Annotated in this window: 38 protein-coding genes, 8 tRNA genes, 1 other RNA gene and 1 pseudogene; 25 read left to right on the top strand and 23 right to left on the bottom strand. The window is 70.6% G+C overall.

The features are described from left to right. Together ACWCQ1_RS39035 and ACWCQ1_RS39030 are read left to right on the top strand one after the other, a co-directional pair. The coding region (locus ACWCQ1_RS39035; protein WP_451028499.1) for a Beta-galactosidase C-terminal domain at positions 1-208 on the top strand (208 nt) is incomplete at its 5' end. A 36-nt stretch (positions 209-244) separates the two neighbouring features. Further along, positions 245-1,024, top strand: a complete 780-nt coding sequence (locus ACWCQ1_RS39030) for an Fpg/Nei family DNA glycosylase (protein WP_451028498.1) — start codon at positions 245-247, stop codon at positions 1,022-1,024. Positions 1,025-1,035: 11 nt separating this feature from the next. Here the strand turns inward: ACWCQ1_RS39030 and ACWCQ1_RS39025 are convergent, their stop codons facing one another. Then, complete coding sequence (locus ACWCQ1_RS39025) at positions 1,036-1,455, bottom strand: plastocyanin/azurin family copper-binding protein (protein WP_451028497.1); 420 nt, start codon at positions 1,453-1,455, stop codon at positions 1,036-1,038. Positions 1,456-1,788: 333 nt separating this feature from the next. Between ACWCQ1_RS39025 and ACWCQ1_RS39020 the strand changes: the two genes are divergently transcribed. Continuing rightward, entirely contained in the window at positions 1,789-2,724 is a 936-nt protein-coding gene (locus ACWCQ1_RS39020) for an EamA family transporter (protein WP_451028496.1), read from the top strand. Positions 2,725-2,775: 51 nt separating this feature from the next. Here the strand turns inward: ACWCQ1_RS39020 and ACWCQ1_RS39015 are convergent. The 3 genes and pseudogenes from ACWCQ1_RS39015 to ACWCQ1_RS39005 form a co-directional block, all read right to left on the bottom strand. After that, positions 2,776-3,198, bottom strand: a pseudogene (locus tag ACWCQ1_RS39015) (DUF234 domain-containing protein); the annotation flags it as partial. A gap of 117 nt (positions 3,199-3,315) precedes the next feature. Then, a complete protein-coding gene (locus tag ACWCQ1_RS39010) occupies positions 3,316-3,741 on the bottom strand; it encodes a PIN domain-containing protein (protein WP_451028495.1) in 426 nt (141 codons plus the stop codon). Then, on the bottom strand, positions 3,738-4,016 hold the full coding sequence (locus tag ACWCQ1_RS39005) for a CopG family transcriptional regulator (RefSeq protein WP_358609015.1): 279 nt from the start codon (positions 4,014-4,016) through the stop codon (positions 3,738-3,740). The genes ACWCQ1_RS39010 and ACWCQ1_RS39005 overlap by 4 nt, the downstream gene beginning before the upstream one ends. A 233-nt stretch (positions 4,017-4,249) precedes the next feature. Here ACWCQ1_RS39005 and ACWCQ1_RS39000 point away from each other — a divergent pair, with 233 nt between their 5' ends. From ACWCQ1_RS39000 to ACWCQ1_RS38980, 5 genes are all read left to right on the top strand, one after another. Continuing rightward, positions 4,250-4,636, top strand: a complete 387-nt coding sequence (locus ACWCQ1_RS39000) for a hypothetical protein (protein ID WP_451028494.1) — start codon at positions 4,250-4,252, stop codon at positions 4,634-4,636. Beyond that, complete coding sequence (locus ACWCQ1_RS38995; protein ID WP_451028493.1) at positions 4,611-4,970, top strand: hypothetical protein; 360 nt, start codon at positions 4,611-4,613, stop codon at positions 4,968-4,970. Before ACWCQ1_RS39000 ends, ACWCQ1_RS38995 begins: the two co-directional genes overlap by 26 nt. Continuing rightward, on the top strand, positions 4,967-5,227 hold the full coding sequence (locus tag ACWCQ1_RS38990; RefSeq protein ID WP_451028492.1) for a hypothetical protein: 261 nt from the start codon (positions 4,967-4,969) through the stop codon (positions 5,225-5,227). Before ACWCQ1_RS38995 ends, ACWCQ1_RS38990 begins: the two co-directional genes overlap by 4 nt. A gap of 665 nt (positions 5,228-5,892) precedes the next feature. Continuing rightward, entirely contained in the window at positions 5,893-6,309 is a 417-nt protein-coding gene (locus ACWCQ1_RS38985; RefSeq protein WP_451028491.1) for a hypothetical protein, read from the top strand. Between the two features lie 557 nt (positions 6,310-6,866). After that, the gene (locus tag ACWCQ1_RS38980; protein ID WP_451028490.1) at positions 6,867-9,935 is read left to right on the top strand and encodes an FG-GAP repeat domain-containing protein; all 3,069 of its coding nucleotides are present in this window, start codon (positions 6,867-6,869) and stop codon (positions 9,933-9,935) included. A 337-nt stretch (positions 9,936-10,272) separates the two neighbouring features. On the opposite strand, the gene ACWCQ1_RS38975 is transcribed toward ACWCQ1_RS38980, so the two are convergent. Beyond that, a tRNA-Ser gene (locus ACWCQ1_RS38975) sits at positions 10,273-10,360 on the bottom strand. 72 nt (positions 10,361-10,432) lie between these two features. Between ACWCQ1_RS38975 and ffs the strand changes: the two genes are divergently transcribed. The 6 genes from ffs to ACWCQ1_RS38945 all read left to right on the top strand — a co-directional run bounded on the left by ffs (position 10,433) and on the right by ACWCQ1_RS38945 (position 19,803). Beyond that, positions 10,433-10,531: signal recognition particle sRNA small type (ffs, locus tag ACWCQ1_RS38970), an RNA gene on the top strand. A 54-nt stretch (positions 10,532-10,585) separates the two neighbouring features. Beyond that, positions 10,586-13,114 (top strand): DNA polymerase III subunit gamma and tau, encoded by a 2,529-nt coding sequence (locus tag ACWCQ1_RS38965; protein WP_451028489.1) that lies wholly within the window; start codon positions 10,586-10,588, stop codon positions 13,112-13,114. 123 nt (positions 13,115-13,237) lie between these two features. Beyond that, positions 13,238-14,488 (top strand): phosphoribosylamine--glycine ligase, encoded by a 1,251-nt coding sequence (gene purD / locus ACWCQ1_RS38960; RefSeq protein ID WP_451028488.1) that lies wholly within the window; start codon positions 13,238-13,240, stop codon positions 14,486-14,488. 389 nt (positions 14,489-14,877) lie between these two features. Beyond that, positions 14,878-17,001 (top strand): hypothetical protein, encoded by a 2,124-nt coding sequence (locus ACWCQ1_RS38955; protein ID WP_451028501.1) that lies wholly within the window; start codon positions 14,878-14,880, stop codon positions 16,999-17,001. A 241-nt stretch (positions 17,002-17,242) separates the two neighbouring features. Next, positions 17,243-18,745: a N,N-dimethylformamidase beta subunit family domain-containing protein gene (locus ACWCQ1_RS38950; RefSeq protein WP_133049047.1), complete on the top strand. Its 1,503-nt coding sequence runs from the start codon at positions 17,243-17,245 to the stop codon at positions 18,743-18,745. 158 nt (positions 18,746-18,903) lie between these two features. After that, on the top strand, positions 18,904-19,803 hold the full coding sequence (locus ACWCQ1_RS38945; protein ID WP_133049046.1) for a phosphoribosylaminoimidazolesuccinocarboxamide synthase: 900 nt from the start codon (positions 18,904-18,906) through the stop codon (positions 19,801-19,803). Positions 19,804-19,893: 90 nt separating this feature from the next. Here ACWCQ1_RS38945 and ACWCQ1_RS38940 read toward each other — a convergent pair. The 8 genes from ACWCQ1_RS38940 to ACWCQ1_RS38905 all read right to left on the bottom strand — a co-directional run bounded on the left by ACWCQ1_RS38940 (position 19,894) and on the right by ACWCQ1_RS38905 (position 24,464). Then, positions 19,894-19,966, bottom strand: a tRNA-Gly gene (locus tag ACWCQ1_RS38940). Between the two features lie 23 nt (positions 19,967-19,989). Then, complete coding sequence (locus ACWCQ1_RS38935; protein ID WP_133049045.1) at positions 19,990-20,604, bottom strand: response regulator transcription factor; 615 nt, start codon at positions 20,602-20,604, stop codon at positions 19,990-19,992. Next, on the bottom strand, positions 20,601-21,869 hold the full coding sequence (locus tag ACWCQ1_RS38930) for a sensor histidine kinase (RefSeq protein WP_451028487.1): 1,269 nt from the start codon (positions 21,867-21,869) through the stop codon (positions 20,601-20,603). Before ACWCQ1_RS38930 ends, ACWCQ1_RS38935 begins: the two co-directional genes overlap by 4 nt. A gap of 21 nt (positions 21,870-21,890) precedes the next feature. Beyond that, positions 21,891-22,730 carry an ABC transporter permease gene (locus ACWCQ1_RS38925; protein WP_451028486.1) on the bottom strand — a complete coding sequence of 280 codons (840 nt, stop codon included), beginning with the start codon at positions 22,728-22,730 and terminating at the stop codon, positions 21,891-21,893. Beyond that, positions 22,727-23,659 carry an ABC transporter ATP-binding protein gene (locus tag ACWCQ1_RS38920; protein WP_133049043.1) on the bottom strand — a complete coding sequence of 311 codons (933 nt, stop codon included), beginning with the start codon at positions 23,657-23,659 and terminating at the stop codon, positions 22,727-22,729. Before ACWCQ1_RS38920 ends, ACWCQ1_RS38925 begins: the two co-directional genes overlap by 4 nt. 139 nt (positions 23,660-23,798) lie before the next feature. Continuing rightward, positions 23,799-23,871, bottom strand: a tRNA-Gly gene (locus ACWCQ1_RS38915). A gap of 80 nt (positions 23,872-23,951) precedes the next feature. After that, positions 23,952-24,023: transfer RNA gene (locus ACWCQ1_RS38910), tRNA-Gly, on the bottom strand. Positions 24,024-24,146: 123 nt separating this feature from the next. Continuing rightward, complete coding sequence (locus ACWCQ1_RS38905) at positions 24,147-24,464, bottom strand: histone-like nucleoid-structuring protein Lsr2 (protein ID WP_133049042.1); 318 nt, start codon at positions 24,462-24,464, stop codon at positions 24,147-24,149. 278 nt (positions 24,465-24,742) lie between these two features. Between ACWCQ1_RS38905 and purS the strand changes: the two genes are divergently transcribed. The 6 genes from purS (at position 24,743) to purM (ending at position 31,694) form a co-directional block, all read left to right on the top strand. Next, positions 24,743-25,006, top strand: coding sequence for a phosphoribosylformylglycinamidine synthase subunit PurS (gene purS / locus ACWCQ1_RS38900; RefSeq protein ID WP_093501106.1), 264 nt, complete (start codon positions 24,743-24,745; stop codon positions 25,004-25,006). Further along, positions 25,003-25,707, top strand: a complete 705-nt coding sequence (purQ, locus tag ACWCQ1_RS38895; RefSeq protein WP_133049041.1) for a phosphoribosylformylglycinamidine synthase subunit PurQ — start codon at positions 25,003-25,005, stop codon at positions 25,705-25,707. The genes purS and purQ overlap by 4 nt, the downstream gene beginning before the upstream one ends. Continuing rightward, positions 25,704-27,962 carry a phosphoribosylformylglycinamidine synthase subunit PurL gene (gene purL, locus ACWCQ1_RS38890; protein WP_358608993.1) on the top strand — a complete coding sequence of 753 codons (2,259 nt, stop codon included), beginning with the start codon at positions 25,704-25,706 and terminating at the stop codon, positions 27,960-27,962. Before purQ ends, purL begins: the two co-directional genes overlap by 4 nt. Positions 27,963-28,050: 88 nt before the next feature. Further along, positions 28,051-28,848, top strand: coding sequence for a sterol carrier family protein (locus ACWCQ1_RS38885; RefSeq protein ID WP_451028485.1), 798 nt, complete (start codon positions 28,051-28,053; stop codon positions 28,846-28,848). A gap of 187 nt (positions 28,849-29,035) precedes the next feature. Further along, a complete protein-coding gene (gene purF, locus ACWCQ1_RS38880) occupies positions 29,036-30,565 on the top strand; it encodes an amidophosphoribosyltransferase (RefSeq protein WP_133049038.1) in 1,530 nt (509 codons plus the stop codon). A 31-nt stretch (positions 30,566-30,596) separates the two neighbouring features. Further along, complete coding sequence (gene purM / locus ACWCQ1_RS38875) at positions 30,597-31,694, top strand: phosphoribosylformylglycinamidine cyclo-ligase (protein ID WP_207930009.1); 1,098 nt, start codon at positions 30,597-30,599, stop codon at positions 31,692-31,694. A gap of 84 nt (positions 31,695-31,778) precedes the next feature. On the opposite strand, the gene ACWCQ1_RS38870 is transcribed toward purM, so the two are convergent. Beyond that, positions 31,779-32,036, bottom strand: coding sequence for a DUF3073 domain-containing protein (locus ACWCQ1_RS38870; RefSeq protein WP_133049037.1), 258 nt, complete (start codon positions 32,034-32,036; stop codon positions 31,779-31,781). A gap of 307 nt (positions 32,037-32,343) precedes the next feature. Continuing rightward, positions 32,344-33,441: a Leu/Phe/Val dehydrogenase gene (locus ACWCQ1_RS38865; RefSeq protein ID WP_451028484.1), complete on the bottom strand. Its 1,098-nt coding sequence runs from the start codon at positions 33,439-33,441 to the stop codon at positions 32,344-32,346. Positions 33,442-33,690: 249 nt separating this feature from the next. Between ACWCQ1_RS38865 and ACWCQ1_RS38860 the strand changes: the two genes are divergently transcribed. Continuing rightward, on the top strand, positions 33,691-34,533 hold the full coding sequence (locus ACWCQ1_RS38860; protein ID WP_451028483.1) for a hypothetical protein: 843 nt from the start codon (positions 33,691-33,693) through the stop codon (positions 34,531-34,533). Between the two features lie 494 nt (positions 34,534-35,027). Then, on the top strand, positions 35,028-35,234 hold the full coding sequence (gene bldC, locus ACWCQ1_RS38855) for a developmental transcriptional regulator BldC (RefSeq protein ID WP_003949541.1): 207 nt from the start codon (positions 35,028-35,030) through the stop codon (positions 35,232-35,234). Positions 35,235-35,714: 480 nt separating this feature from the next. Here bldC and ACWCQ1_RS38850 read toward each other — a convergent pair whose 3' ends face one another. The 8 genes from ACWCQ1_RS38850 to ACWCQ1_RS38815 form a co-directional block, all read right to left on the bottom strand. Next, positions 35,715-35,906, bottom strand: coding sequence for a DUF6274 family protein (locus ACWCQ1_RS38850; RefSeq protein ID WP_133049034.1), 192 nt, complete (start codon positions 35,904-35,906; stop codon positions 35,715-35,717). Between the two features lie 727 nt (positions 35,907-36,633). Further along, a tRNA-Asp gene (locus ACWCQ1_RS38845) sits at positions 36,634-36,708 on the bottom strand. Positions 36,709-36,801: 93 nt separating this feature from the next. Beyond that, positions 36,802-40,770: an ATP-dependent RNA helicase HrpA gene (gene hrpA, locus ACWCQ1_RS38840; RefSeq protein ID WP_451028482.1), complete on the bottom strand. Its 3,969-nt coding sequence runs from the start codon at positions 40,768-40,770 to the stop codon at positions 36,802-36,804. Positions 40,771-40,839: 69 nt separating this feature from the next. After that, the gene (locus ACWCQ1_RS38835; protein WP_133049032.1) at positions 40,840-41,196 is read right to left on the bottom strand and encodes a hypothetical protein; all 357 of its coding nucleotides are present in this window, start codon (positions 41,194-41,196) and stop codon (positions 40,840-40,842) included. A 150-nt stretch (positions 41,197-41,346) separates the two neighbouring features. Further along, positions 41,347-41,420 (bottom strand) — tRNA-Phe (locus ACWCQ1_RS38830). Positions 41,421-41,444: 24 nt separating this feature from the next. Beyond that, positions 41,445-41,519: transfer RNA gene (locus tag ACWCQ1_RS38825), tRNA-Asp, on the bottom strand. Positions 41,520-41,560: 41 nt separating this feature from the next. Then, positions 41,561-41,633, bottom strand: a tRNA-Glu gene (locus ACWCQ1_RS38820). Between the two features lie 80 nt (positions 41,634-41,713). Continuing rightward, a complete protein-coding gene (locus ACWCQ1_RS38815) occupies positions 41,714-43,285 on the bottom strand; it encodes a metallophosphoesterase family protein (protein ID WP_358607744.1) in 1,572 nt (523 codons plus the stop codon). Between the two features lie 85 nt (positions 43,286-43,370). Here ACWCQ1_RS38815 and ACWCQ1_RS38810 point away from each other — a divergent pair, with 85 nt between their 5' ends. The 3 genes from ACWCQ1_RS38810 to ACWCQ1_RS38800 all read left to right on the top strand — a co-directional run. Then, entirely contained in the window at positions 43,371-43,721 is a 351-nt protein-coding gene (locus ACWCQ1_RS38810) for a metallopeptidase family protein (RefSeq protein ID WP_133049031.1), read from the top strand. 84 nt (positions 43,722-43,805) lie between these two features. Then, positions 43,806-44,324: a hypothetical protein gene (locus ACWCQ1_RS38805; RefSeq protein ID WP_358607747.1), complete on the top strand. Its 519-nt coding sequence runs from the start codon at positions 43,806-43,808 to the stop codon at positions 44,322-44,324. A 236-nt stretch (positions 44,325-44,560) separates the two neighbouring features. Continuing rightward, the coding region (locus tag ACWCQ1_RS38800) for a DEAD/DEAH box helicase (protein ID WP_451028481.1) at positions 44,561-46,442 on the top strand (1,882 nt) is incomplete at its 3' end.

Raw genomic sequence — 46,442 nt, 5'->3', positions numbered from 1 at the left:
GGTGCGCGAGGCCCCCGAGGGCGTGGAGGTGGCCCGGCGCCGCGGCCCGGACGCCGACTACCTGTTCCTGATCAACCACACCGACCGCGCCGCCCACATCCCCGTCTCCCCCGAGGCGACGGAACTCCTCTCCGGCAAGCCCGCGACCGGTTCGGTCACCGTGCCGCCGGGCGAGGTGGCAGTGGTACGGGAGCCGTTGCGGGCCTGAGTGGCGGGCAGGGCGGCTCGGTGCTGTGCTGTTGGCATGCCTGAGCTGCCGGACGTCGAGGGTTTCCGGCAGGTGTTCGTGTCCTGCGCGCAGGGCAGGGTCATCGGCCGGATCGACGTGCGGGACGCGGGCGTACTGCACGGGACGAGCGTGCGCGGGTTTTGCGAGGCGCTGGAGGGGCGGCGGTTCACGGCGTCCGAGCGGCGCGGGAAGTGGCTGCTCGCGCACACCGGCGGCCCCACGCTGATGCTGCACTTCGGGATGACCGGGAGCCTGGTGTGCGCCCGTCCCGAGGACGAGGCCGAGCCCCACGACCGGGTCCTGTTCCGCGTGGGCGCCCGGCGCCAACTCCGCTTCCGCGACCAGCGCAAGCTGCAGGGGCTGTGGCTGGCGTGGGGCGGCGACGAGGTCGAGCGGATGCTCGCCCGCCAGGGGCCCGACGCGCTGACGGTGGGGAGGGCGGAGTTCGAGACCGTGCTCTCGGAGCGCCGGGCCGCCGTCAAGACGGTCCTCATCGACCAGTCCGCCCTGGCCGGACTCGGCAACCTGCTCGCCGACGAGATCCTGTGGCGGGCGGGCCTGCGCCCCGGCATCCGGGCGAACGAACTCACCGGGCCCGACCGCTGCCGCCTCTACGAGCAGATGCGCCGCACCCTGCGCTCATCGGTCACCGCCGGCCGCGTCCCCCCACGCCCTTCCTGGCTCACCGGCCACCGCGACGACCGCACCCCGACCTGCCCACGCTGCGGCACCCCGCTACGACGGTCCCGTACGGCGGGAAGGGGGACGGTGTGGTGCCCGCGCTGCCAGCCGTGACCGGAAACGCATCAGGAGACCTTGATGTGGGTGTCCATACCGAGCTGCTTGTGGCCGGGGACGGGGCAGTACAGCTCGTAGGTGCCCTTCTTGAGTTTGACCGTGAGCGCTGCCATGCCGCCGCCCGAGAGGTTCTTGGTCTTCACGTCCGACACCCCGGGCCCGTCGATCTCCAGGGCGTGGGTGACCTTGCCGGCGTTGTCGGCGGTGAAGGTGTAGGTGCCGGGCGTGAAGGAGTTCCGGGACAGCTTCAGTGAGTACTCGGTCTCGGTGACCGTCACCTGTGTCCCGGACCCGGCCTTGGCCGCGCCCGCCGCGCTGCTGGAGCTGCCACCGCCACCGCTGCCGCTGCCACTGGAACAGGCGGCCAGGAAGAGCGCGGCGGAGAACGCCAGCGCCGTCGTACGGAGTGCGACTCGGGTCGAGATCACCACGTGGATCATCCCCTTCGGGCTTTATGGGGTGGTACGAGGATGAAGGTCGCTTTGTTCACTCTCAGACACTTTGTTGCCGATTAACTGCTCTGTTCATGATCTGACGGTTGCCGGACCTTCGCGCTCCTCGACGCCCCGCCCCGGCGGCTACGATCGAGCCGTGAACTCCTACTGGCACGTCGTCCTGCCGCCCCTCTGCGCCTGACCGGGCGCGGACACTGACGGCGGTGTGATCCCCCGGCCCCAACGTCCACAGGGCGGTCAGGGGCCTTTGTCGTGCGCCCGTTTCGAACCAGTCCCAGACGCATTCGACGACGGAAGTTCACGACTGTGCCGAACCGCACGCTCTCCCTGTCTCCCGCGCGCACATCCCGCGCCGGCCTCCTGGGCGGCCCCGCCCCCATCCTCATCTCGTCCGTGCTGTGGGGCACGACCGGAACCGCGAGCTCCCTGGCACCGGCCGGCGCCCCGGCGGCGGCCATCGGCTGCGCCGGTCTCGCCCTGGGCGGCACCCTGCTGTTCCTGATCTCACGCGGCGCCCGCTCACTGCATGCGGCCTGCACCCGCGCCGAGCGACGGCTGCTCCTGTTCGGCGCCCTGGCGGTGGCCGGCTATCCGGTCGCCTTTTACCCGGCAGTGGCCCGTACGGGCGTGGCCGTGGCCACCGTCATCGCTCTGGGCAGCGCGCCGGTCTTCGCGGGCCTGCTGTCCTGGGCCACGCGCGGGACCCGCCCCACCCCCCGTTGGACGGCCGCCACAGCAGCGGCCGTACTGGGCTGCACCCTGCTGGTCCTGGGCCCCGAACTCACAGCCCACTCCACCCCGATGGACCTCACGGGCGTGCTGCTCGCCGCGGGCGCCGGCCTGTCGTACGCCGTCTACTCGCTGATCGCCGGCCGGCTCATCACCACCCACGGCCATCCGTCCGACGCGGTGATGGGCGCCCTGTTCGGGACGGCGGCCCTGCTGGTCCTGCCGCTGGTCCTGACCCTCGACCCGCACTGGCTCACCACGGCCCGGGGTGCCTCGGTGGCGGGCTATCTCGCCCTGTTCACGGTCTGCCTGGGCTACCGCCTCTTCGGCCACGGCCTGCGCCACACGCCGGCGTCGACGGCCACGACACTCACCCTGACGGAACCGGCGGTGGCCGCCGTCCTGGGCGTCACCGCCCTGAACGAACACCTCCCGGCGACATCCTGGTGCGGCCTGGCAACCCTGTCCCTGTCCCTGCTCCTCCTGACCCTCCCGAAGCGCGCCCGAGGCTAGCCACCGAGGCCTGCAGAGGGCCGACGAGGGCGGAGGATGCGCGTGCCCTGCTCACGCCTTGCGCCAGGCGGTGAGCAGTTCGTCGGGGCCGTAGGCCGCCTGAAGGCCGGAACACCTGATCCCGCTGTGGGAGACCGCCACGAGCGGTACCGGCTCGTCGGTGACCGCCGTCCGGTGCTTCTGCAGTGACGGCAGGTCGTGGCTGTCGAACGCGGCGTTCTCCAACCACTTGACCGAGCCGAGGCAGAGCAACCGCTTGGCGACCGGCTGCCGGTCGGCACCCACCAAGTCGATCTCCACACCGTTGTTGCGGGTCCAGTACCCGCCGATCGCCGGGGTGGCGGGCAGGAGCCCGTCCGGCAGCAGGCAGGCGAGGGATTCCCGGACCAGGGGCTCGATCGCGCGGCCCCGCCAGCCCGTCCACTGCTCCTTGATGCGGCTCAGCGTGAGATCCCCTCGCATCCGCTCGATCTCCTCAGCAAGCCGAGACGGACGAACGCCCGAGGCCCGGACCTTGACCGGGTCCCGGGCCTCTCGTCTGGGGCGCGACGGTGATCGGGGTCGTCCGACCTGGGGTGGAAGAACGCCGGGTCATACCTTCTTGACGACGATGGTGTCCGGGAGGAGCTTCTCCAAGTCGTCCGCGTCCGAGGTGAAGACTGTGACCTGCCCTTTGTGCTGGCGTGCGATGACAGCGAGCACGGCATCGATCGCGTACTTGTGACCGTGCAGCTCGGCGCCGGCCAGGAGGCGTCGGGCCTGGCGAGCCTCATCCTTTCCGACATCGGCGACCTTGAGCCGGGAGAGCACCCAGTCCCAGCGCTGCTCGGTGGTCCTGCCGTCGTACGCCTCGACCAGCGTCATGGGAGACGTCACCACTTCGGCCTCACCTCGGGCGGCCAGGTCGAGCCAGGCGATCATGCTGCGGTCGCCGCGCACGGCCAGGGACAGGGCTTCGCAGTCGAGTACGAAGACGCGCAGTGGCCGCTGCCTGTGCTCACCGGTGCGCTTCTTCACGCTGCCTCTCCGGCACCGTGTCCTCCGGCCGCGCGGCGGCGCTCGTGCTCGGCGTCGAGATCGTCCAGTTCCGAGAGTGCTGCCGCACGCTCGTCCTCGGTGACCGCGCCGTGTTCTTCCTGCAACCAATCGACCAGCTCCAGCAGCCGGTCCCGATCGCGCTTGAATCGCAGTGCTTCGGCGACGTACGCCGAAAGTCCCCGCTCAGCCGCGTCGGCGCGGATCTCGTCCAGGAGATCTTCGGGAATCGTCACCGTTACTTTCTTAGTTGCCATACAAGTCACCATACTCTTGGTGTGAATGCCCCTACCAGGTTGCCGTGACCGATAGGGCAAGGAGGCCAACGGTCAATCCGGGAGCCCTGCCCACGTGTGATCGCCGACTCGTACCGCTTCACTCGGCCGCCGCGTGCCGTTCACTCTCACTGGCGCATGCTGCGTCGGATGAGGATGGTTGCCCTTCGCGGTGGTGAGCCTCCTGCCGTTGATGAACGACGGGAGGAGAGCGCATGTCCCTGCTGCCCTCGGCAGACGTCTTCAGATCGATCGAGCTAAAGGTTCCGCAGCTGCTCGGTGGACAGTTGGTCTGTCCACATGTACCCGGGGAGAGATGTTCGGTCGGCGAGCACCTCACGCTCTCGGAGGCAAAGGAAGCGGCGGCACGAGAGGCCGCTGATGCCGCTGTGCGGGATGCGCTGTGGCGGTGCGTGGGGCGCGATGCCCGAAGCGACGTGCCGAAGATGGCTCAGCGAGGCCAGTTGCTCGCGTTGTACTTCATCATCCCCTACCTGCGGAAGTCGGCCGCGAGAGTCTCGAGGAGGCTCTGCGTCGATGTTGCAGAGGTGAGGTCAGCCATGCTCGGTCGGCGCGTTGTACGAGTTGGCACTGGCGGCTGAAGCCGACGACGTCCGTCATGAGGTCGTCCGGGCTGCCAATGCCGCCGGTTGGGCGGTGGAACGGGCTCATCCGGCCGAGCGCACGACGGATCCGCGCAGTCTTGTCGACCGTGCGAGCCTCCTTGGCGACGACTACTCGCCCATCCGTAACGATTCGGACATCCAGGTGGTCGGTGAGGCTGACTCTTTGCCGGGGGAGCGCATCAGCGGCGAACGCATGGGCGCTACCTTGCATCGCCTCGGGCTCTTGGGCGCGTTTCTCGCCTCGGGTGCGGGACAGCTGCCCGAGGGCGAGTCCGACCGACTCGACGGACTGCAGAAGGAAGCCGAGTGAACCCGAGCGCAAGGCGACTGTCGCAGTGGCTGGGCGAGCCGATGCCCCTCCGCGAGGTGGCAGGCCTCCTCGGGGTCGACGCAGCGAAAGCCGCCGGACTGGTGAGGGCGGGCCGCTTCCCCTGCCGTGTCACGAAGGAGAAGAAAAAGTACGTAGTCCTTCCCGCCGATGTGTTGGTCGCCATGGGGCTCGATGATCCGATCGTGCGGATCGTCGACCTGCTGGCCGGAGCTGAGTTCGCGAGGCGATGGGACTGAGGGCCGGCCGCCGGCGGGCCGAGTGTGACATCGGAGGGTTGGGCGCGTGAACGTCCTCCTCCGGGTTGACGCGCGGAGCGGGTTGGCAGGGCGCACGTGGATGGTCGGTGATGGTCGGTGCACTGCTGATTCGTCGAGCGGCTCCGCGTCGGCGCTTCGGTCGCACGAAGAGCCCGATAGCGGGGGCGGACCGGCATCGCGTAAGGGCGATGAGCCGCGGCGGCCGGCGGTGCACTGGATCAAGGCCAGGGCCACGAGCAGCACACAGAGAGCCAGTTCCGCTATAGCGAGTTGGTCAGCTCTGTAGTTCGCGGCCCGCTGAAGCGCGCCCTGCGGGATGATGGGCGCGCAAATAGGGGCAGTTCGGGCAAAATCCCAAGCCATACCTGGTGATGCCGGGTGGCTCCGAACCGCCGGGCGCCGGATGGTTCTGCGGTTCTCTGTCCTCTGCAGGGAGGGAACCGCCTGCTCCGTTCCCCACTGCATCGAACCGGTCTGACGAGAAGCGAAGGAGCAGGATCATGCACAACTGTGAGGGATGCGGACGGTCCCGGCAGGGGTTGTTCTTCGGCTCCGGGATCGGAGAAGCGAAGTGGTGGTGCTGGTGCTGCCAGAGCACCGATCAGAAGGAACTGATCAGTTCTCTGGATGACCACGCTCGGGGCGTGCTCAACCGTGACGCCGACGGCGTGCACTGGCCCTACGGCCCGAACCTCTACGTCCAGATGCGCGCGGACCTGTTGGACTGGGCGGACCTGCACGACCTCAAGAGCGGCAACACGGGGTGTTCGTCCGGGCTGCACTGGCTCGAAAGGGGCCGTTGTGCCAAGAGGAAATGCCAAGGCCGGCCAAGGTTCTACGACCACACGACCACGTGGCTTTCGCGGACCACCGGCAGGCCCGCTCTGGTCTTCAACCAGCCGTACAGGCAGGTGAACCCGGCCGAGGTCTGGGATTCCATCAGCGAGTACCCGTCTCTCACGGCCGAAGTCGGGCCGGAGAGTTGGTACGGCGCAGGTACCAGCGGTGTCTACATCTGGAACGACGGCAACCGTTCCATGGCTGTTCGGCCGCCTCGTTAACCGCGCATCGAAGGGTTCCACTTTGCGGTAGGCCCTTCGGAATCGTGCCCGATGAGGCGCTGGCGGTGGAAGTGAGGCTGGACCTCCGTTCGCGCCGCAGCTCAACCGGGCTGCGCGTGCAGCAGTGAACGCCAACATTCGTCTGCGTACCGGACATAGACCTGGGCAATGAGGTCCCTCCATGGGGGTGCGCCGTCGGGCTCCGGCCGCGCCTTCGCATGGCCGCTCCCTGGCCGCCCCGCCAAGGCGTCGGCGGGTTGTCTGATCGTGATCCAGACCGGGCGGACTGGGACTTCGTTGATCGGCTAGCGTCTACCGCACAAGCGGCCGGCAAGATCCACCGCGGCCACCAGGGGGGACGCGGCAGCGCGTCCGGCCACGGCGGGGCGCCGCGCGGCGGCAGATCATCACATCAATGAGGGGGAGACGTGGGGGCATTGACCCGGACGTCGACTGAACCACTGCCCGGAGGTCGCCGCCGCAGAAGTGGCGCGGGCCTCGGGGTCGGTGCGGCCGCCACGATTCTGGCGGTCGCGGGAACGGCCATCCCGCTCGCCGTGGACGCGCCGCCCGCGTGGGCCGCTCAGGCGGGGACCGCGGCGGACTCGTCCCAGGAGGTCGTGATCCCGCCCGCCGATCGGGCCACACCCCGTGTGGACACCCCGCTGGCGGCGGGCAACACCGGGTTCCTGCACCAGCAGGAGGGCCGGGACGGCTACACCTGGACCGACTTCGCGAGCGGCACCTCGACGCAGGTGCCCGGACTGCAGACTTTGCCGGCCAACGCGCTCGTACGCCCCGTCGGTGCCGGCGGAGACCTGCTCGCCGTCTCACCGAGCCCGGCCCGGGGCACCGCCTGGTACACCCTCCTCGATCCGCACACCGGCGAGCGCCGGGAGGTCCAGCTCCCGGCCGGCTACACGTTCCGGGGGACCGTCGCGGGCAAGGTGCTGGCGCTGGAGTCCGCGACCAGCACCACCAGCTCCGCCGGTGTGCTCCTCGACACCGGCACCGATCCCGCGCAACCGCTGCACATCACCGGCCTGCCCGCGGGCGCTCAGCTGAGCAGCCTCTCCCTGCAGGAGGGCGCCACGGACGACCGCGGCGCGGTGATCTCGTTCCGGCAGGACGGCGCGTACCGTTACGGCCTGCTGGACCCCGGGACCGCCGTGATCACCCCTCTCCCGGAGGCGATGAGCGGCCAGGGCCTGCGCATCCTGCTGAGCGCCGACCGCATCGCCTGGTGGGGGCATGGCTTCACCGGGCTGCGCTGGCTGCCCCGCGGTGACGTGTCCTCCGCGACGCAGGAGTTCCCGCTGCCCGCCGACGCGGCCCCCGTTGCCCTCCTCGGCGGCACCCTCCTGACCTCGGACCCGGACGCCACCTCGGGCACCACGCTCGGCCGGCGGCTGACGTCCCGGCCGCTCGACGGCGGGGAGCCGAGCACCGCACTCGACCACATCGCACTCGTGTCCGACTCCCCACCGCAGACGGCGGAAGGGAGCGCCCTGCTCGTCGGCGGCTCCGGCACCGGCGACTGGGCGGTGCACCGCTTCGCCGCCGGCTCCGACGGGTCGCCGGCGCACGAGGTGGTCCAGCCGCTGCCCCCGGTGATCGCCAGGGTCCTGGGACTGAACCTGTACCGGGGCACCCTCAACCGGGTGGACAGCATGGAGGGCAAGCTCTCCCTCCACCAGCAGGACGTCGGTACCGGGCCGGTCCCCGTCGCGGGAGCGGCCATGCCCCTGGCCCCGGGCATGCCCTCTTCCGCCGTGCGCTGTGCGACGGGTGAGGACTGCGTGCGGACCGTCGAGGGCAACTGGTACGGCCTGTCCTTCCTGTCCGAGACAGCAGGGCGGACGTACCTGGAGACCCGCGTGGACGCCTACACGTCGCACGTGGAGGTGCCGTTGCCCGGGAGTGGCGGCGAGGTCAGGGACGCGTCGTATGGGTACGTGGTGGTGGACGGCGGGTCCCCGAGAACCCAGTATCTGATCGACCCGGGCCACAACAAGGTCGTACGCAGCCGCCCGGTGCAGGCCGCGGCGCTCTGGTACTCCACCCTGTGGAGCGCCTCCCCCGGCAGCCCCGGCACGCTGACCGCGGAGCGGCTGACCGAGGACGCGGCCACTCCCGGTAAACCCGTCCGCACCGTGCGGACCGGTGCCGCCTGCGTGCCCACCGAACTGCAGGCGACAGCGCGTTGGCTCTACTGGTCCTGCGGTGCCGACAAGCAGGCCGGGGTGTACGACCTGACGAACAACCGCGGCTTCGCCGTGCCGTCGGGCCCCGCCATGCTCGGTGACGGCTACGTGGTCCGGCACGACCGGGACGCGGGCGAGCTCAAGCTGACGGACTTCCACACCGGCAGCCCGCTCGCGGAGCGCTCCATAGCCGCCCTCCCGGCCGGAACGCTCGCGGACGACCGCAGGATCACGTGGACCGTGGACAAGTACAGCGGCCACATCGCCTATGTGGACGCCGATCGCCGCGTGCATGTGAGCGCGGACGGGGTACCGGACTCCGCTCCGGTGATGGGGGAGGCGTACACCTCCGGGAGCGTCGCGCCGAGGACCACTTCGTCGTACTACTCGACCTGGACGGCCTCCTTGCTGCTGAGCCGCCCCGTGGACTCCTGGGAACTGGACATCGTCCAGAAGACGACCGGGCGCCGGGTGGCTGTGCTGAGCGGTGGGGCCGAACGCGGTCTCAACGGCATCTCGGCCTCGTGGAACGGCCGGGAGCCGAACGGCGCTCCCGCCCCGAGCGGTCTCTACACCTGGCAGCTGAGCGCGAAGTTCAACGGTGGAACCGTGCCGGTGCGGGTGGGAAGCGGCGGCCTGGACGTGATGTGCGGCGCCTTGCCGACCCATGTCTACGACTGCGACGGGTTTCCGGACATGGTGGCGGTCCGGAAGGACGGCCGGACCGACTCATGGGAAGGGCATCCCAAGGGCTACTTCCACAACCGCAGCTACACCGCGGACTGGCCGACCTCCTCCACCCTGGTGCCGGCCGGCGACCTCAACGGCGACGGGTTCGCGGACATGCTGGTCCGCAACTCCACCGGCGAACTGCGTGCGTACTGGGGCTTCGGGCAGGTGTACTTCGCCCGGGGAACCAACAAGTCCACTGTCATCGGCAAGGGCTGGAACACGTACAACGTGCTGACGTCGTCCGGGGACCTCAACCGTGACGGCCGGTCCGACCTGCTGGCCCGTGACCGGTCCGGAGCCCTGTGGTTCTACGCCGGCACCGGCAAGGGCACGTTCAAGCCCCGGGTGCGCGTCGGCACCGGACTGTCCGGCTACACGGCACTGGTGGGCGCGGGCGACCTCAATGGCGACGGAACCGGAGACCTTCTCGGCCGGGACAGGGCCGGCAACCTCTATCGCTGGTACGGCAACGGAAAGGGCGGCATCGGGGGGCGTGTGAAGATCGCCTCGGGCTTCAACGCCTACAACGCCCTGATCGGTGTCGGCGACCTGACGCAGGACGGACGCAACGACCTCCTCACCCGCGACACCGCGGGCAACCTGTACCGCTGGGCGGGCAACGGCAAGGGCGGCTTCGGCGCACGAGTGAAGATCGCCAGCGGCTGGGGCGCCTACAAGGCGCTGTACTGACGGTCTGGAACACCAACCCCTGACTGTGGCCAAGGCCCGGGAGCGGCGAGCTGCAGATGCGGGAAGAATGCCTGGAATATCGGAACGCAGCACCAGGAGGAGCGGGAAAGGGAACGGATCGCCGCCGGTACCGATTGGGCTGGGAGCCCGGAGGAGCGGCCCGGCGCGCTCGCTACATGCCCGTCACGGGGACGCTGCTGCGGAAGGTCGCTCAGCAGGTCGGCGATGCTCTCTGGGGGCCGCCGACGACCAACTGCGGCGGAAACATGAGACGGACAACGTCGAAGGGCCCCACCGCGAACGGTGGGGCCCTTCGACATCGTGCCCGGTGAGGCACTGGCGGAGGATACGAGATTCGAACTCGTGAGGGGTTGCCCCCAACACGCTTTCCAAGCGTGCGCCCTAGGCCTCTAGGCGAATCCTCCGCCGGAAACATTACATGACCGAGAGGAGTGCTCGCGAACTCGTTCCCACCCGCTGACGTCGGGTACTCTGTGCGGAGCCCCTCACGCGGCGCTATCTGACTGAACTCCCCCAGGGCCGGAAGGCAGCAAGGGTAGGTTGGCTCTGGCGGGTGCGTGGGGGGCGCTCGCGTTCCGGGGTCCCGGCGGCGGGGCTGGTTGTCAGTGGGCGCCTATAACCTCGTATGCGTGTCGTCTCTCGCGCTGTACCGCCGCTATCGCCCGGAGTCGTTCGCCGAGGTCATCGGGCAGGAGCATGTCACCGACCCGTTGCAGCAGGCGCTGCGGAACAACCGGGTCAATCACGCGTACCTGTTCAGCGGCCCGCGCGGATGCGGCAAGACGACCAGCGCCCGGATCCTGGCCCGCTGTCTGAACTGCGAGCAGGGACCCACCCCGACGCCCTGCGGAGAGTGCCAGTCCTGCCAGGACCTGGCGCGCAACGGCCCGGGTTCCATCGACGTCATCGAGATCGACGCGGCCTCCCACGGTGGTGTGGACGACGCCCGTGAGCTGCGCGAGAAGGCCTTCTTCGGACCCGCCGCCAGCCGGTACAAGATCTACATCATCGACGAGGCCCACATGGTCACGTCGGCGGGCTTCAACGCACTGCTGAAGGTCGTCGAGGAGCCCCCGGAGCACCTCAAGTTCATCTTCGCCACCACCGAGCCCGAGAAGGTCATCGGGACCATCCGGTCGCGGACCCACCACTACCCCTTCCGGCTCGTGCCGCCGGGGACCCTGCGGGACTACCTCGGCCAGGTGTGCCAGAAGGAGAACATCCCGGTCGAGGACGGCGTCCTGCCCCTCGTCGTGCGCGCCGGCGCGGGTTCCGTGCGTGACTCGATGTCCGTCATGGACCAGCTGCTCGCCGGTGCGCGCGAGGAGGGTGTGACGTATGCCATGGCCACCTCCCTCCTCGGCTACACCGACGGCTCCCTTCTCGACTCCGTCGTCGAGGCCTTCGCGACCGGCGACGGCGCCGCCGCGTTCGAGGTCGTCGACCGGATCATCGAGGGCGGCAACGACCCGCGCCGCTTCGTCGCCGACCTGCTGGAGCGGCTGCGCGACCTGGTGATCCTCGCCGCCGTGCCGGACGCCGCCGAGAAGGGGCTCATCGACGCCCCCGCTGACGTCATCGAGCGGATGCAGGCCCAGGCGGGTACCTTCGGCGCTGCCGAGCTCAGCCGCGCGGCCGACCTCGTCAACGAGGGCCTCACCGAGATGCGCGGCGCCAACTCGCCCCGCCTCCAGCTCGAACTCATCTGCGCGCGCGTGCTGCTCCCCGCCGCCTACCGTGACGAACGTTCAGTCATGGCCCGCCTCGACCGCCTGGAGCGAGGCGTCAACTTCTCGGCGGGCTCGGGTGCGGGCGCGCCCGCGATGGGCTACGTACCGGGGCCGGAGGCGCATGCGGGACCGATGGCGGCTGGTCCGGTGCCTCCCGGCGGCGGTCCTGCCGCGGCGAGGGCGGCGGTACGGGGCTCCGGGGCGGGGGCGCCGGGGGCGCCGGGGGCTGGCGGGACGCCCGCGGGTTCGATGCCTGGCGGTTTCGGGGCGAGTGGCCCTGGGGCGGGTGGTTCGGTGCCGGGCGGCTCCGGGCCGGGCGATGGTGTGCCGGGCGGTGGAGCGTCGAGTGGCAGTGGTCCCGGTGCCGGTGTGCCTGGGGAGGGTACGTCCGGGTCGGCGCCCTCTGGCGATCCGGCCGGTGAGGCCACCGGCCCCGGCGCACCCGGCGGCTCGGGTCCCGGCGCGACTCCTCCAGGAGGCCGGCCCGAGCACGCGCAGCCTCCGCAGCAGCCCTCCTCGCCCGCGACGCCGGTCCCGGCCCCCGCTCAGGCTCCAGCGCCCGGCGCCTGGCCCACCGCGGCCACCGCGGGCAGTGGCCGGCGTCCCGGCGGCTGGCCGACGGCGAACGCGGCGGGCGCCGGTTCAGGGGCAGGTGGCGGTCAGGTTCCGGCCACGCCCAACGCCCCCTCGACTCCGGCCCCGTCGGCCCCCGTACCGGCCCCACAGTCACCGGCATCGGCGTCCCCCGCGCCCACCTACGCGCCTCCCAGCGGCGGTCTCGACCCCCGCATGCTCTGGCCGAACATCCTGGAGGCCGTCAAGAACCGCCGCCGCTTCACCTGGATCCTGCTCAGCCAGAACGCCCAGGTCGCAGGCTTCGACGGCACGACCTTGCAGCTCGGCTTCGTCAACGCCGGCGCCCGGGACAACTTCGCGAGCAGCGGCAGCGAGGACGTGCTGCGACAGGCGCTGGCCGAGCAGTTCAACGTGCAGTGGAAGATCGAGGCGATCGTCGATCCGTCCGGCGGCTCGGCCCCCGCACCGACCGGCGGCCCCTCCGGCTTCAACGGCGGAGGCGGCGCGCAGGGCGGTTACGGCGGTGGCGGGGGAGGTGGCTACGGCACGACGGGCGCCCCCAGCGCTTCCTACACCGGTGCCTCCTACGGCGGTGCCACGACGGCTCAGCGCCCGGCACCGCCCCAGTCGGCGCCCATCACCCCCACCGCATCCGTGTCCGTTCCGGCTCCCCCGGCGGCGGCCACACCAGCGGCCCAGCCGCCCGCCCCCGAGCCCCCCACCCCGGTTGCCCCGGAAGACGACATCCCCGAGGACGACGACCCCGACCTCAACGAATCGGCCCTCTCGGGCCACGAACTGATCGTCCGGGAACTGGGAGCGACGGTGGTGGAGGAGTTCACGAACGAGTGACGGCACCGCAGGCCCCCGAGCGGCAGCCGCGACGCCCCGGGCGGCGTTTGGAGGAACGTACAGGTAGGCTCCCTGCCCGCCCTCGGCAACCCGCACAAGGCCACGCCGGTTACCCTGAACCCCGTGAAGGTCCTCGTCATCGGTAGCGGCGCCCGCGAACACGCCCTGTGCCGTTCCCTGTCCCTCGACCCCGACGTCACCGCCCTGTACTGCGCCCCCGGCAACGCCGGCATCGCCGAGGTGGCCGATCTGCACGCGGTCGACGCCCTCGACGGCAAGGCCGTGGCCGCGCTGGCCGAACGGCTCGGCGCCGAGCTCGTGGTCGTCGGCCCGGAGGCGCCGCTCGTGGCCGGTGTCGCCGACGCCGTGCGCGAGGCGGGGATCCCGGTCTTCGGCCCCTCCCAGGAGGCCGCGCAGATCGAGGGGTCGAAGGCCTTCGCGAAGGACGTGATGGCCGGCGCCGGCGTCCCCACCGCGCGGTCCTACGTCTGCACCACCCCCGACGAGGTCGACACCGCCCTCGACGCCTTCGGTGCCCCCTACGTCGTCAAGGACGACGGTCTCGCGGCCGGCAAGGGCGTCGTCGTCACCGCCGACCTGGACACCGCCCGGGCCCACGCGAACTCCTGCGAGCGCGTGGTCATCGAGGAGTTCCTGGACGGCCCCGAGGTCTCCCTCTTCGCGATCACCGACGGCCAGACGGTCCTCCCCCTCCAGCCCGCCCAGGACTTCAAGCGCGCGCTCGACGGCGACGAGGGCCCGAACACCGGCGGCATGGGCGCGTACTCCCCGCTCCCGTGGGCCGACCCCAAGCTCGTGGACGAGGTCCTGCAGACGGTCCTGCAGCCGACAGTGGACGAGATGCGCCGCCGCGGAACCCCGTTCTCCGGTCTTCTCTACGCCGGCCTCGCGATCACCTCGCGCGGCGTCCGGGTCATCGAGTTCAACGCCCGTTTCGGCGACCCCGAGACCCAGGTGGTCCTGGCCCGGCTGAAGACCCCGCTGGCCGGCGTCCTGCTCGCCGCCGCCAACGGCACCCTCGTCGACCTGGAGCCCCTGCGCTGGAGCGAGGACGCCGCGGTCACCGTGGTCGTCGCCTCGCACAACTACCCCGGCACCCCGCGCACCGGCGACCCGATCACCGGCCTCGACGAGGTCGCCGCCGAGGACGCCCCGCACGCCTACGTCCTGCACGCGGGCACCAAGCGCGACGGGGACGCGATCGTCAGCGCGGGCGGACGCGTCCTGTCGGTCACGGCGACCGGCAAGGACCTCACCGCGGCCCGCGACCGCGCCTACCGGGCCGTGGCCCGCATCCGCCTCGACGGCTCCCAGCACCGCACCGACATCGCGGCGAAGGCGGCGGGCGCCTGAGCGGCCGTACGTCCGGATGAACCCTCCAGGCCCCGTGTCCGTCTTCGGATGCGGGGCCTGAATGCGTTCCCGGCCCCGCGGAACGAACCCCGGCGCCCAACCCGAAGGCACCCGGCGGCGAATTCGAACCTGAGTCAATAACCGGGGCCTGATCCTCGCTGACCGTCATCCACCTCTGACCAAAGCCATTCCATCGAGTGACCGCTGCCCCATCCGGCTGACGGGGGCGGGGGCCCCAACTAGGGTGCGGCGCAAGCGTTCCGGCACTTGGCCCACCGACATTGCGATGTCGGTGGCGGGTGCCACAGTGGGGGAGTGGGCAACGCCAGACGGCCAGCCGGCCGGGACAGTCAGGGAGGGGGTGAGGTCCGGTCGTGACCGGTACCGCGATGGGTGTGGAAGCGGGCGCGCAGGCAGCGCGCTCGAGGGCTCTCGCCGTGCTGCGCGTCCGCAGCCGTGCGCTGGCCGTGGCCCTGCTCCCCGCGGCCCTCGCCGTGATCCTGCTGGCCGGCGGTTCCACGGGGCACCTGGTGGGTTCCTTCTGGCACGCGGCCCGCTGGGCCGTGACCCCCGTCGCCGTGGCGGTCCTGCTCGCCGCCGGTGCCGTCGCGCTGGTCATCGCGCGGGCCCGGCCGGCCGTGACCCCGACCGTCCCGATCGCGGAGGAGTCCGCCCCCGACCTGTACCGGATGGTGCGTGATCTCGCCGACCGGCTCGACGTTCCGGCACCGTCCGCCATAGCGCTCACCCCGGACTGCGACAGCTGGCTCGAGGACCGCACCCACCCGGCCCATGGCCCGCCCCCGGCCGACGACCGTGCGGACGAGATAGCCGGCGTCCGCGCATCGCACCACCGCCGTACACCGGCCGCGCCGGTTCTCGTCATCGGCTCCCCGTTCCTGTGGTGGATGCGCGTCGGCGAGCTGCGCGCGGTCCTCGCCCCGGTCGTCGCCGGTACGGGTCCCTCGGCGCATCCCGACATAGCCGCGGCCCGCCGTTTCGTCCGGGGTCTGGACGCCGCCGTGGCCGTCGCCTCGTCGTCCGGGCGCTGTCCGGGGACCCGTCTGGTGTGCGCGGGGATCGGCGCGGTGGCCCGACTCCTCCTGCGCGGCTGCCGGGAGCACGCGGCGCTGATGGAGCGCGGGGTCGCGGCCGCGGCCGCGGAGCGTGCACAGGCTGTGGACTACGGACTGCGCATCGTCGCCCAGGAACAGGTCGGTCTGGCCTACGCGGGCTGGGACCGGCTGCTCACCCGGGTGGCGCTGCCCGCCTGGCGGATGGGCCGCTGGCCCTCTCGGCTGGACGCCGGCGTGGTGGCGGCACTCACCGAGCTGTCCCGCCGCGACCGTCTGGCCGAGGGCTTCGCCTCCCGTCTGGGCGAGCGCCCCGCCTGCGACCTCCTGGAGGAGCCCGGCGCGGTCGACGAGGCCGCCTCCCTGCTCGCCGCCCGTCTCTTCCACGGCGGCCCGGAGGCCGGCCCCGACTGGTCGCCGGTCGACTGGCAGGAGTACCCGGACGAGGTCGTGGACCGCAAATGGCGCACCGACGCGGCCCGCCTCCACCGGGTCCTGGACACCCTGGGCATCACCACAGGCCCTGCTCCGACACCCCCCGAGGGCCCCAACCTGGCCCGCGTCATAGACCACCTGTCGACGCCGCACGACCCCGGGGCCACCGAGGGCGGAGAGGCGCGGGCTCCGATGTCGCACGGGCCCGGGGCCACCCAGGGCGGGGAGGCGCGGGCTCCTATGTCGCATGGACCCGCGGCCACCGACGGCGATGAGACCCGGCCTCCGATGTCGCACGGGCCCGGGGCCACCGAGGGCGGGAAGGCGCGGGCTCCCATGTCGCACGGGCCCGGGGCCGCCGACGGCGATGAGACCCGGCCTCCGATGTCGCACGGGCCCGGGGCCGCCGAGGGCGGGGAGGCCCGGTCTCCCATGCCGCACGGACCCGCGTCGACCGACGGCGAGGAGCCTCGGGCTCCCATGCCGCACGGCCCCGCCGCCACCGACGCCGAGGAGGCCCCGGCCGCCCAGGGACCGCCGGCAGCCGACCCAGAACGTCGCCCGGCTGTGGACGGAATCGAGGACGACGAGGAGGACGAAGGCGAGCCCGAGCCGGACGGTCCGGCCGCCACTCTCGCCGCCGCCCTGACCACCCAGCTCTCCCGCGAGGAAGCGACAGCCGCCCCCGCCGGCCCGGCCACTCCCGACGCGGTCCCCTGGGACGACGCGACGCTCCCCCTCTTCCCGCTCCAACCACCGCGCAGTGCCCGCGAGTTGCTCACCGAACACGTCACCGCGATGGTCTGCTGCGCCGCCATGGACACCGCCGGTGCGACCCCCGGACTGGACTGGCTGGACGGCCCCACCCTCCTCCTCAACGGCGAACGGGCCACCGACCTCACCCCCCGCGTCCTCAGCCTCGTCGAGGACGGCGACCCCGCCCCTCTGCGGGCCTGGCTGCGCGAATCCGGCATACGCCCGGAGAAGCCGGTGCGGTTGGGCTGACCGCCCGACGGCATCCCGTCCGGAACCCACGGAGCCCATCGGCGCCCATCGGACCCCACCAGAGCCCACCGGAACCCCGCCCCTCCGGAACCCCACATTCCACTTCTGGCCAATTCGCAACGACTAGTGACCACCTGCGTGCGTAATGTGATGTGCTTGGACCGATCGGGCACATGGCAAGGGCATACGGCACAGGACACGCGACCAAGCGACCACGGGGGCACGAGGGAGGGGAGCGACCATGGGGTCGGAGCAGATCCGCCGCTGGGAATCCGGAGCGCTGGCGCACGCCGTGACCGACCCCTTCGGCCAGGGCCCGGTCCCCTGGCTGCGCGGCACGGAGACCTACTTCGACGACACCGGCCAGGTCGTCCCCTGGTACGTCGACCAGGCCCCCCAGCCCTCCCCCCGAACACCCGCCGGCGGCACCCGCGTCCCCGCGCCCCGCTCCGGAGGCGGGCCCCGCTCGGCCGACGACGTCCGCCGGCAGATCAAGGGCTTCATCTCCACCGGCGCGGTCTCCCCGGGCGACGCCGTCGACTTCCATGTCACGGTCGACCCGCCGCAGCAGTTCGCGGTGGACATCTACCGCATCGGCCACTACGGCGGCGACGGCGCCGCGAAGATCACCACCAGCCCCCGCCTCTCGGGCATCGTCCAGCCCCCGCCGCTGACCGCGGACCGCACGGTCTCCTGCCACCACTGGTGGCTGTCCTGGCGGCTGCAGATCCCGAGCTACTGGAGCATCGGGGCGTACGTCGCCGTCCTGACCACGGCTGACGGCTACCGCTCCCACATCCCCTTCACGGTCCGCGACAACCACCCCGCCGACCTGCTCCTGCTGCTGCCCGACGTGACCTGGCAGGCGTACAACCTCTATCCGGAGGACGGCCGCACCGGCGCCAGCCTCTACCACGCCTGGGACGAACAGGGCCGACTGCTCGGCGAGTCGGACGCGGCGACGACGGTCTCCTTCGACCGCCCGTACGCCGGCGCCGGCCTGCCCCTGCACGTCGGCCACGCCTACGACTTCATCCGCTTCGCCGAGCGTTACGGCTACGACCTCGCCTACGCCGACGCCCGCGACCTGCACGCCGGCCGCGTGGACCCCACCCGCTACCGCGGCCTGGTCTTCCCCGGCCACGACGAGTACTGGTCGACCGGCATGCGCCGTACCGTCGAGCTGGCCCGCGAGAGCGGCACCTCCCTCGTCTTCCTGTCCGCCAACACCATGTACTGGCAGGTGGAGTTGGGCCCGTCCCCGTCCGGCGTCCCCGACCGCCTGCTGACCTGCCGGAAACGCAAGGGCCCCGGCAAGCCCGTGCTCTGGCGCGAAGTCGACCGCCCCGAACAGCAGTTGGTCGGCATCCAGTACGCGGGCCGGGTCCCCGAGCCGCACCCGCTGATCGTCCGCAACGCCGACCACTGGCTGTGGGACGCCACGGGCACGCACGAGGGCGAGGAGATCGAGGGCCTGGTCGCGGGCGAGGCCGACCGCTACTTCCCGCGCACCCCGCTGCCCGAGCACGAGGACCGCGTCCTGCTCGCGCACTCCCCCTACACCGACGCCGAGGGCGTCCTGCGCCACCAGGAGACGTCCCTCTACCGCGCCCCATCCGGTGCCCTGGTCTTCGCGTCCGGGACGTTCGCCTGGTCCCCGTCCCTGGACCGTCCGGGCCACGTCGACGAGCGTGTCCAGCGCGCCACCGCCAACCTCCTGGACCGCATCTGCAAACGTGACTGAGCTCACGTAAGCCCACGTCACCGCCCCATCCCAAGCCACCCCAGTCCTGGGGCGATCCCCGGCATACGGGAGAATCGAGCCATTGGCCCGCCCGTCTCCCACCACCGCCCTATTCGAGCCCTGCGGGCGCCCCTTTCGTTCAACCACGGGGAGGAACCGTGTCCGGATTCGTAGAAAAGCCCGAGCCGCTCCAGGTTCCGGGCCTGGTGCACTTGCACACCGGCAAGGTGCGCGAGCTGTACCAGAACGAGGCGGGCGACCTCGTGATGGTCGCCAGCGACCGCATCTCCGCCTTCGACTGGGTGCTGCCGACCGACATCCCCGACAAGGGCCGGGTCCTCACCCAGCTGTCCCTGTGGTGGTTCGACCAAATCGCCGATCTGATCCCCAACCACGTCCTGAGCACCGAACTCCCCGCCGGCGCCCCCGCCGAATGGGCCGGCCGCACCCTGGTGTGCAAGCCGCTGCAGATGATCCCGGTGGAGGCCGTCGCCCGCGGCTATCTCACCGGCTCCGGCCTGCTGGAGTACGACGAGTCCCGCACCGTCTGCGGACTCGCCCTCCCCGAGGGTCTGGTCGACGGCAGCGAACTCCCCGCCCCGATCTTCACCCCGGCCACCAAGGCCGCCGTCGGCGAGCACGACGAGAACGTCTCCTACGAGGAGGTCGCCCGCCAGGTCGGCGCCGACACCGCCGCCCGGCTGCGCCAGGCGACCCTCGCCGTCTACGCCCGCGGCCGGGACATCGCCCGTGAGCGCGGGATCATCCTCGCGGACACCAAGTTCGAGTTCGGCTTCGACGGGGACACCCTCGTCATCGCGGACGAGGTCCTCACCCCGGACTCCTCCCGCTTCTGGCCGGCCGAGGAGTGGGAGCCGGGGCACCCGCAGCCCTCGTACGACAAGCAGTTCGTGCGCGACTGGCTGACCTCGCCGGCCTCCGGCTGGGACCGCAAGAGCGAGCAGCCCCCGCCGCCGCTGCCCGAGGAGATCGTGGAGCGGACCCGCGCCAAGTACCTGGAGGCGTACGAGCGTCTGACGGGCACCAGCTGGAGCTGACCGCACGAGACGGCCCCGGCAGGCGACCGGGGCCGTACCCCCGCGGGCGCACGACAAGGGCCCCGGTCGATGACCGGGGCCCTGATCCTGAGCGGACGACGAGGCTCGAACTCGCGACCTCAACCTTGGCAAGGTTGCGCTCTACCAACTGAGCTACGTCCGCGTTGCGCCGTGGCGCGAGAGCAACTATACCCAACCCCGCTCCCGCGCGAGACGCACGGCGGAGTGCCGGTTCTCCGCCCCGAGCTTGGAGACGGCCGAGGACAGGTAGTTCCGTACGGTCCCCTGCGACAGCGCGGCCCGCTCGGCGATCTCCGCGACGGGCGCCCCGTCGGCCGCGAGTTCCAGCACCTCGGCCTCCCGCACGGTCAGTGGGGAGTCCCCGGCGGCGATGGCGTCGGCGGCCAACTCCGGGTCGACATAACGGTTCCCGGCATGCACGGTCCGGATGATCTCCGCGAGCCGCTGGGCGCTGACCGTCTTCGGCACGAATCCGCGCACCCCCGCCGCGAGCGCCCGTTTCAGATGCCCGGGCCGCCCGTGACTGGTGACGATCAGAACCTGGCAGCCGGGCAGCTCGGCCCGCAGCGATGTGGCGACCTTCACACCGTCCGCGCCGGGCATCTGGAGATCGAGTACGGCCACGTCCGGTGCGTGCGCCCGGGCCATGGCCAGCGCCTCGGGACCGCTCGCGGCCTCGGCGACCACGACGAGGTCGTCCTCCAGGGAGAGCAGCGCGGCGAGCGCGCCCCGGATCAGATGCTCGTCGTCGGCGAGGAGCAGTCGTACGACGCCCGTCATGCGGTGACCTCGCTCACACTCTCGCTCGCACTCTCGCTCGCACTCTCGCTCGCACTCAACGGCACCTCGGCCACCAGCCGGAACCGGCCGCCGTCGGCCGGCCCCGCTTCCAGCGTCCCGCCCACCGCGGCCAACCGCTCGTGCAGCCCGGCGAGTCCGGAACCCCGTCCGGGCGCGGGGGCGGACGCCCCGTCGTTCTGCACGGTCAGGACTACGCGATCTCGTTCAACGTTCAGTGATATGTCACATAGCGCCGCGTCCCCGTGCCGCAGCACATTCGTCGTGGCCTCCCGCACCACCCACCCCAACACCCCCTGCACCTCCGCATCCAGCGCCGCGACATCCGTCCCCCGCACCGCGCACTCGATCCCGGCGGCGCTCAACACCCCCTGCGCACCTGCCAGTTCGACCCCGAGGTCGGCCTCGCGGTACCCCCGTACGACATCCCGTACCTCCCGCTGGGACTCCCGCGCGATCCGCTGCACCTCGATCATCTGGTCCACGGCCTCGGGCCGCCCGCGCCGGGCCAGTTGCACGGCGAGTTCGCTCTTCAGGGCGATCACGGCCAGGTTCCGCCCCATCACGTCGTGCAGGTCCCGGCCGAACCGCAGCCGTTCCTCCGCGACCGCGAGCCGGGCCTGGACCTCGCGGCCCCGCTCCGCCTCCCACAGGACCGATAGCGTCCAGGCGCCGCAACGGCCGGTGATCAGCGAGAAGAGCGCGCCGAGGACGGCCAGGACGCCGACCGTGAGGATGCCGGCGGGATCCGGGTCGGTCCAGGCGAACGCGGCCATGAGCACCACGGCGAGCACGGCCGACCGGCGCAGGAAGGTCACCAGCGGCAGCATCAGCCCGTACAGCACCCCGAACGGCAGCAGCGCGGCGCCGACGGCGAGCCGGATCGCCATCGGGTCGGAGCCGCCCAGCGCGGCCAGCACCAGGGGAAGGGCCAGCGCGAGGACGAGGAGGACGGCGGCGGGACGCAGAGCGCGCGGCGGGAGGTCCGCCCGGCCCAGGTAGTGGTCGAGCACGGGCCGGGTGAGCCGGTTGGCCTCGGCGCACTGCAGGGCGCTGACGAGCAGCAGCAGTCCCCCGACGACCAGCGGCACCGGGCGCTGGGCGACCCCTCCCACCAGCGGCAGCGCCAGCCAGGAGAAGGAGAAGAGCCACGTGGTCGCGTACCAGGTGAGCACGCTCTGCAGTTCGACCCGCTCAGCCTTGCTCCGATCCCGCCAGTGCCGCCGCTGCCAGCCCCTGATCCGCACGAACACGGCTCCCCCGTTCCCTCAGCGCCGGGGTTCCCAGCGGAACCACCGCCGTACAGCAAACACCGCCACCACGCTCCAGGCCAGGGCGGTCGCGACGGCGCCCAGGGCCTCGTAGACGCTCAACCGCCCGGTCCAGCCGCCCTGGACGAGCCGGATCGCGGGGGACAGGGGCAGGAGTGCGCAGGCGGCGGCGAGCCGGTCGGGCAGGATCTGGGCCGGGATGGCGATGCCCGAGCCCATCATGGACACGAGCACCAGCGGCAGCGCGGTGACCTGCGCGCTCTCCACGGTCCGGGTGACGGAGGCGGTGAGGGCCGCGAACGCGGCGCTCAGCACCAGACCCGCCAGGATCCCGAGGACGGTCAGAAACGGAGCCCTGGGCGGGCCGGGGTGCAGCAGCACCGCGCAGCCGACGGTGAGGACGACGGCCTGCGTGAGGCCGAGGCAGACGGCGGGCAGCGCGGTGCCGGCCAGGATCTCGGTGTCGTCGAGCTCGCCGGTGCGCAGGCGTTTGAGGACCAGTTCCTCGCGGCGGGCGACGTAGGCGCCGACCAGGGACGTGTAGACGGCGAACAGGAAGGAGAACCCGATCGCGGCCGTCAGCGTCACCACGCCGATGTTCAGCCCCTCGGCCTTCAGGTCCAGCTGATCGACCGCGGGCCGCACACTGAACGGCAGCACGAGCGGCACGAGCAACGCCGTGACCACCGCGCCACGGTTGCGCCCGAGCAGCGTGAGCTCGGCCCGGGCCAGGGCCCGCATCCGCCGCCCGGAACCCGCCGCCCCCGCCCCGCCGGCCCGCGCACCTCCGCCGGCCGTCCGCTCCCTCAGTGCCTCCATGCCGCCGAGCCCTTTCATGCCGCCACCTCCTGCTCCCGCGCGATCCTCAGGAACGCCTCCTCCAGCGACGCGGAGCGCACGTCCAGGTCGCGCAGTTCCACCCGCGCGCCTTCGGCCCAGGTCAGCAGTCCGGTGGCCGTGCGCTGCAGTTCCCGGGTGCGCAGCCGTACGACGTCCCCGTCCGTCTCGTGGCCGCACACCCCCAGTTCGGCGAGCGGTGGCAGGTCGCCGAGGAACCAGCCGCCGGGGAGGCGGAAGGAGATCCGGGCGGGCTGCCGGGCGGTCACCTCGGCCGGTGTCCCCGTCGCGGCGATGCGCCCCTCGTGCAGGATCGCCAGCCGGTCGGCGAGCCCCTCGGCCTCCTCCAGGTAGTGCGTGGTGAGCAGCACCGTCGTCCCCGCGTCCCGCAGGGCGCGCACCAACTCCCAGGTGTCCCGGCGCCCTTCGGCGTCCAATCCGGTGGTCGGCTCGTCCAGGAACAGCACCTCGGGGCGCCCGAGCAGCGCGAGCGCGAGATCCAGGCGCCGACGTTCACCCCCGGACAACTGCTTCACCCGTACGTCCGCCCGCCGCCCCAGCCCGACCAGCTCCAGCGCTTCCTGCTCGGGCCGCGCGTCGCTCACGCACCCGGCCCACATCCGCGCGGTCTCCGCGACGGTCAGCTCGGAGGAGAAGCCGCCCTCCTGCAGCATCACCCCCGTGCGCGGCCGTACGGCGGCCCGCTCCCCGTGGGGATCGTGCCCGAGCACCCGCACCCGGCCGCCGGCCGGCCGTGCGAGCCCTTCCAGCAGCTCGACCGTGGACGTCTTGCCCGCGCCGTTGGTGCCGAGCAGCGCGAAGATCTCGCCGCGGTCCACGGAAAAGGTGATTCCGCGCACCGCCTCGAACCCGCCCCCGTACACACGCCGCAGGTCAGTGACCTCAATCACGTGTTCGTTCGTGTCCATGGCACCAGCGTCCCGGCGCCCGTGTCTGCGGAGCAGTGCGCGCTGTCATCACTCCGCATGACAAATGTCAGAGGCGGGCCGCGCAGGACAGTCGGGCATGACAAAGGCCCCAGTCTGATGACTGGGGCCTTCATTCAAGAGCGGACGACGAGGCTCGAACTCGCGACCTCAACCTTGGCAAGGTTGCGCTCTACCAACTGAGCTACGTCCGCATTGCCTCCGACCGGCTCCCACCGATCGGCGCGAGCACCAGCCTACCTGATCCACAACAGGGGTCCGACCGGCGGTGCAGAGCGGGTGACAGGAATTGCACACTGCGCCTTCCCCCTGGAAGGGGGATGTTCTGCTACTGAACTACACCCGCATGTGCTTCGGAGCCGGGCCTTTCGGCCTTGCCCCTCGGCGTGCTCCAGACTCTAGCTGACCAGGAGGGGTGCAGCGCAAGTCGGTTCCGCCGAGGGGCGGCTGACCGGTCGTCGGCCGGCGGCTACTGGGCCTCGCTGAAGGCCTCGTAGACCTTCTTGGGGATGCGGCCGCGAGCGGGTACGTCCATCTTGTTGGCCTGGGCCCAGGCCCGGACGGCCGCCGGATCGGGGGCGACCTCCGTCTGCCGGTAGGCCTTGCCCGACTTCGACCGCTTGCGGCCGGCCTCCACGTAGGGCGCGAGCGCCTTACGCAGTTTCTTGGCATTGGCTTGATTCAGGTCGATCTCGTACGACTTGCCGTCGAGTCCGAAGGCGATCGTTTCCGCCGCTTCCGAGCCGTCGATGTCGTCAAAGAGAGTGACCACGACCTTCTGCGCCACGAATATCGGTCCCTTCGTACGGCACTTGCCAATTCATTTGTACAGCGCCCGACAATGCATTGTGAAGCCTGACTAAATCTCTCCGCGTGTCCAAAATCAAGGGGGGAGCGGAAGTGACTCCGTATCTTTCCCGGAAATTTTGACGAGCGCCCCCGCCGACACCCGATCGTGATGACGGTCACGTAGCTTCCTCCAAGTCGACGCGCGTAGAAATTTTGTGCGGGTAGTCTGAAACCACTTGCAGGAACCTGCTCAGCACCACACCACCGGGAGTGCACGTGGCACGCGTCGTAGTCGACGTCATGCTCAAGCCGGAGATCCTCGACCCCCAGGGCCAGGCGGTGCAGCGCGCACTGCCGCGGCTGGGTTTCGAGGGGATCTCGGACGTACGTCAGGGAAAGCGTTTCGAACTGGAAGTTGACGGGCCGGTCGACGAGGCCGCGCTCGCCCGTATCCACGATCTTGCGGAATCCTTCCTCGCCAACACCGTGATCGAGGACTTCACCGTACGCGTGGATGAAGTCGCGGAGGCCGCGAAGTGACCGCTCGTATTGGCGTCGTCACTTTCCCGGGCAGCCTCGACGACCGGGACACCCAGCGTGCGATCCGCCTCGCGGGTGCCGAGCCGGTCGCCCTGTGGCACAAGGACAAGGACCTCCACCAGGTGGACGCGGTCGTCCTTCCGGGTGGTTTCTCCTACGGCGACTATCTGCGGGCCGGCGCCATCTCCCGCTTCTCGCCGGTGATGGAGACGGTCATCGAGCAGGCGAGGGCCGGACTGCCGGTCCTCGGCATCTGCAACGGCTTCCAGATCCTCACCGAGGCCCACCTCCTCCCGGGGGGCATGCTCGGCAACGACCACCTCCACTTCATCTGCCGCGACCAGAAGCTGCGGGTGGAGAACGCGGACACCGCCTGGACCGTGGACTACGAGCAGGGCCAGGAGATCCACATCCCGCTGAAGAACATGGACGGCCGCTACGTCGCCGACCAGTACACGCTGGACAAGCTGGAGGCCGAGGGGCTCGTCGCCTTCCGGTACCTGGCCCGCGACGGAGTCGCTGATGAACGCGGCAACCCGAACGGCTCGCTGAACGACATCGCCGGCATCACCAACGAGGCCGGCAACGTCGTGGGCCTCATGCCGCACCCCGAGCACGCCACCGAGCCGCTGATCGGCACGGGCCGCACCGACGGCCTCCCGTTCTTCACCTCGATCCTCAAGAAGCTGGTCACCGCATGAGCAGGACGCCTCTGGACACGGTCGAGCACGCGGCCGCGACCCCCGACGTCGAGCTGCCCTGGGCCGAACTGGGCCTGAAGAAGGACGAGTACGAGCGGGTGGTGGAGATCCTCGGCCGCCGCCCGACCGGCGCCGAGCTCGCCATGTACTCCGTGATGTGGTCCGAGCACTGCAGCTACAAGTCCTCGAAGGTGCATCTGCGCCAGTTCGGCGAGAAGGCCCCCCAGTCGGACGCCCTCCTCGTCGGCATCGGCGAGAACGCCGGTGTCGTGGACGTCGGCCAGGGCTACGCCGTCACCTTCAAGGTCGAGTCGCACAACCACCCCTCCTACGTCGAGCCCTACCAGGGCGCGGCCACCGGCGTCGGCGGCATCGTGCGCGACATCATCGCGATGGGCGCCCGCCCGGTCGCGGTGGTCGACCCGCTGCGCTTCGGCGCCGCCGACCACCCCGACACCAAGCGCGTCCTGCCGGGCGTGGTCGCCGGCATCGGCGGCTACGGCAACTGCCTGGGCCTGCCCAACATCGGCGGCGAGGTCGTCTTCGACGCCTGCTACCAGGGCAACCCGCTGGTCAACGCCGGTGCCATCGGTGTGATGCGGCACGAGGACATCCACCTCGCGAAGGCGTCCGGAGCGGGCAACAAGGTCATCCTGTACGGGGCCCGGACCGGCGGCGACGGCATCGGCGGCGCCTCGATCCTGGCCTCCGAGACCTTCGACGACGCCAAGCCGTCGAAGCGCCCCGCCGTGCAGGTCGGCGACCCCTTCCAGGAGAAGCTGCTCATCGAGTGCACCCTGGAGGCCTTCAAGGAGAAGCTGGTCGTCGGCATCCAGGACCTCGGTGCCGCCGGCCTGTCCTGCGCCACCTCCGAGCTCGCCTCCAACGGCTCCGGCGGCATGCGCGTGACCCTGGACGACGTACCGCTGCGCGACTCCACGCTCTCGCCCGAGGAGATCCTCATGAGCGAGTCGCAGGAACGCATGTGCGCGGTCGTGGAGCCGGAGAAGGTCGAGCGGTTCCTGGAGATCTGCGACAAGTGGGACGTCATCGCCACCGTCATCGGTGAGGTGACCGACGGCGACCGCCTCGAGATCTACTGGCACGGCGGCAAGATCGTCGACGTCGACCCGCGCACCGTCGCGCACGACGGCCCGGTCTACGAGCGCCCCTACGCCCGCCCGTCCTGGCAGGACGAGCTTCAGGCCGACGACGCCAACAAGCTTGCGCGGCCCGGGACTTCGGCGGAGCTGAAGGACCAGGTCCTGAAGCTGGTCGGCTCCCCCAACCAGGCCTCCAAGAAGTGGATCACCTCGCAGTACGACCACTTCGTGCAGGGCAACACGGTGCTGGCCCAGCCGGAGGACTCCGGCATGATCCGCATCGACGAGGAGAGCGGCCTCGGGGTCGCCATCGCGACGGACGGCAACGGCCGGTACGCGAAGCTGGACCCGTACGCGGGTGCGCAGTTGGCGCTCGCCGAGGCGTACCGGAACGTGGCGACGACGGGCGCCAAGCCCCTCGCCGTCTCCGACTGCCTGAACTTCGGCTCGCCCGAGGACCCGGCCGTCATGTGGCAGTTCGCGGAGGCCATCCGTGGACTCGCCGACGCCTGCCAGCAGTTGGGCACCCCGGTGACCGGCGGCAACGTCTCCCTCTACAACCAGACCGGCGAGGTCGCCATCCATCCGACCCCGGTGGTCGCGGTGCTGGGCGTCATCGACGACGTCGCGCGCCGCACCCCGGTCGCCTTCCAGGAGGAGGGGCAGCTGCTGTACCTCCTTGGCGACACGCGTGAGGAGTTCGGCGGTTCGGCCTGGTCCCAGGTCGTGCACGACCACCTGGGCGGACTGCCCCCGCAGGTCGACCTGGAGCGTGAGCGGCTGCTCGCCGAGATCCTGATCTCGGCCTCCCGCGACGGCATGATCGACTCCGCGCACGACCTGTCCGACGGCGGTCTGATCCAGGCGGTCGTGGAGTCGGCGCTGCTGGGCGGCAAGGGCGCCCGTCTGGTCGTACCGGACGGACTGGACGCGTTCACCTTCCTCTTCTCCGAGTCGGCCGGCCGCGCCATCGTCGCCGTGCCGCGCTCCGAGGAGGTCCGCTTCAACGACATGTGCGGCGCGCGGGGCCTGCCCGTGACCCGTATCGGTGTCGTCGACGGCGAATCGGTGGAGCTCCAGGGCGAGTTCGAACTCACCCTGGAGGAACTGCGCCAGGCCCACGAGGAGACCATCCCCGCACTGCTCAAGTAGGCGGTCGTACGACGACGAAGGCGCCGCCCGTGCCGGACGGGCGGCGCCTTCGGCACGCCACGGGACGCGGCCGCATAGGCTCACCGGCATGCCCACGGCCAAGAAGCGTGTCCGTACCTATGACCCGGTGAAGATCCGTGCCGCCGTGCTGACCCAGCTCGGCCATGTCCGCGAGGGTGTCCGCACGCTCGGGCCCCAGCAGTTCGCTCTGCCCACGCGGCTCGGTGAGTGGACCGTGCGGGATCTGCTGGCGCACATCGCGCTCAGTACGGACGTCGTCTCCCGGCTGCTCGACCAGCCGGCGCCCTTCAAGGCGGAGATCACGGCCTTGGACTGGGTGTCGGGGACCACCGCCGACGCCTCCGCCATCGCGGACATGGCCCGCGTGAGCGCCGAGCGCGAGCCGGACCCGGAGGCCGCGCTCGCCGCCACCGCCGAGCGCCTCGCCGAACGGCTCGCCGAGAACCCCGGCGCGCGGGTGCTGGCGTGGCGGAAGGGTGCCCTCACGCTCGCCGACTTCCTCGTCACCCGTACCGTCGAACTCGTCGTCCACACCGACGATCTGAACGACGCCGTGCCGGGCCTCGAGGTGCCGTACGACCGGCAGGCGCTCGCCGCCTGCACCCGGCTGCTCGCCGACGCGCTGGCCGCGAAGGCACCCGGCGGTTCGACGGAGGTGCGGATCCCGCCGTACGCCGTCGTGCAGTGCGTCGAGGGGCCCCGGCACACCCGCGGCACCCCGCCGAACGTCGTCGAGACCGACCCGCTGTCCTGGATCCGGCTCGCGACCGGACGCCTGGCCTGGAAGGACGCGCTCGACGAGGCACGGGTGAGCGCGAGCGGGGAGCGCGCGGACCTGTCCGGGCTGCTGCCGCTGATGGCATAGCCCCCGGTGCGCCGGAGCGCCACCCGGAGGGTGAGGGACGTCTCACTCCGCGCCCTCCGCGCACCGGCCACCGCGCTCGGACCGGCCGACGTTTGCGCAGGTCAGAAGGGGGTGGGTCGAGGAAGATCCACTACCGGCGGGTATCCCCAATTCGGACCAGTGGTCGATCTCGCCTACACTCGGTGCCGTGCCACGTGGTGACGGACGACTCAACCACGACCTGCTCCCCGGTGAGAAGGGCCCCCAGGACGCTTGCGGCGTCTTCGGAGTCTGGGCTCCCGGCGAAGAGGTCGCCAAGCTGACGTACTTCGGGCTCTACGCCCTCCAGCATCGGGGCCAGGAATCCGCGGGTATCGCGGTCAGCAACGGCTCCCAGATCCTCGTCTTCAAGGACATGGGCCTGGTCTCCCAGGTCTTCGACGAGACCTCGCTCGGTTCGCTCCAGGGTCACATCGCGGTCGGACACGCCCGCTACTCGACCACTGGCGCCTCCGTGTGGGAGAACGCCCAGCCGACGTTCCGCGCCACCGCGCACGGTTCCATCGCGCTCGGCCACAACGGCAACCTGGTCAACACGGCGCAGCTCGCCGAGATGGTCGCCGACCTGCCCAAGCAGGAGGGCGGCCGCACTCCGCGCGTCGCCGCCACCAACGACACCGACCTGCTCACCGCGCTGCTCGCGGCCCAGGTCGACGAGGACGGCAAGCCGCTGACCATCGAGGAGGCCGCCCACACGGTCCTGCCGAAGGTGCGCGGAGCGTTCTCCCTCGTCTTCATGGACGAGCACACCCTCTACGCCGCCCGCGACCCGCAGGGCATCCGCCCGCTGGTCCTCGGCCGCCTCGAGCGCGGCTGGGTCGTCGCCTCGGAGTCCGCCGCCCTCGACATCTGCGGCGCGAGCTTCGTCCGCGAGATCGAGCCCGGCGAGTTCGTCGCCATCGACGAGAACGGCCTGCGTACCTCCCGATTCGCGGACGCGAAGCCCAAGGGCTGTGTCTTCGAGTACGTGTACCTGGCCCGCCCGGACACCGACATCGCCGGCCGGAACGTCTACCTCTCCCGCGTGGAGATGGGCCGCAAGCTCGCCAAGGAAGCCCCGGTCGAGGCCGACCTGGTGATAGCGACCCCGGAGTCCGGCACCCCGGCCGCCATCGGCTACGCGGAGGCCTCCGGCATCCCGTTCGGCGCCGGCCTGGTGAAGAACGCCTACGTCGGCCGGACCTTCATCCAGCCCTCGCAGACCATCCGGCAGCTCGGCATCCGCCTGAAGCTGAACCCGCTGAAGGAAGTCATCAAGGGCAAGCGCCTGGTCGTCGTGGACGACTCGATCGTCCGCGGCAACACCCAGCGGGCGCTGGTGCGGATGCTCCGGGAGGCCGGGGCCGCCGAGGTCCACATCCGGATCTCCTCGCCGCCCGTGAAGTGGCCCTGCTTCTTCGGCATAGATTTCGCCACCCGCGCCGAGCTCATCGCCAACGGCATGACGATCGACGAGATCGGCACCTCGCTCGGCGCCGACTCCCTGGCCTACATCTCCATCGACGGCATGATCGAGGCGACCACCATCGCCAAGCCGAACCTGTGCCGCGCCTGTTTCGACGGCGAGTACCCGATGGAGCTCCCGGACCCAGAGCTGCTCGGCAAGCAGCTGCTGGAGACCGAGCTGGCCGCCGGGCCCGCCGCCACGGCCGCGGCCGACGCGATCCGTCGCCCGTAAGCCCTGTCATCAACGCGAAAGATCCCAGGCAATGTCTGCTGTGTCCGATCAGTCGACTCCGTCGACGGGCAGTTCCGGTGCTTCCTACGCGGCTGCCGGTGTCGACATCGAAGCGGGCGACCGCGCCGTGGAGCTCATGAAGGAGTGGGTGAAGAAGACCCAGCGCCCTGAGGTCCTCGGCGGCCTCGGCGGCTTCGCCGGCCTCTTCGACGCCTCCGCCCTGAAGAACTACGAGCGCCCCCTGCTCGCCTCCGCCACCGACGGCGTCGGCACCAAGGTCGACATCGCGCGCCGGCTGGGCGTCTACGACACCATCGGCCACGACCTGGTCGCCATGGTCATGGACGACATCGTGGTGTGCGGTGCCGAGCCGCTGTTCATGACCGACTACATCTGCGTCGGAAAGGTCCACCCCGAGCGGGTCGCCGCGATCGTCAAGGGCATCGCCGAGGGCTGTGTGCTCGCCGGCTGCGCCCTGGTGGGCGGCGAGACGGCCGAACACCCCGGGCTCCTTGGCGAGGACGACTTCGACGTCGCCGGCGCCGGTACGGGTGTCGTGGAGGCCGACCGGCTGCTGGGCGCGGATCGCATCCGTACGGGTGACTCCGTCATCGCCCTGGCGGCCTCCGGGCTTCACTCGAACGGGTACTCGCTCGTCCGGCACGTCCTGCTGGACCAGGCCGGCCTCTCCCTGGACGCGCGCGTGGAGGAGTTCGGCCGCACGCTCGGCGAGGAGCTGCTGGAGCCGACCAAGATCTACTCGCTGGACTGCCTGGCCCTCACCCGGACGACCGACGTGCACGCGTTCAGCCACATCACGGGCGGCGGACTCGCCGCCAACCTGGCCCGCGTGATCCCCGACACCCTGCACGCGATCGTCGACCGCTCCACCTGGACCCCGGCCCCGGTGTTCGACCTCGTCGGGAAGACGGGTCAGGTCGAGCGCCTGGAGCTGGAGAAGACCCTCAACATGGGCGTGGGCATGATCGCCGTCGTCCCCGAGGAGTCGACCGACGTGGCCCTCGCGACGCTGGCGGACCGCGGGGTCGAGGCCTGGGTCGCCGGAGAGATCACCGAGCGCGGGGACCACACGACGGGTGCGGAACTGGTCGGCTCGTACTCGGCCTGAAGCGCCTCCTGATCCCGACAGGCAGCGCAAAACCCGGTCCGGTGGTGTGGATCACCCCGGACCGGGTCAAGCGCAGCTGATACGTCAAGCACCGCGACGATGTTGGGACGACGGACCGGGCTGGTCGTCGTCGTCCTCATCGTCGTCGTTGTAGAGATCCGCGTACTGGGCGTACGGGTCGTCTTCGTCCTCGTCGTCCTCGAACGGCTCGCCGTTCGGCGGCTGGCTCGAAGTCGAAGCGCCCAGCTCACTGGCCAGACGCGACAGGTCAGTCCCGCCGCTGTTGTACTTCAGCTGGCGGGCGACCTTCGTCTGCTTGGCCTTGGCCCGGCCGCGCCCCATGGCTCGACCCCCTCGGTGACGGGGCTCGACGGCCCCAGAGTCTTGACACGCGTTCATGATCTGGAACGGGCTCTCCGTGGAGAGACCGGTCCGTAGGGCTTCCACGGTACCTGAGCCCGCGCCCATACGGTACGTCGCCCGCATGACGTGCCCGCGCCCAGGACCCTCGGGGTGCCCCGTCCCCGCTGGTCAACCGCGATTTTAACCACTTCTCGACGGGCGACCCGCCGACGGACGTGAGAGTTCTCTCTAAGTGCCCGCCGACGGGTACCGGCCAAACCCCGAAAGCCCCGGAAACCTTACGGAATCAGAGCGCCCCGCGGCCCTCCGCCATGCGCTGCTCGGCGATCCGGTCGGCCGCCGCGGCCGGCGGAATCCCGTCCGCTTTCGCACGTGCGAATATGGCCAGCGTGGTGTCGAAGATCTTCGCCGCCTTCGCCTTGCACCGCTCGAAGTCGAACCCGTGCAGCTCGTCGGCGACCTGGATGACACCGCCGGCGTTGACCACGTAGTCCGGCGCGTAGAGGATCCCGCGGTCGGCGAGGTCCTTCTCGACGCCCGGGTGGGCCAGCTGGTTGTTGGCCGCCCCGCACACGATCCGCGCGGTCAGCGCGGGCACGGTGTCGTCGTTCAGGGCGCCGCCCAGCGCACAGGGCGCGTAGATGTCGAGGCCGTCGACGCGGATCAGGGTCGCGGTGTCGGCGACCGCCGTGACGCCCTCGGGGTGCGCCGCGAGGATCCGCCCCACGGCCTCCTCGCGCACGTCGGTGATCACGACCTCGGCGCCCTCGTCCCGCAGGTGCCGCACCAGGTGGTGTCCGACCTTGCCGACGCCCGCGATGCCGACCTTGCGGTCCCGCAGCGACGGGTCGCCCCACAGGTGCTGGGCGCTGGCGCGCATGCCCTGGTAGACGCCGAAGGCGGTGAGCACGGAGGAGTCGCCCGCGCCGCCGTTCTCGGGGGAGCGCCCGGTCGTCCAGCGGCACTCGCGTGCGACGAGGTCCATGTCGGCGACGTACGTACCGACGTCGCAGGCGGTGACGTAGCGGCCGCCGAGGGAGGCGACCATGCGGCCGTAGGCGAGCAGCAGCGCCTCGGTCTTGTCCCGGTCCGGGTCGCCGATGATCACGGCTTTGCCCCCGCCGTGGTCGAGGCCGGCCATGGCGTTCTTGTACGACATCCCGCGCGCGAGGTTCAGCGCGTCGGCGACGGCCTCCGCCTCGCTCGCGTACGGGTAGAAGCGGGTACCGCCGAGCGCGGGGCCGAGGGCGGTGCTGTGGATGGCGATGACGGCCTTCAGACCGCTCGCGCGGTCCTGGCAGAGCACGACTTGCTCATGTCCGCCCTGGTCCGAGTGGAACAGGGTGTGCAGAACATCAGCAGGTGCGCCGGTTACGTCGGTCACTGTGGTGACTCCTGAGGCAGTAGCGGCGGGTCGGACTGGGCCCCTGGGGATCCCCCCACGCTTTTGGCAGAGGGGGAGGGTGGCGGGGCTGTGAGCAAGAATTTAGACCCTGATCGCCCCGCCATCCGCGCAGTGCTCAGGATCACCTACTGGTGGCGTGTGGCCGTGCGACGATTTGCATAGATTTCCCGCAGGTTTGTGTGCGGGTTCCGCAGGTTTTCCCGATGGTGGGCGGGGGAGGGAGCAGGCGTGCCCAAGGTGTCCTCGGTGATCGTCCCGTACGCGACCTACCTCCGCGTCTACGAACCGCTGGCCGCCTTCCCCGAGCCGGAGCGCAGCCACTGGGCGCGTTACGCCCGCCGCCCGCAGCGGCCCTCGTACCAGGACGAACTGCGTCGCTCGCTCGCCGACCTGCTGCCCACCCCGCCGATCCCGGTCCCGGTGCACGAGAGCAGTGACGCGTTCGTGGTGGATGTGGACGGGGTCGTGTGCGTGTGCCCCTGGCGGACCCGGCTGCGCGGCTGGCAGGCCCTGCAGGAGCTGCCCGAGGAACTGCCGAAGCCGGTCCTGGACGCGGTGCTGCCCGAGGTCGTACGGCGTCAGGCCACCCAGGACTACGAGCGCTGGCTGGCACGCAACCCGGACGCCCGTCCCTGGATCCGGACCTCGACCTGGCAGGTGCCGCTGCACTGGTTCGTGCTGGTCTCCGACGAGGAGCGGCGCTTCGACAAGGGGTCGGGCGAGATCCCGCCGATGCTGCGGTACCGCACGCCCATGGTGCAGGCGCGGCGGCGGGTGGCCCGGGCGCTGCGGGCGCTGAAGGACGCGCTCGACGAGGGGCCGCTCATCGACGGTCTGGTGGATGTGGGGCGCTGGCTGGAGGAGTTCCACCCGCGCTCGCTGGTCGAGCTGGACTACGGCGGGCTGGTGCACACGCTGCCGGCCGGCGCGCTCGAGGACGACCACTCGGCGGCCGACGTGGCCGAGGGCATCGAGGCGTTGCGGCTCGGTGACGGGGCGGCCGCGAGGACCGCGTACGGGCGGCTGGTGGAGCGCTGGCGGTCGGTCAGGGACCGGCGCTCGGCGAACTGACGTTTGACGGGACGCCCGTTTTGGGGTTTCGTCCTCGTTCAAGAAGTTCCCGTGTTCCCTTGAGCTTTCGCCGACGAGGGACGTAGGTCCCGATCCGGGCGTACACCTCACTGTGTGTCAAGAGTGACGGACCGCACGTACCCGGCTCTTGCGTCTCTTGCCCCTCCTCATGCCAAAATAGGACAAGGGGTTCGGGGGAGGCTCTTCTTTGGGGGGCTTGATGACTCCTGCGCGTCCTGTGACTGATCGTCACAGTGGCGTGACTGTCCGCTATGGCATGGTCCATCGGCTTCCGTCGGTGATGAACACCTGGAGGGGCAATTCCATCGGTTTGGCCGACGCGGCTGGACAGATGGTGTAGTTGTAGTGCCGAGGACAAGCCGTTCGTCCTATAACCGACTCGACTCGCGTCCGCCATTTCGGGCAACGCGGGTCAAGGTGCAGAATTTAGAGGAAAGAACCGAGAAGGTTCGGTTCTCCCGAGGAGGCCGCTCATGACCGCTCGCACCCCTGATGCCGAGCCGCTGCTGACCCCGGCTGAGGTCGCCACCATGTTCCGTGTGGACCCGAAGACGGTCACGCGGTGGGCGAAGGCCGGCAAGCTCACTTCCATCCGTACGCTCGGCGGGCACCGCCGTTACCGCGAGGCGGAGGTCCGTGCACTGCTCGCGGGCATTCCGCAGCAGCGCAGCGAGGCCTAACAACTCAATAGCGGGCAAACCGGCAGGTCCCCAACCGTGCCGAGGTGCCCGAACCCTAGCTCCAAACGACGCGGGTTCTGCCCCAACAGAGCCCACGCCCAAGCCCCCAGGGGCTTCTCAGGCAAGTGACAAGGGTGCGTCGTCGATCGCGCTGGACTCCGCCGGGTCCAGCGCGATCTTTTTTGTGCGCGTGGGGTGTGGGGCCGATCGCTCTGTGAGCGGGCTTGTCGGAGTCTGGGGAGGGGTGTCGGATCTCCTGTGGGCGGCCTCGGAAGGGGCCGGCGGGAGGGGTGACACTCGGGTGCAATTGCACATATTAAATTGACCAGTTGTAGGCGAGGTGTAAGTACCGCGGTTTCAGAAACTCATGCGGTGACACCCGTCACATGCCGGGGTCCTTGTTGCGGTTGCTCCAGGTGCGCTAAAGGGGGCATCTGATCCACCGTCCCCTGGCGCGGCGGGTGTTGGGAGTGTCCGGGGTCACGCACCGGCGGGGCTCTCGTCCTCGACCGTCTCGTCCGGTGCCTCGGCGGCTCTGGGGGTGGAGTCCATCGCCAGCCGCAGCAGATGGTGGCAGATCGGGCAGTGCCGGGTCAGATGCCCGTACGACGACGCGGCCGACAGATGCGCACGGAGCAACGCCCGCGTCTCGTGCCTGACCGAAGCCGCCATGCCCCACCTCCAGGGGCCGCACGGAACGGGCCCTGGTCCCTGGGTACCGAGGTATCCCGACGCCGTCAAGACGGCCTGGGATCCATGGGAAACGCTCACAGTGCCGATACGCAGGAGACCGGCCCCTCTGAAACCCCGCCAACCGCCCCACCGAAACAGGAAGAAGACCCGCACCCCTCACGGGGCCCGAGCCTCGCTGGCCGGCCAGCCGTTGCGGGCGCGGGCGCAGGTACGGGTCTTCGTCGCAGTCCTGGCGGGGTTTGCTGGGGTCGATTGCGGCGTGCGCCGCGGGCGCGCGGCCTCCAGCCGGGCGGGGGGGCCGGAGCAGGCGAGTGGCCCGCCCCCCTTGGCGGGTGCGGGTCTTGGTTGTGGTCCCGGCGGGGTTGCTGCGGTGGATTGCGGCGTGCGTCGCGGGCGCGCGGACTCCAGGCGGGCGGGCCGGGGCACGACGAAGGCCCGCGATTCCTTGGTGGGCGCGGGCCTTGGTTGCGGTCCTGGCGGGATTGCTGCGGTGGGCTGCGGCCTTGCGTCGCGAGCGCGGGCTCCGACTGGGCGGGGGGCCGGGGTAGAGGAAAGACCCGCCACCTTGCGGGTGCGGGTCTTGGTTGTGGTCCCGGTGGGGGTTGCTGCGGTGGACTGCGGCGTGCGTCGCGGGCGGGCGGTCTCAAGCCGGGCGGGCCGGGGCACGAAGAAGGCCCGCCACCCTTCGCGGGTGCGGGCCTTGTTGCGGTCCTGACGGGATTTGAACCCGCGGCCTCCACCTTGACAGGGTGGCGAGCACTCCAAACTGCTCCACAGGACCAGGTTTCGCGGCGCGATTCGTGCGTTGCGCTGCGAGAAGAGACTGTACAGGAGGGGAGCCGCCTGGTCGAACTCACTTAGTGTGCGGGGACCGTCACGGGGCCAGCTGGTCGATCGTCTTCACGATCCGCTTGTCGGAGACCGGATACGCCGTGCCGAGCGCGTGCGCGAAATAGCTGACCCGGAGCTCCTCGATCATCCAGCGCACGTCCAGAACCTGCTGCGGCACCGGACGCCCCTGCGGCATCTGCTCCAGCAGCCACGCGTACTCGTCCCGCATCTCGTGCACCTTCTCCATACGGGTCGTGTCCCGCTGGACGTTCGTCGGCATCTGCTGCAGCCGGCGGTCGGCGGCGACGAGATAGCGCATCAGGTCCGGCAGTCGGCGCAACCCCGCCTCCGTCACGAACCCGGGCTTCACCAGCGCGTCCAACTGCTGACGCACGTCCTGGAGGTTCGCCAGCAGCGCGGGGCTCCGTACGGCCTTCAGGCGGCGCTCACAGGCCTGCCAGGCGGCCAGCACCTGCTGCACCTGCCCGACCGCCCGCACCGTCGTGTCCACGATCTCCGCGCGCACCTTGTCGTACAGCTTCCGGTACGACTCCTCGTCCCACGCCGGCCCCCCGAAGTCACCGATCAGCCGGTCCGCCGCCGCCATCGCACAGTCGTCGAACAGCGCCTGGACCGAGCCGTGCGGATTCGCCGACAGGGCGAGCTTCTGGGCGTTCGTCAGGCGATCGCTCGCGAATCGCGCCGGATTGACCGGGATGTTGCGCAGGATCAGCCGTCGCGTGCCCTTCCACATCGCCTCCGCCTGCTCCGCCTCCGTGTCGAAGAGCCGGACCGAGACCGTGTCACCGTCGTCCACCAGCGCCGGGTACGCCTTGACGGGCTGCCCCGCCCGGCGGGTCTCGAAGACACGCGTAAGGGAGCCGATCGTCCAGTCGGTCAGACCCTTGCGTTCCAGGGACTCACCGCCCTGCCGCTCCGCGGTGGCCGCCGCGGCCTGCGAGATCGCCTGGCGCGCCTTCGGCTTCAACCGGAGCTTCAGCGCCTCCAGATCCTTGTCCTCCGCCAGCTTGCGACGGCGCTCGTCGACGATCCGGAAGGTGATCCGCAGATGGTCCGGCACCTTCGACCAGTCGAAGTCCTCCGCCTCGAAGGGGACGCCGACCATGCGCTTCAACTCGCGCGCCATCGTCGTCGTCAAGGGCTCCTGGAGCGGCACCGCCGAGTCGAGGAAGCGCTTCGCGAAGTTCGGCGCCGGCACGTAGTTGCGGCGGATCGGCTTGGGCAGGGAACGGATCAGCTCCGTCACCAACTCCTCCCGCAGACCCGGGATCTGCCAGTCGAAGCCCTCGTCCGTGACCTGGTTGAGCACCTGGAGCGGGATGTGGACCGTCACACCGTCCGCGTCCGCTCCCGGCTCGAACTGGTACGTCACCCGGAACTTGAGCTGCCCCTGCCGCCAACTGTCCGGATAGTCCGCCTTGGTGACCGCCTCCGCCGACTCCCGGATGAGCATCTCCCGCTCGAAGTCCAGGAACTCCGGCTGCTCGTGCCGCTTCCGCTTCCACCAGGAGTCGAAATGGGCGCCCGACACCACGTGTTCGGGCACCCGCTGGTCGTAGAAGTCGAAGAGCGCGTCGTCGTCGACCACGATGTCCCGGCGCCGGGCGCGGTGCTCCAACTCCTCGACCTCGCTGAGGAGTCTGCGGTTGTCGGCGAAGAACTTGTGGTGCGTGCGCCAGTCGCCCTCGACGAGCGCGTTGCGGATGAACAGCTCGCGACTGGCCTCCGGGTCGATCCGGCCGTAGTTGACCTTCCGGTCGGCGACGATCGGGACGCCGTACAGCGTGACCTTCTCGTACGCCATCACGGCCGCCTGGTCCTTCTCCCAGTGCGGCTCGCTGTACGTCCGCTTCAGCAGATGCTCCGCCAGCGGCTCGACCCACTCCGGCTCGATCCTGGCGTTGACGCGGGCCCACAGCCGCGAGGTCTCCACCAGCTCCGCCGACATCACGAACCGCGGCGGCTTCTTGAACAGCGACGAGCCCGGGAAGATCGCGAACTTGGCGTTGCGGGCGCCCAGATACTCGTTCTTCGCGCCCTCCTTCACGTCCTTCATGCCGATGTGGGAGAGCAGACCGGCGAGGAGCGAGACATGGACGCGGTCGGCGGGGGCGTCGTCCTCGTTGAGGTGGATGCCCATCTGCTTGGCGACCGTGCGGAGTTGGGTGTAGATGTCCTGCCATTCGCGAATGCGCAGGAAATTGAGGTACTCCTGCTTGCACATCCTGCGGAAGGACGACGAGCCCCGCTCCTTCTGCTGCTCCCTGATGTAACGCCACAGGTTCAGATAGGCCAGGAAGTCGCTGGTCTCGTCCCGGAAGCGGGCGTGCTGCTGGTCGGCCTGGGTCTGCTTGTCCGCGGGGCGCTCGCGCGGGTCCTGGATGGAGAGCGCGGCGGCTATCACCATGACCTCGCGGACACAGCCGTTCTTGTCGGCCTCCAGCACCATCCGGGCCAGACGCGGGTCGACGGGCAGCTGGGCCAGCTTCCGGCCGGTCTGCGTCAGCCGCTTCCGCGGGTCCTTCTCGGCCGGGTCGAGCGCGCCCAGCTCCTGCAGCAACTGCACGCCGTCACGGATGTTGCGGTGGTCCGGCGGATCGATGAAGGGGAACTTCTCGATGTCGCCGAGACCGGCCGCGGTCATCTGCAGGATCACGGACGCGAGGTTCGTGCGCAGGATCTCCGCGTCGGTGAACTCCGGACGGGCCTCGAAGTCGTCCTCCGAGTACAGCCGGATGCAGATGCCGTCACTCGTGCGCCCGCAGCGGCCCTTGCGCTGGTTGGCGCTGGCCTGGCTGATCGGCTCGATCGGCAGCCGCTGGACCTTGGTGCGGTGGCTGTAGCGGGAGATACGGGCGAAACCCGGGTCGATGACGTACTTGATGCCCGGAACGGTCAGGGAGGTCTCGGCGACGTTCGTCGCCAGAACGATCCTGCGCCCGGTGTGCGGCTGGAAGACGCGATGCTGCTCGGCGTGGGACAGCCGGGCGTACAGCGGCAGGACCTCCGTGAAGCGGTACTGCCTGCGGGTGAGCGCGTCGGCGGTGTCCCGGATCTCCCGCTCACCGGAGAGGAAGACGAGGATGTCCCCCTTCCCCTCCCCCATCAGCTCCTCGACGGCGTCCGTGATGGCCGTGATCTGGTCCCGGTCGGAGTCGTCCGAGTCCTCCTCCAGCAGCGGCCGGTAGCGCACCTCCACCGGATACGTCCGCCCGCTGACCTCGACGATCGGCGCGTCGCCGAAATGCCGGGAGAACCGCTCCGGATCGATGGTGGCCGAGGTGATGACGACCTTCAGATCGGGCCGGCGCGGCAGCAGCTGCGCCAGATACCCCAGCAGGAAGTCGATGTTGAGGGACCGCTCGTGAGCCTCGTCGATGATGATCGTGTCGTAGGCGCGCAGCTCGCGGTCGGTCTGGATCTCGGCGAGCAGGATGCCGTCCGTCATCAGCTTGATGAAGGTCGCGTCCTGGTTCACCTGATCGGTGAAGCGGACCTTCCAGCCGACGGCCTCACCGAGCGGGGTGTCCAGCTCCTCCGCGACCCGCTCCGCGACCGTACGGGCGGCGATACGACGGGGCTGGGTGTGCCCGATCATGCCGCGCACCCCACGTCCCAGCTCCAGGCAGATCTTCGGGATCTGGGTGGTCTTGCCGGACCCGGTCTCACCGGCGACGATCACGACCTGGTGATCGCGGATGGCGTCGGCGATGTCGTTCTTCTTCTGGCTGACCGGCAGTTGCTCGGGATACGTGACGGCGGGCACACGGGAGCGCCGGGCGCCGATGCGCTCCTCGGCCTTGCCGATCTCGCCCTCGATCTCGGCGAGCACGGCGGCGCGGGCCTCCGGCTTGCGGATCTTGCGCGCGCCTTCGAGCCTGCGCCCGAGCCGCTGCGCGTCGCGCAGGGAGAGCTCGGTCAGGCGGGGGGCGAGGGTGCCGAGGGCCGGGGTGCCGGTGGCCGGGGTGCCGGGGGCAGGGTGCGTAGACATACGCGATCCAGGATCTCATCCCCGGGAAATCCGTGGCGAACGATTTGTACCCGGTCGCTTCCGGGCCTCTTACGGCGTCCGCTGGGCGGGCGGCGCGACAGGTGGCGTGGAGCTCGGCGCGGCGGGCGGCGTGGCGGCCGGCGCGGCCTGCTGCCGTCCACTGCCGCCGTCCCCCAGAGCGATCGCCCTGGCCGTGTTCGACACGGCCTTGATGCCCAGATAGGCGGTGGTCATGCTGCTCACGGCGGTGAAGGCGGCGGTGAGCACGCCCACGATCACCGACTTGTCCCCGTCCAGCCGCCACACGCCGAAGATCGCGACCCCGGCGATGGCGAGATTGCTGATCACCACGGCCAGCAGCCCGTACCGGGCCCGGTCCTTCTCCAACTCGACGTCCCGAACGGCTCTGGCCTCACTCTGACTCATCGTCCCCGCCCCCTGCCCCTACGCCGACCCGCCAGAACGTAGCGCCGCAAGCCCCCGGTGCCAACCTGATCCCCACCATCAGCCACGCCCCTGCAACTCGGCGACCCGACATACAAAAAAGCCCCGATCCGAAGATCGGGGCCTCTGTTGTGGCTGGGGCCGGGGTCGAACCGGCGACCTATCGCTTTTCAGGCGATCGCTCGTACCAACTGAGCTACCCAGCCACGAGATCTTCGAGAAGATCTCAGCGGTCCTGACGGGATTTGAACCCGCGGCCTCCACCTTGACAGGGTGGCGAGCACTCCAAACTGCTCCACAGGACCAAGCTTTGTGAGCGACCACCAGTGTCGCACACGGTTTTGCGTGCCCCCAACGGGATTCGAACCCGTGCTACCGCCTTGAAAGGGCGGCGTCCTAGGCCGCTAGACGATGAGGGCTATCGGCCCGCCTGGGCGCTTCTCAGCGCGTCGGGGACGTGAGAAGCATATGGGATGCGGGGAGGGATCGCCAAAACGGTTTAGGGGGCCGAGGGGGAAGGGGCTGATGGGGTGGGTGTGGCGGGGGTGGCTCCGGGTTTGTTCTCTTCGGGCAGGTGGCGGCTGACCTCCGCCGTGGTCTCGCCCAGGCCGCCCAGCTTGATCGCGTCCCAGGCCTGCAGGCGTCGGCTGTCGCGGTCGAAGTAGAGGATCGAGGCCTCGATGGGGGCCGGGTACTTGTGTTCGAGGGCGCGCAGGCCGCTGCCGCCGGTGGAGCCCTCCATGCGCAGCCGGGTGCCGTACTTGAGGATCTCGTCGCCCTCGTGGTGCAGGTGTCCGCAGAGGACCAGGGGGACGGTGCCGTCGACCTCCCGGGCCGCGGACGGCTCGTGGATCATCGCGACGTCGACGGGGGTGCCGGTGGCCTTCTGGTCGTTCAGGGCGGAGGCGAGCCGGTCGCCGGCCAGTTGTTCGGAGGCGTCGGCGCCGGGCTTGTTGGAGCGGTCGGGGGTGAACTGGGGGTCGCCCATGCCGGCGAAGCGCAGTCCGGCGATGGTCTCCGCCTTGCCGCTGTCGAGGACGTGGACGTTCTTCATGCGTTCGAGGTAGCGCTGGGTGAGGTTGGAGTCGTGGTTGCCCCTGACCCAGACGTAGGGCGCCCCGAGGTCGGCGATGGGGTCCAGGAAGCCGTTCTCGGCCGCGGTGCCGTGGTCCATGGTGTCGCCGGTGTCGACGATGACGTTCACCTTGTACTGCTGTACGAGCGAGGCGATGATCTTCCAGCTCGCGGGGTTGAGGTGGATGTCGGATACGTGCAGGACGCGGATGGTGGTGGGGTCCGGCTGGTAGGCGGGGAGGGTGGAGGTGACGTCGTACAGCTTGGTCACGTTCGTCACCAGGCGGGCCAACTCCTTCTGGTAGACGTCGAATTCGGTGACGATGCTGCGGGCGTTGCCGACGAGGGAGGGGGCCGAGGAGAGCAGGCCGGAGTACTTGGGTTCGAGGACGGAGTCGGGGTTCCAGGTGGCGAAGGCGGTGGCGCCGGAGGCCATCAGCAGGGCGAGGGCGGTGCCGCCGGCGGCGAGGGCGCGGCCGGGGCGGCGGTAGACGGCGAGGCCGAGGGCGGTGGCGCCGGAGACGACGGCGACGCAGGAGCGCAGGGCGAGGTCGAGGGTGCCGTGTTGGACGTCGCGGGCGACTTCGTCCTGGAGGCCGGAGAGGCGTTCGGGGTGGTCGACGAGGGCTTGGGCGCGGACGGGGTCGAGCTGGTCGACGTTGACGTCGAGGCGGACCGGGGCGTGGTGGGTGTCGAGTTCGAGGGCGCCCAGGGGTGAGACGTTGATCTTCGTGCCGCCGGTGAGGGAGGGGCGCAGGGTCATGGTGGTGTTCATCGGCCCGACCGGGACGCGCACGTTGCCGACGATGAGGAGTCCGAGCCAGGCGCCGAGGAGTACGACGGCGACCAGTCCGAGGGCGCGTACCCAGGGGTGCGGTTGGGGGAGGAGTTCGGCGGTGGGGTGTTGTCGGCGGGAGCGGTAGTGGCGGGCGAGGGTGCGCGGGGAGGTGCGGATGCGGTTCACGACGGTCGACGCCATGGCGGGGACGCGGGCCATTGGTCCCGTATGCCCAAGTCCGGTCGCGGATATGCGAGCGGGTTGGTGACTCTCGTACGGGTGCTCGGTGGCTGACAATGGGCGTGTGCTGGAGATGACGCGCGAGGAGTTCGAGGAACTGGTCGCCGAGGCGTTGGACCGGATTCCGCCGGAGCTGACACGGCTGATGGACAACGTGGCGGTGTTCGTCGAGGACGAACCGCCCGCCGAGGACCCCGGGCTGCTCGGGCTGTACGAGGGCACTCCGTTGACGGACCGGGGGGAGTGGTACGCCGGTGTGCTGCCGGACCGGATCACGGTCTATCGGGGGCCGACGCTGCGGATGTGCGACACCCGGGAGGACGTGGTCGCGGAGACCGAGGTGACGGTGGTGCACGAGATCGCGCATCACTTCGGGATCGACGACGCGCGGCTGCACGCGCTGGGTTACGGGTAGGGGGCGCGGGGTGGGCGCGTGTCCTCTTGTGGGGGGCGGGAGTTGAACGGGTTGACTTCTCCCTCCGCCTGAGAGGTGGCTTCCGTGCGCCGCTTGTACGTACCCGTCCGTCTGGCCGTCACGGTCATGGCCGTCGCCGCGGCCGCCGGCTGTATGAGCGTGGGCCACGACGGGGGTGGCGGGGGCGCGAAGCCGGCGCACTCGGCGGGCCGGCGGGGCGGGGCGGATTCGGGCGGGGGGTCGGCGGTGTCGGGTGGCGGCTCCGGTATGGGGGCGGTGGCCGACGGGAAGCACGGGGGGAAGAAGGGCAAGGGGAAGGCGGGGGAGTCGGTGTCTCCGGGTGCCTCGCCGTCGGCGGGTGCCAGTGGTTCCGCTCCTGCGCGGGGCGGGCCGGGCAAGAGCGCCCAGCCGGGGGTGCCCACGCCGACGGGGGCGCAGCCGACGCCCACGCAGAGCGCCGAGCCGCCGACGCCGACCGCGCAGCCGACGTCGTCCGCGCCGGAGCCGCCGCCGTCCGCGGAGCCGTCGTCGTCGGCGCATCAGGACACGGGGACGCAGTTGGAGGACCGTGAGCCGGCGCCGACGGCCGGGTCGCCGGTGTGAGGTGCTGGGGGCGGGCACGTGACCTTGCCTACAGGGGCGGGATCTGGTTTGCCTTCGGGGGTGGGGGGTGCGTATGGTGGTAGATCGTTTGATCCCATTGCCCGGCGCCATTGCAGAGAGCGCCGCGTGGCGCGTTCTCTCCCTTGCCGTGGCTGACCGCATAGAGGCGGTCGTATTGCGAAATCACGGAGTTGACGGGCGCGTGCCGACGAGACTCCGGAAGGTTTCGCTTACGCATGTCCATTTCCAGTACTGATCACGTCGTCGTGCCCGAGAACGAGGGCACCGAGGACGCTGTCGAGGTCACCTTCGCGGACCTCGGTCTCCCCGAGGGCGTGGTGCGCAAGCTCGCCCAGAACGGCGTGACCACCCCCTTCCCGATCCAGGCCGCGACCATCCCGGACGCGCTGGCGGGCAAGGACATCCTCGGCCGTGGCCGCACCGGCTCCGGCAAGACGCTGTCGTTCGGTCTGCCGACCCTCGCCACGCTGGCCGGCGGTCACACCCAGAAGCACAAGCCGCGCGCGGTCATCCTCACGCCGACGCGTGAGCTCGCCATGCAGGTGGCGGACGCCCTGCAGCCGTACGGCGACGTCCTCGGCCTGAAGATGAAGGTCGTCTGCGGCGGTACGTCGATGGGCAACCAGATCTACGCCCTGGAGCGCGGCGTCGACATCCTCGTCGCCACGCCCGGTCGTCTCCGCGACATCATCAACCGCGGTGCCTGCTCCCTGGAGGACGTGCAGATCGCCGTTCTCGACGAGGCCGACCAGATGTCCGACCTGGGCTTCCTGCCCGAGGTCACCGAGCTGCTGGACCAGATCCCGGCCGGCGGTCAGCGCATGCTCTTCTCCGCGACGATGGAGAACGAGATCAAGACCCTCGTCGACCGGTACCTGAACAACCCGGTCCACCACGAGGTGGACGCCGCCCAGGGCGCGGTGACGACCATGTCGCACCACATCCTGATCGTGAAGCCCAAGGACAAGGCGCCGGTCACGGCCGCGATCGCCTCCCGCAAGGGCCGCACCATCATCTTCGTCCGCACCCAGCTGGGCGCCGACCGCGTGGCCGAGCAGCTGCGCGATGCGGGCGTGAAGGCGGACGCGCTGCACGGCGGCATGACGCAGGGCGCGCGGACCCGGACGCTGGCGGACTTCAAGGACGGGTACGTCAACGTCCTCGTCGCCACCGATGTCGCCGCCCGCGGCATCCACGTCGACGGCATCGACCTCGTCCTGAACGTCGACCCGGCCGGTGACCACAAGGACTACCTGCACCGCGCCGGCCGTACCGCCCGCGCGGGCCGCACCGGCACGGTCGTCTCGCTGTCCCTGCCGCACCAGCGCCGCCAGATCTTCCGGCTGATGGAGGACGCGGGCGTCGACGCCGGGCGTCACATCATCAACTCCGGTACGGCCTTCGAGCCCGAGGTCGCCGAGATCACCGGCGCCCGTTCGATGACCGAGGTCCAGTCCGAGTCCGCGGCCAACGCGGCCCAGCAGGCCGAGCGCGAGGTCGCCCACCTCACCAAGCAGCTGGAGCGGGCGCAGCGCCGGGCGAGCGAGCTGCGCGAGGAGGCCGACCGTCTGGTGGCCCGGGTCGCCCGCGAGCGCGGGGAGGACCCGGAGGTGGCGGTGGCCGAGGCGCAGGCCGAGGCTGCCGTGGAGGCGGCCGAGGTGTCCGTGCCCGAGCAGCCCGCCGCGCAGGACGTGGAGCGTACGGAGGCCGCGCCGTCTTACGAGCGTCGCGAGCGTCGGGACAACGACCGGGGCGGTTTCCGCCGTGACGACCGCCGGGACGACCGGGGTGGCCGTTCCTTCGAGCGCCGCGACGACCGTGGTGGCCGTGGGTTCGAGCGTCGGGACAACGACCGTGGCGGTTTCCGCCGTGACGGTCGTGACGACCGTCGTGATGACCGGGGTGGCCGTTCCTTCGAGCGTCGCGACGACCGTGGCGGGCGTGGGTTCGAGCGTCGGGACAACGACCGTGGCGGTTTCCGCCGTGACGACCGTCGTGACGACCGGGGTGGCCGTTCCTTCGAGCGTCGCGACGACCGTGGCGGGCGTGGGTTCGAGCGTCGGGACAACGACCGTGGCGGTTTCCGCCGTGACGACC

Source organism: Streptomyces sp. NPDC002144 (assembly GCF_053593695.1).
The sequence above is the reverse complement of the archived record's forward strand: the minus strand, read 5'-3'. Positions and strand labels throughout refer to the sequence as shown.

Excerpts from the sequence above, each read along its gene's own strand:
- ACWCQ1_RS38920 (WP_133049043.1), bottom strand. The coding sequence starts at position 23,659 with ATGGACACGAACGAACACGTGATTGAGGTCACTGACCTGCGGCGTGTG.
- ACWCQ1_RS38870 (WP_133049037.1), bottom strand. The coding sequence starts at position 32,036 with ATGGGGCGCGGCCGGGCCAAGGCCAAGCAGACGAAGGTCGCCCGCCAG.
- ACWCQ1_RS39030 (WP_451028498.1), top strand. The coding sequence starts at position 245 with ATGCCTGAGCTGCCGGACGTCGAGGGTTTCCGGCAGGTGTTCGTGTCC.
- ACWCQ1_RS38935 (WP_133049045.1), bottom strand. The coding sequence starts at position 20,604 with ATGACGGGCGTCGTACGACTGCTCCTCGCCGACGACGAGCATCTGATC.
- ACWCQ1_RS39000 (WP_451028494.1), top strand. The coding sequence starts at position 4,250 with ATGTCCCTGCTGCCCTCGGCAGACGTCTTCAGATCGATCGAGCTAAAG.
- ACWCQ1_RS38815 (WP_358607744.1), bottom strand. The coding sequence starts at position 43,285 with ATGGCCCGCGTCCCCGCCATGGCGTCGACCGTCGTGAACCGCATCCGC.
- hrpA (WP_451028482.1), bottom strand. The coding sequence starts at position 40,770 with ATGTCTACGCACCCTGCCCCCGGCACCCCGGCCACCGGCACCCCGGCC.
- ACWCQ1_RS38850 (WP_133049034.1), bottom strand. The coding sequence starts at position 35,906 with ATGGCGGCTTCGGTCAGGCACGAGACGCGGGCGTTGCTCCGTGCGCAT.
- bldC (WP_003949541.1), top strand. The coding sequence starts at position 35,028 with ATGACCGCTCGCACCCCTGATGCCGAGCCGCTGCTGACCCCGGCTGAG.
- ACWCQ1_RS39005 (WP_358609015.1), bottom strand. The coding sequence starts at position 4,016 with ATGGCAACTAAGAAAGTAACGGTGACGATTCCCGAAGATCTCCTGGAC.
- ACWCQ1_RS38955 (WP_451028501.1), top strand. The coding sequence starts at position 14,878 with ATGGGTGTGGAAGCGGGCGCGCAGGCAGCGCGCTCGAGGGCTCTCGCC.
- ACWCQ1_RS38950 (WP_133049047.1), top strand. The coding sequence starts at position 17,243 with ATGGGGTCGGAGCAGATCCGCCGCTGGGAATCCGGAGCGCTGGCGCAC.
- ACWCQ1_RS38835 (WP_133049032.1), bottom strand. The coding sequence starts at position 41,196 with ATGAGTCAGAGTGAGGCCAGAGCCGTTCGGGACGTCGAGTTGGAGAAG.
- ACWCQ1_RS38885 (WP_451028485.1), top strand. The coding sequence starts at position 28,051 with ATGCCCACGGCCAAGAAGCGTGTCCGTACCTATGACCCGGTGAAGATC.
- ACWCQ1_RS38925 (WP_451028486.1), bottom strand. The coding sequence starts at position 22,730 with ATGAAAGGGCTCGGCGGCATGGAGGCACTGAGGGAGCGGACGGCCGGC.
- purL (WP_358608993.1), top strand. The coding sequence starts at position 25,704 with ATGAGCAGGACGCCTCTGGACACGGTCGAGCACGCGGCCGCGACCCCC.
- purM (WP_207930009.1), top strand. The coding sequence starts at position 30,597 with ATGTCTGCTGTGTCCGATCAGTCGACTCCGTCGACGGGCAGTTCCGGT.